This window comes from Flavobacterium sp. (genome assembly GCF_035299245.1).
GTDB lineage: Bacteria > Bacteroidota > Bacteroidia > Flavobacteriales > Flavobacteriaceae > Flavobacterium.
In genome coordinates this window covers 57,672-115,342 of the sequence record NZ_DATGWY010000014.1, presented here as the reverse complement: position 1 = coordinate 115,342, position 57,671 = coordinate 57,672, and the positions used below count along the sequence as shown (strand labels likewise).

Sequence of the window (57,671 nt, the reverse complement as noted above, 5' to 3'; positions counted from 1 at the left end):
TGTCGATTTGAGTGGTATTGAAGAGAGTGAAAAGACAATTACTAGTGACGGGTATACCATTAATCTAAATATTGTCCGACCTGAAAATGTGAAAGGAAAATTACCAGTGTTTATCTTTATCCACGGAGGTGGTTGGGTATTAGGAGATTATCCTACACATAAAAGATTAGTGCGCGATTTAGTAGTTGCCTCTGGAAGCGTAGCAGTATTTGTAAATTATTCACCTTCACCTGAAGCTAAATTTCCTGTAGCGATTAATGAAATTTATGCTGCCACTAAATGGGTTGCCAAAAACGGAGACGAAATCAATGTCGACGGTAAAAGATTGGGAATTGTAGGGAATAGTGCCGGAGGTAATATGGCAGCAGTGACTACCCTAATGGCAAAAGAAAAGAATGGTCCTAAAATTAAATTTCAAGTTTTATTATGGCCAGTGACTAATGCTGAATTCACCAATGAATCGTATCAAAAATTTGGAACGGACCGATTCTTAACTTCCTCTGTTATGCAATGGATGTTTGATCACTACACCACTGATGCTGCTGCACGTAAAAGTAGATTTGTTTCACCATTGCAAGCTACAATAGAACAACTACAAGGATTGCCACCTGCATTGATTCAAGTATCAGAGAATGATATTTTGCGTGATGAAGGAGAAGCCTACGGCAGAAAATTAGACGAAGCCGGCGTGAAAGTAACCACGGTTCGATACAACGGAACCATTCACGATTTTGGTTTGTTGAATGCTCTAGCAACCTTGCCCACTACACGATCGATGATAGATCATGCTGGAGCTGAATTAAGAAAGAATTTGTAATCATTTAATAACAAGAAAAATGAAAACAATCAATTCCAAAACCATAGTATTTGTGACCGGTGCATTTGTTAGTCATCATGGCTGGGATGCCTGGAGAGAATACTTTGAAAGTAAAGGGTATACGACTCATGCTCCGGCATGGCCTCATAAAGAAGGACAACCGGATGTACTTAGAAGTAAACACCCAATTCAAGATACTGACTTGGCAAACTTGCGATACATTGAAGTTGTAGACCACTATGCCAATTTTATCAAAAAATTGCCAGAACAACCGATAGTAGTTGGTCATTCATTAGGAGGATTAACGGTTCAGTTATTGTTGCAAAGAAATTTGGTAGCTGCTGCGGTTGCCATCCATTCAGTACCGCCACAAGGTGTGTTCTCATTTGAACTTTCCTTCTACAAATCTTTATGGAGTCCACTCGGACTATTTAGTTCAACTAAAAAAACCTATTTGATGTCCTTTAAAGATTGGCAATATAGTTTTACCAACGGAATGAGTTATGATGACCAGAAAAGGGCATATGATGCCAATACAATACCTGAATCGCGACTGGCTTTAAGAGATCCTCTGAGTTCAGTAGGTAAAGTAGATTTTAAGAAAAGTCACAATCCTTTGTTGTTTATCTCGGGTAGCACAGATCATATTATGCCAGCTCCGTTGAACTATAGAAACTTTAAACGCTATAAAGACAAAGGTTCAATAACACGGTATAAAGAATTTGAAGGGCACAATCACTTTGTATTGGGGTTGCCGAGTTGGAGAGAAGAAGCGGACTATATTTTAGATTTTATTGAAAGTAATTAAAAGAAAGAACCTAGATATAATAATGGTTCACTATTGATGATGATTGTGGAAGAGCTTCCTTTGTATAGGAGGCTTTTCCGTTATCTAATTTTTAGGACGAAATAGTGAATGTTATTTAGTGTTAAGCGCTTTATAGAGCTTGATGAATTTCGCTATATTTGTTTTATGAAGAAAATCAGACTCTGGAAAAATAGAAAAGCAATCAAACTTTACGCTGTGCTTGCTATTACTTTCATTACCGTATTTCAGGGGTATTGGCTTTTTACTGTATACCATAGTAAAAAGGAAATTATGCTCAAAGAGAGCGAAAACATACTCAAAAAAGTCATTTTGGAATATGATAACAAAACCGTTCAAGAACAAATTTTAAATTCTACCTCAGGTAACACCGAGCTGGATGAAGTAACTCGAAACTTATTAACAGCATTAAAAAATAATAAAAGTCTATCAGTAAAAATCTCTGTGGATGGGGAGCAATTTAATGACAGTACTTCGAGAGAGGTTATTGAAAAATTAACGAAAAAAAACAAAATCGCATCCAATGAAAAGAGTCAAAAAATATACCTTGGCATCAAAGATGAATTGATAGAGACCATTGGGAAGATTAAATTTTCGGTATATCATTACAACAAGAGTGCTGTTGATTGTTATCCGAAGCAAATTTTAGAATCGGATGGTGTAACGGATCAAATAAGATCAGATATGGATAGTAAACAATACTATGAGATTCACTTTGCCAATGTTAATCCAATAATAGTTCGAGACATGATTTCATCTATTATTTTGTCAATCATTTACATTGTAATTTGTAGTAGTGCAGTCGTTTTATTGATTTTTAATGTTGACAAAAGTAGAAAACTCATGCAGCAAAAAGACAATTTTACCAACAACATGACGCACGAGTTTAAAACTCCCATGTCCACTATTTATGCTGCTATTGAAGCATTAGACACCTACGATGTTTTAGAGGATAAAGAAATGACCCGAGAATATCTCGGCATGATGAAATTGGATCTTGACCGATTAATTAATATGACCGATTCCATTCTGTTTAATGCCAAAATGAGTGAAGGTGAAGTTGCATTAAACCTTGAAAAAACAAACTTGGTTTCCTTTGTTAGTACAATTTCGAATAATTTGAAACACGTCCTTGAAAAAAAAGGAGCACAGATAAATATCACTTCAAGTAATGACGAATTGTTTGTCATGGCTGATTTCGAACATTTTGGCAATGTCTTCCGCAATCTTATTGACAATTCCATCAAATATTCTAAAGAAGATGCGATGATAACCATCAAGCTTTCGAGAGAAGGACAATCGGCCAAGATTCTTTTTTCGGATGAAGGTATCGGGATTCCGAATAAATATAAATTGGAGATCTTTAAACCCTATTTCCGTGTTCAAGAAAATGATGTTTACACAGTAAAAGGGTATGGTTTGGGTTTGAGCTACATCAAGCAAATCATTCTATTACACTCAGGAAAAATTGAACTGGTAGATACTAGTACTAACAAAGGAACGACATTTGAAATTCTAATACCATTAGCCCATGAATAATGCAAAAATACTTTACATTGAAGACGAGCAATCACTCGGTAAAATCACCCGAGATATGCTTGTAAAAAACGGCTTTACAGTTGATTGGTTAGAAGACGGAAGAAGAGCTCTTGAAGCATTTAAAACTAATAGTTACAGCATTTGTGTAGTAGATATTATGGTGCCCGGAATTGATGGGTATACGTTTGTAAAAGAAATCAGAAAACTCAATGCGGCAATTCCGGTTATCTTCTTAACCGCACGTTCGCTAACGGATGATGTTGTAAAGGGATTTGAAATAGGAGGTAATGATTACCTTAAAAAACCCTTTAGAATTGAGGAATTGATAGTGCGTATCAATTCGTTATTGAACAGAATGCCAAAACCAGCTGAAACAACGCAACAGGAATTCATCTTGGGTAAATTTACGTTTAATTATGCTACTATGGAATTAATCAGTGCTGCCAAAACAGTTTTACTCACTAATCTCGAAAATGAGTTGGTTTACCGACTGATACAGCAGAAAAATTCAGTTGTTGAAAGGCAAAAAGTGCTAATAGAACTTTGGGGCGATGATACTTTTTATAATGCCCGAAGTATGGATGTGTTCATCACCAAATTACGAAAGTACTTTGCCGAAGATCCATCTATTTCTATTGTAAATATTAGAGGGAAAGGCTACAAGATGATTGTCAAATAAAAGAAAAAAACGAGACTAACAATCTCGTTTTTTTTTAGTCTTTCTTTTTGATTATTCTCCCATCCAAGAGAGTCATGCTTTATCTTTTATGTTGATTAAGAACAAAAACAACCCATAATCGTAGTCTTTAGGTTAAGAATATTTTGATTTTGCTATTAACACTAATTAACACTCCATAGTAGTGCATAACGTTTTGGTCTTCGTATTGCAAATACCTTTGTCGTGTAACATTTAAATAATAGTATTATGAAAACAACTTTTTACACCAGACTTTTTGCATTAGTATTTGCAATAGTAATTTCGACTAATGTAGCAGCCCAAAAAAAGGACTATACTAAAGAATTAGACCTTATTTTTACCTCTTTTCAAAAGATGGATTACAAAACACTTGAACCGCTTTTGGATTCCGATGTCAAAATTTCCGACAAAATTCCTACCGGTATGAATGATATTGTAATTCCACAAGTTTTGGTTCAGCTTCCCATACCGAGTAGTTATACTACATTAAGTAAAGAAACCATTGGTACAAGTACTAAGATTACAACGGAGTACAGTTATCCTAGTGGAAAAAAACGATTGCAATTTTTTACATTTAATCAAGAAGGTAAAGTGATTGAACTTGATATATTGCGAGATGCAACCAAAGTTGAAGCCGAATATCGTTCAAAATAAACAAATAAAATCAACTACATTGCGCTTTTGTGCATTGTAGTTGCTATTTTATACTCTAATTTCTTAAATTTATATCATGAAAAATTTAAAACTTATAGAGGTAAAGACAATGCTAGTTAAAGTAATGGTTTCGTTCCTTTTTTTAGTATTGAACTCTTGTGCCAATGATAAGACAACGAATTTTAACAAAAGAATCAATGCAGTAAAAATTGCAATCGAACAAAAAAGCATCGATTCACTTCAACCATATTTGGCGAACGGCTACACTATTAAAGGATTGCCAGAAGGTATGGAGTCGATTATTCTACCCATGATTCTTAATAAACTTCCAGCACAAAAACGATTTACCATCGATAGTCAAAAAGAAGAGAAAAGAGGCACTCGACTACACGTTACCTTTTTTGACGCAAACAATAAAGCGATTAAATCTAATTTTCTAATAGCTAAAGATGGTAAATTTCTTGAACTGAATATTTTGGAAGACGCCAAAATTAGTACTAGTATCTCAGAGTAAACGTAAGCACTAAAACTGAAAGGATAATCATCCCTTTTACTTAATATCGTTTTGCTTATAACCACACACTCGATATATCGCTAAACTATCTTTTTTAAGTTTTAAAATCAATTGATTTTCAAGCGATTATTGGTTTAGGTATGGTGTTTGGATTTTGTTTCACAATGTTAACGGTCACCAAAGACCATGTAAACAGTACGGAATAAATTCAATCATTAAAAATTAATATTATGAAAGTAACTTACTACGGACATTCGTGTTTCTCTGTTTTAGCTAATGACAAACATATTTTATTTGATCCTTACATTACTCCCAACGAATTGGCTGCTGCTATTGATGTAGATGAGATCAAAGCAGATTACATTTTTGTGTCTCATGCACATTACGACCATATCACTGATGTTGTTAGAATCGCCAATACAACAGGAGCTAAAGTCATCGGAAATTTTGAAATATACAGTTGGCTTATTGAGAATGGAATTCAAAATTCTTTTCCTATGAATCCGGGTGGAAAATTTGATTTTGATTTTGGAACTGTAAAATGTGTAACCGCCCAACATTCGAGCAGTTTTGCTGATGGACGATACGGCGGAATAGCTTGTGGTTTTGTATTTACTACACTGGATGGAAACTTTTATTATAGTGGAGATACCGCTCTAACCAATGATATGCAATTGATTCCAAATTGGGCAACCCTAGATTTTGCTGTTTTACCAATAGGTGATTTATTGACTATGGGTGTTGAAGAAGCAATAGAAGCTGCAAAATATGTTGGTGTGAATAAAGTATTTGGGGTGCATTATGACACCTTCGGATTTATAAAAATGGACCATCAAAAAGCGGAACAAGATTTTAATACAGCAGGATTGTCTCTTTTTTTACCACCAATTGGTTGTTCTTTTGAAATCAAAGACAATGTAAAACCCGATTGCACATAAGGTGCAGTAAAACTGCAAGATTTAGGATATCAAACACTCTCATGTACAAGAACAAATCGCTCCCTATCATTAACTTTTGGTTTTTTAGTCTTTTATTTTTCGCGCTTTCAGGATTTTCCCAAAGCAAAAACGATTGTGATTCACTCATCAAAACGGGTATTGACTTGATGTGGAAAAAAAAGCATGAAAAATCACTTGAATTACTTATTCAGGCAAAGAATATTGCTGAAAAAAACAGATGGTATAAACAGTATTTTGATGCTTCTAATACTATTGGAGGCAACTATTATCTGATGCTGGATTATGGTGAAGCATTACATCAATATATGGAAAGTTACAAAATTGCGATTGCTCATTTGGATGAAAGTCATGAGATGATTGTGCTTAATAATATCGCCATTTTATTCAGCAAAGAAGAAAAATTAGATAAAGCCATGGAATATTTTCTCAAGGCGTATACCATTGCCAAAAAGAGAAATGACTTTGTAAAAACGGGATACTATGCTGTAAATCTTGGAAGCGTTTTGAATGAGATGAATCAGCCTTTAGCAGCTCAAAAGTATATCGATGAATCGCTCCAGTATTTGACAAAACAACCTGATGTTCTTTATTTGGCCTCAATTGTTCAGGCAGAAAATGAACTTTTATTAGGAAAAACAGTATCAGCCCGATCGAAAGCCATGGCATTACTTCAGAAGCCTAACAACAAGTTCAGTCGTGATAACCAAGTTGTTTTGTTCATTATTATTGCCAAGTCTTATTTAAAAGAAAGGAACATTAAATCGTCATTAGAATGGTCTTCTAAAGCACTCAGCAGTAATACAGATTTAGAAAAAAAAACAGACTTGTTCAACCTACTTTCTACAATTCATCAAAAACAAAAAAAGTATGAATTGGCTTTACTGTATAAAGATTCTGTTTTTGAGGCTGAACGAAAATTGAATGCTTTAAAAAATGGTAGATCATTTGAAAACAGTCAGATACGATTTCAATTGCAGAACTATAAAAGAGAAATTGATAAGAAGGAAGTTTCCATCAAAAATGAACGATTACTCTACTTCGGTCTTATTAGTGTAATTTTTTTGGTACTGTTAATTGTTCTGCTAATTTTCAGAAATCAAACCATAAAGAACAAACAATGTCAAACAATTGCCCTGCGCAATCATGAAATCACGTTGTTAAAACTTCAAAAGGAAAAGGATGACAATTTACTTTTCAAAAGAAAAGAAGCAATTGCCCTATTAGAACAAGACCGACTTAAAAAGGAGATTGAACTGCGCAATCAAAAAATAGCAGCTAAAGCATTGTATCTCTCTGGAAAAGACCAGTTGCTTCAGGAAATTCTGAAATCACTTGGTAAAGCGCAAGAAATATCAAAGAATAGTCCATTGAAAAATCATATACAGGAACTTAAAAGACACCTCAATACTGAAAATGATTGGAATAGTTTTATTCTACATTTTGAAGAAGTAAATCAAGGTTTACTTCAAAAACTCATGGCAAAACATTCGAATTTGAATCAAAATGACCTCAGATTTATTTCGTATGAATACATGAACTTAAGTACTAAGGAAATCGCAACCTTACTCAACATAACTTTAGATGCTTGTAGAAAAAGAAAAGAAAGAATTGTGGCCAAATTAGGACTTGAGTCCGATACTACTTTAAGAGATTATCTTTCAATTATTTAAGTAAAAAGGGTCACACTTTTTCCGTTTTTAACTCACACTTTTTCCTAATTAATATTTTCTGGTGATTCGTTTTTTAATGAAAATTTGAAAAAATAAATTTTAAAAATCATGAAAAAGAAATTACTAATTGCCTTAGCATTACTGCTATCGCTAAATTCCAAAGCACAAATCAGCTTTGAGGCTACACCAGATTATGGACGGTTGCAAGACATTACCTATGACGCTGTAATTAAAGATAAATTGTATGCCGTTTCCAATGCTGGAAATCATATTTTAGTTTCTGTTGATAATAAGACAACATGGAACCTTTTGTATTCTTTTCCTAATCCAAAAGCGCAAATCAGTCAACTTAAATTATTGGGCAACAATGCCATTAGTTTCATAGTCAACCTTAGCGATATTCCAAATCAAAACGGAATTTACATTTACAATCTTACTTCTAATAGTGTAAGCAATTATTATGCAATTCCAAATGCTGAAGATAATCCACGAATTATGTCTTATGATGTATCTGATATTTTGGGCACAAAAGTGCTTTTACACGATACTTATAGTGATGGTGGAGTCACTAGTGAACCCAGGACTAAAGTATTTTATACAATAAATTCGGGTAGCACTTGGAACACTGTTTATTATAATTTGGATCATGATGCAGTGCATGTAAACAATGTGGCTATTAGTCCAAATAATCCAGATAAATTATTCATTACCAGAAGTTTTGGTCCTGAGAATGTAGATGGAGGCTTATTCATTTCTGAAGATGGCGGAACTACCTGGGCGGAACATTTAACAGGAATCTTATTAGACCCTATTGCTTTTAATCCAACAGATAGTAATGATATCATTATTGGCACAGGTATTTCAGGGGATTTGCATCCTGAAAATCTTTATCGATCAACAGATGGTGGTGCTACTTGGCAAATTCTGTCTAATGATTGGCATAACATACCCGGATTTAATAATATCAATAAAATTATTTTCAATCCTATCAACCCGTCTATTATTTTAGTATTAGAAGAAGATGTTGTAGCTGTATCTAATGATAATGGGCAATCCTGGACAAACACAGTTTATGTTCAAGACGATACAAATTCTTATTATGCGGGCTTAAACGCCTCATTCAATCCTTTCGTGGCTGGAGAAGTTGTAATTTCAACACCATATTATCCTCAATTTTCTGTTGATGGAGGAATATCACTTTCTCAAATAAACATACCTTTTTACAATACAGTATCCGTTAGTGCTGCATTGTATGGTTCTGAAAATCATATTTATTATGGCGCTCAAGGTGGCACTATTCATAAAAATATCAGCACAGGTTTGTTTGATAGTTACGAAGTGAGTAATGCATTTGCATTCAATCCACCTCAACATTTTCCTTTCGCCGACCCTTTGGTGCCGGGTAGATTGTTCTCTTTTTCAGGAGGTGGCTTTTTTGGTGGTAACTTTAATATCAGTAACGACTATGGCAATACCAATTTGACCTTGATGAATTCTTACGCTAATGATGTAAGAGCAATAGTAGTTGATCCGAATAATGCAAACGTTATCTTAGTTTCATTCAGGAATGGTGAAGGCAGCAACTTATACAGAATCAACTTTGCAGATTTAAATGCAATTGAAAATACAGAAATTAGTACTCCAGGAATTGATATTGAGGGATTAGGAAATGGTGTGGTTACTGGTATTGCTATTTCACCCAGCAACTCTCAATTAATCTATTTAGTACAAAGAGATAAATTTTATAAATCAACCGATAGTGGTATAACTTGGCAAGAAAAAAGCAATGGTATCGTTCTGGAGCCCAATACCATTATTTGGGATATGGCAATCAATCCGTTTAATGAAAATGAATTCATTATTGCAACTGATAGTGGAATTTTTACCTCAACCGATGCAGGTGATAATTGGATGAGTACTTATAGTGAAGGCTCTGTTCATAAAGTGAAGTATTCTCCATTCAACGCTGGATTGATTGCTGCAGGTATCAGAGGAGTTGGCGCTTTGCTATATAGTTTAAACAATGGTTCTGATTGGACAGTCATCTCATCACAACAGTTACACTACATTGCAGCTCAAGCTATTGATTTTACATTTGATGGTACTACGATAGATGCGTTTATAGCCACTACTGATTTAGGGTTGATCAGATATCAAATTATAAACCTTCCTCTAGGAATCGATATCCCAGAGGTCAATGAAAACGATTTGATCATTTATCCAAATCCTGCCTCTGATACTATGAATCTATTTTTAGCTAACAATCTGAATCAAATTGAAACAGTTGAGGTTTTCGCAGTGACCGGACAACGAATCCATTTTGCCAAAGCAACTTCGATTGATATTTCTACGTGGAGTAATGGTGTATATCTGGTTAAAGTGTTGACAACAAACGGAAAGACGTGTACTCGAAAAGTGGTTAAAAGTTAATTAATTAAATCATAATGAATTGGTTTGTGAAACCTTCTTCAACTAAATGGAGAAGGTTTTTTTATTGTGATTATTCACTTTTTGCTAAATACCAATAAAAAAACTAATTGATTAACGAAATACAATAAAAACAACAACAGTAAATAAAATTAAACACCTATAAATCAAGGCTTTATGATTAAGGTACGTTTGTTGAATTTCAAAATTGAACAACAATGTATTTCTTGTTCTAGTTCAATGCAGGGGTTTTATCATGACTGTAATTTTGTCGTGTCATTGATCGTGTTTTAAAGCATACCTAATGACAAATGAAGTACAAACTTTTCTTGTCCTAGTTCAATGTGTGGAATTAAAAAGCACCGCAACTTTGCAGAGTAAATTAAAAGATGCACTAAGCAACTTTAACAAAAAAGTATAACATTAATAAAATAAAAATTATGTCAACAAAAAAATGGTTAATTGACCCTACGCATTCAGAAATAGGGTTTAAAGTAAAACACATGATGTTTACAAATGTTTCGGGTAGTTTTCAAAATTACACTGCAACTATTGAGACAGAAGGTGATGAATTCGAAAATGCAACAATCGAATTCAATGGTGAGATTGATTCTATCACAACTGGTAATTCAGATCGCGATGCACATCTTTTAAGTGCGGACTTCTTCGATGCTGAACAATTTCCGAAAATCACATTCAAAAGTACAAGCTTCAAAAGAACGAACGGTGCTGATTTTGAATTAAAAGGGAATTTGACTTTACACGGAGTTACAAAACCTGTAACATTAGAAACTGAGTTTAGTGGCTTGATGAAAGATCCTTGGGGTAACACCAAAGCGGGCTTTATTTTATCAGGTAAAATCAACCGTAAAGAATGGAATCTAAATTGGAACTCTGCTCTTGAAACCGGTGGTGTATTGGTAGGAGAAGAAGTTAAATTGAATATCGAATTACAGTTTATCAAACAATAATTAAATTAATAACAATAATAAATTTTAAAAATTAAATATCATGAAAAAAATAATTTTAACCGCAGTTTTAGCTTTAGGATCATTTGTAGCTTTTGCACAAAAACCAAGTCCTAGTTTATTGACCCCTACCAATCATGCTTTAGTATTGATTGATTATGAAAGCCAAATGGCATTCCCGGTAACCAGTATCAGTGTTGATCAATTGAGAAATAATACAGCACTTGTAGCAGGAGCTTCTAAAATCTTTAATGTTCCAACAGTAGTAACAACAGTAGCCGAAAAATCATTTAGCGGTCCTGTTTTTCCAGAAGTAGAACAATTTTACCCCAAAGCAACTTCAAACTACATTGACCGTACTACGATGAATACTTGGGAAGACGTTAATGCGTACAAAGCAATCACGGGAAAAGGTAAAAAAACCTTGGTAATTGGTGGTCTATGGACAAGTGTTTGTATTGTTGGACCAGTATTATCTGCAATTAACGATGGATATACTGTATATGTAATTACTGATGCCAGTGGTGACGTTTCTAAAGAAGCACACGAAATGGCAGTTACCAGAATGGTTCAAGCTGGTGCACGTCCTATTACTTCATTGCAATACTTGTTAGAGTTGCAACGTGACTGGGCTAGAGGTGAAACATACAAACCAGTAACCGACTTGGTGAAAAAATATGGTGGTTCTTACGGAATCGGAGTGCAATATGCACACGACATGTTGAAACACTAATAACAAAAAATGAGCGGGTATTGAAAAATACCCGCTTTTTTAACCAAAATAGGAATCATGAAAACTAATACCATAAAAATAGTATTACTCTTTTTTCTCGTAGCGAATACTACCATTGCTCAAAAAAAAGCAACATTAATTATTACTAATGCTAAAGTAATTACCTTAAATGATGCCAATCCACAGGCAGAGGCAATAGCCATTCAAGCGGATAAAATTATAGCCGTTGGAACAACTGCACAAATAGAAAAATACAAAAACAGCAAGACCAAAGTTATTGATGCTAAAGGAAAAACGGTAATTCCAGGTTTATACGATTCACACCTGCATGTTATTCGAGGCGGACGATTTTATAATACTGAATTGCGTTGGGATGGAGTAAAAACGCTGAGTCGTGCTTTACAAATGCTTAAAGAACAAGCGCAAAGAACACCACAAGGTCAATGGGTGAGAGTAGTTGGCGGCTGGACTGAGCATCAATTCGAAGAAAAAAGAAAACCAACATTGGCTGAAATCAATGAGGCAACAGGGAATACACCAACTTTTGTGCTGAACTTATATGGAGAGGCTTATTTGAACAAAGCAGGTCTACAAAATCTAGGCATTACAGAAGATACGCCCAACCCCAATGGAGGTTTAATACAAAAAGACAGTTACGGTCAACCTACTGGATTGTTGGTAGCAGAACCGAACGCTTTTATTCTCTATTCTACTTTGGCCAAGCTTCCCGAATTAACTGCCGCAGAGAAAGTGAATTCGACCAAATTGTTCATGACTGAATTGAATTCATTAGGCGTAACCAGTGTGATGGATGCCGGAGGTGGATTTCAAAATTTTCCCGATGACTACGCTATTACCGATTCACTTTCTAAAGTGAACCAACTTACAGTGCGTTTGCCTTATTATCTTTTTGCTCAAAAACCGGGTAAGGAATTAGCCGATTATCAAAAATGGATTGAAATGGTGGATATTGACGCCCATGATCACGATGATAAACCAACAGAGTACTATGTACAAGGTGGAGGTGAAAATTTAGTAGCTTCGGGCGGTGACTTTGAGAATTTCACCAAGCCTCGACCTGAATTAGCTTCGGTTATGGAGTCACAGTTAAAAGCAGTTATAGGAACTTTAGTGAAAAACCGTTGGCCTTTTCGATTGCACGCGACTTATAACGAAAGTATTACCCGATTTTTAAATGTCATTGAGGAAGTCAATAGAGAAACACCCTTAAATGGTTTGGTGTGGTTCTTCGATCACGCTGAAACGGTATCCGAAGAGAATCTGTTGCGTATCAAGGCTTTGGGAGGTGGTATTGCCATTCAACACCGTATGGCTTATCAAGCAGAAACTTTTATTTCTCGTTATGGAAAAAAAGCGGCTTTAAACACCCCACCAATCCGTAAAATGATTGATTTAGGTTTGCCAATCGGAGGCGGAACAGATGGTACTCGAGTTGCCAGTTATAATCCATGGGTTGGTTTGTACTGGCTGGTGACCGGAAAATCTATCGGAGGTGTGGAATTTGCTGCAAAAGAAAATCAATTAGACCGAATCAAAGCTTTAAAAATCTATACACAAGGAAGCGCTTCACTCATCCATCAGCATAAGGACAGAGGAACTATTAAAGAAGGCTATTTAGCGGATATTGCCATTCTTTCAGACGATTATTTAACTGTACAAGAGGATGCCATTAAAGATATTACTGCAGAATTGACCATTCTTGATGGAAAAGTAGTTTATGGCAAAGGTGTTTTTTCAAAATTTGCCCCAGTCATTCCAGCTGCATTACCGGCTTGGAGTCCAGTTAATTTTTACGGAGGATATCAAAAAAATTAAGCGATGAAAAAAATACTCTTATTATCGATGCAAACAAATCCAGGCAATACGCTAAGTCATTTGGCATTGCTCTTTTTCAGAATAGCCATTGCGTCTGAATTAGTTGTTGCACATGGTTTTAAAAAAATTGGTATAGGGGTTGCCGTTGCTGAGACAGTACCAAATCCACTTGGTCTTCCTGAAGCTTTGAATCAGGCTTTTGCTATTGGAACCAATGTTGGAATGCCATTATTTATTGTTTTGGGGTTATTGACAAGAATAGCGGTATTGCCTGTTTTAGCGATTACTCTTACCGGATATTTCATCGTGCATTTTAATGATCCGATTTTGGTCAAAGACATTCCCTTTATGTACAGTGTAAGCTTTCTGTTGATTGCTTTTACCGGCGCTGGAAAATACTCTTTGGATTATTATTTTACCCAAAAATAAATTCAACATGAAACCTTTTGTAGTCTTATTTTTTATTAATATTAGCTTACTTTTCGGGCAACAGAAACCTATTTTCAAAACGTTGCGTTATGAAGACGATTTTAGCTATTTAAAGACTGATACTTCAAAGAGTGATTATGAAAGACTGAAGTTTGTTACTTTAAATTCCAATGGAAGCACTTATATCTCTTTTGGAGGTGATGTACGTTTCCAATACTTCAACATCAAAAATGAAGATTGGGGTGACACATCTTATGATAAAGACGGCTATACACTATCGCGTTATTTGGCTCATGCCGATTTTCATGCTTCGCATTTTAGAATATTTTTTCAGTTGCAAGGCAGCAATTCCGGTAGCAGAGTTAATCCTAATCCTCTAGAAAACAACCCTCTGGATTTTCATCAGGCTTTTTTTGATGTATATTTTGGGTCAAAACAGAATTCAAATGTTACTTTTCGTGCGGGTCGCCAAGAGTTGATGTATGGTAGCCAACGTCTGATTGCAGTAAGAGAGTTGCCCAATAACCGTAGTGCTTTTGATGGTATAAAATTGTTTTGGAATCACAAGCTTATAAAATCTGACCTTTTTTACACTCATCCAGTTGTAAACAGAAATGCAATATTTGATGATAGGTTTAATAATGACAGCAAATTTTGGGGTAGCTATACCACTTTTAACAAGACCTCATTTTTAAAAAATATTGACGTTTATTATTTAGGACTATGGAAACGGGAAGCACTATTTGATAATGGTTTTGGAAGAGAAATACGACATTCCGTCGGAACAAGAATTTGGAAAAACGAAGGGAATTGGCGTTATGATTTTGAAGGCGTCTATCAGTTTGGTAGCTCTGAATATAAAGATATTCGTGCTTGGACAATTTCTTCCAATACGTCCTATCAATTTAAATGGCTTTTGTTTAAACCTACATTCGGAATTAAAACGGAACTTATCTCAGGTAATCAATCTTACGATGATGAAACTTTAGAAACATTTAATCCGCTTTTTCCAAGAGGTGCTTATTTTGGATTAGCTGCCTTGATTGGCCCATCTAATTTAATCGACGCTCATCCTTACTTAAATTTCGAGATGACACCTAAACTCAATATTGCGTTCGATTTTGATATCTTTTGGAGGTACAGTAATAATGACGGACTTTATGCTCCCAATATGCAACTTATTTATCCAGGTCATACAACTTCTGAAAAATTCATCGGGTCACAACTAGGTTTAGAAATTACGTATCAATATTCAAATATGTTGTTTTTAAAACTTGAATCAACCTGGTTTGATTCCGGTGAATTTATTAAAAAATCGGGTGCGGGAAAAGATATCATTTTAGGCGGTGTAACAACACAATTCAAATTTTAAAGATTAAAAGTAATACAACACTGATGGCCCATTTTAAGAAGCAACAATTATGGTAAATAATGAAATAAATTGTGCCTGTAAAAGCGAATCCATTTCTTAATCTAGTTCAATGCCTAGAGCATTCAAGGATCGTAAATTTGTTCTATAATTAATACAATAAATATCATGGAAAATACAATTTTAGGCATACATCATATCACCGCAATAGCCGGAGATGCCCAACGCAATTTTAACTTTTATTCTAAAATTTTAGGATTGAGATTTATCAAAAAAACCGTCAATTTTGACGATCCAGGAACTTACCATTTTTATTTTGGTGATGAAATTGGAAGTGCCGGAACCATACTTACTTTTTTCCCTTGGGGTGAAGGCATTCAACAAGGAAGAAAAGGATCAGGAATGGCTACTGAAATAGGTTACTCAGTTCCGGTTGGTAGCTTAGACTTTTGGATCAAACGTTTTGAACAATACAATGTCATTTACAACAAACCTGCTGAAAAATTTGGCGAAAAATATGTGACTTTTTTAGATCCAGATGGTTTGAAATTAGAGCTTATAGAATCTAAAACAGCAGATACCCGTAAAGCTTGGGAAACCGATGAAATCAAAGCTGATGTGGCGCTCAAAGGATTTCACAACATCACATTGACATTGAACAATATCAAACCCACAGCAGCAATATTAACCGACATCTTTGGTTACACCTTAGTGGAGCAGGAGGTAAATCGTTTCCGTTATGCAACCTTTGCTGTTGAAACTGCAGCAATTGTCGATTTGGTTGAACTCGAATCTGAAAAACGAGGTCATGTGGCTAATGGTTCTGTTCATCACGTTGCTTTTAGGGTTAACAATGACAAGAGCTTGATGCATTTTCGTAAAAGCATAAACGAAAAAGGCTATAACATCACTCCTCAGATTGACCGTCAGTATTTTCATTCTTTGTATTTCAGAGAACCCGGAGGTGTACTTTTTGAAATCGCGACCGATAATCCCGGTTTTACTGTAGATGAAACATTAGAAAATTTAGGTAAAGATTTAAAATTACCGCCTCAACATGAGTCAAAACGAAAAGAGATCGAAGCTATTTTAGTAAAAATAAATTAAGAAATCATGGAGTATCAGTCAATGCATTACATCTATCAATCCTCTGGAAATCCTGATGCTGTAACTTTGTTACTACTACACGGCACCGGTGGAAATGAGCATGATTTACTGCCTTTAGCAGCAAGTTTTGGCAAGGACATCAACATTTTAAGTCTTAGAGGAAATACCACTGAAAACGGAATGCCTCGTTTTTTTAAACGACTTGGAATGGGTGTTTTCGATGAAAAAGATTTGGAATTTAGGACCAATGAGATGGTAGACTTTATAAAAAAATTGTCGGTGTTAGAAAAGTTTAACATCAATAAAGTAGTTGCATTAGGATACTCCAATGGCGCCAACATTGCAGGAGCTACATTGGTTTTGCATCCCAACTTTTTACTAGGAGCCATTTTATACCGTCCGATGATGCCATTTAGAGACAAAAGAAGCGGTACCAATAGAACTAACGCAAAAGTATTTTTAAGTTCGGGTAAAAATGACCCAACAGTTGATCTCTCTGAAATAGAAGCATATACAACTCAGCTGAAAGATAGTGGCTTTAAGGTAAGCAATTATGTAATTAATAGCAGCCATGGTCTTACTAAGGAGGATGTTGATTTAGCCGTTGAGTGGTTTCAAAAAATAGAGTTATGATTAGTAATTGTTTTTAGGTTGGATTGATGCTTGTGGAATTTACAAACCATGAGCATCTTTCTTTTTAATTTTTAAAATAGGAGTATGGAAAATTTCAAAATAACCAGAATTTTTGCGGATGAATATGGGGAAAGTCATTTTATGGACGTTCAAGTCAATCTTCAAGACAAAGGCGAAATAGGTTATCTATCCGATTTACAAGAAGCAGTAGGTATTGTATTTCGAAAAGTAAAACCGGATTACGATTATGATTTTCATACCGCTCCCAATAGACAATACATTATCCTGCAAGATGGAAGTATAGAGATTGAAACCTCTTTGGGGCTTAAAAGAACTTTTGAATCGGGTGATATCTTACTTGTTGAAGATACAACTGGTAAAGGGCATCGAACTCGAAATTTAAAAAAAGCCATTAGGTCTTCGATATTTGTACTCTTAAAATAACAAGTAATTTAAAATATCATTAAAGTATGGAAAAGCATGCTATCATCGACTCTTTATTATGTCCATTTAAGCCTATAATTGGTGAGGATTACAATCGTTATAGAAATCATGTTTGTCGCGTGTTTTCTAATTGTTTGTACTTGGATAATCAAAAGGAGCATGTTGAAAAGTATGCTATAGCAGCCGTTTATCATGATATTGGGATTTGGACGGACGACACCATCGATTATCTACAGCCGTCGATAGCACAAGCGAAATTGTATTTGACTAAAATTGGAAAGTCGCATTGGAATGAAGAAGTCTCGAAAATGATTGATTGGCATCACAAAATAAATGTATACCAAGAAAATGATTTTGAAACTGTTGAAATTTTTAGAAAAGCCGATTGGACTGATGTCAGCCTAGGCGTTCTAAGCCATGGAATACCAAAGCAACTACTCAATACAGATAAAAAACAATTTCCGAATTTGGGTTTTCATTGGTTTTTAATTAAGAAAATACTTGCCAACTTGACCAAGCATCCACTTAATCCTCTACCGATGTTTAAAAAGTAAAGGTTCTTTACTATGAATAGCGTTGATTTTTAATCCCTAGTTTTTTCATTTTCGAATTCAATGTCGAAGCTGGAATATTCAATATTTCAGCGGCACCGCCAACTCCAGAAACTTTGCCTTTACATTTTTTAAGAATATAAGTGATATAATCTCTTTCATTATCATGAATAGTTTGTATGACAAATTCTTGGCTTTTCTCTTCGTCTTTGTTTAGTGAAGTAGTATAAATCATGAACTCACGTATTACATCTCCTTCTGTTAGCAATAAGCTTCTCTGAATTACATGTTCCAATTCACGAATATTCCCTGGCCAATTATAAGTCAACATTTGATCAATAACATGAGGTGCAATTGCTGGAGGATTCATTTCAGATATTTTACAGAAGGAATCAATAAAATGGGTAGCTAAGGCTGGAATATCCTCTTTTCGTTCTCTCAATGAAGGCACTACTATTGGAAAAACATGTAACCTGTAATACAAATCGAGTCGGAACCTGCCGGCTGCCACTTCTTCTTCTAAATTTCGATTGGTAGCGGCAATGATGCGCACATCTACTTTGATTGGACTGCTGCTGCCAATACGTTCAATTTCTTTTTCTTGCAATACTCTTAATAATTTCACTTGAAGATCAACCGGCATTTCCCCAATTTCGTCCAAAAATAGTGTGCCGCCGTTTGCGATCTCAAACTTTCCAATCCGTTTTTCTGTAGCTCCAGTAAAAGCTCCTTTTTCATGTCCGAAAAGGAGAGATTCAGCCAAATTATCGGGGATAGCTCCACAATTAATAATGACTAATGGTTTATTTTTTCTATTCGAAAGGTTATGAATACTTTGTGCTACTTTTTCTTTGCCAGTTCCACTTTCTCCTAAAATTAGCACTGAGGTTTCTGATGGCGCTACTTTCTTGATGTAGTCAAAAACAGTAATCATTTTTTTACTTGTACCAATCATTGAGCAAAATCCTCCAAAATTGTTCTCTTCTAAAACTGGTTGTTTGGTTGCAGGAATCTCTCTGATAGGTATTGTACTTTTGGCTGAACGATTCATTTTAGTTACAAAATTGGCCAAAATAATCTCCAATTTGGTCAATAGGTTTAAATGTTCATTGCTGTAGGCTTCTTCGTTACGGCTGTAAAAGAAGAAATTGAAAACTCCTCCATTTTCAATTCGGACCGGAATTACAACAAATGATTTAATGCCAAAAGTTTTAATGACCAATCTTTTTATAGCAGAGTTATTAAATATTGACTTGAATGAATCTCCTTGGTAAATTTTAGGATATTCGTGCTTAGGAGATGTTGATTTTAAATCATGCAACTCCTGTTGTTTGACACCAGTTATTTTTGAAAATTTTTCAATATTGATAATTTCATAAGTGTCAAAACTTCTTCTTAGTAAACCAGTAGGGTTGTATTCATTGTCTACGAAACCGGTTTGCATATAATCAAAAGGCATGTAGGTTTGCAGTACTTTTCCCAATTGAACTAACGCCTCTTCCCAGTTGAGATTTGAAGCACCTATGGCATCGATACTTTCCTGTAAAATTTTTTCCTGAAATAATTGGGACTCAATCCCAAAGTTTTGACGATAACAGGCAATCTCCAAGGTGATGAGCACATCTTGCTCTCTAAATGGTTTGACAATAAAACCATAGGGACTGGTCTTTTTTGCTTCTTCTAAAACAGAGCGACTGGAGTTAGCCGATAAGTAGATGAATGCTATGTGATTTTCATTCAATTTTTTAGCCAAATCAATTCCGGTTGCATTACCTTTAAGGCAGATGTCTACAAAAACCAAATCGGGTTTTTCAGTCTCAATAAGCGCTACAGCCTGATCGACCGAACGAGCGATGCCTGTAACTTGGTAACCTGCTTTTTCTAGAATTAGTTGTAAATCGTGGGCTTCAATAAACTGATCCTCTACGATTAGAATTTTCTTATTACTACTAGTGCTTTTTTTCGATTCCATAACATTCTTCATTAGGGTTGAGTTATTCCATTCTCAGTAAATTTTTCATTATTCAAAAACGTCACAGTTATCGTGAGACCATTGTTGTTTTCAATTGATAAATTGGCATCTAAATCATCGCTAAAACCTTTTATTAGTTTCATACCAAGTGATTGAAAATGTTCATTTTTCAGCTCATCTACAATTCCTTCACCATTATCCTTGATGGATAGTGTCAAATGATCGTCATTTGAGTTCTTAAATTGTATAGTAATTGTGCCGTTTTCTTTTTTTGTAAAAGCATGTTTAATAGAATTAGTTATTGCCTCATTTAAAATTAGTCCAAGTGGTACTGCTTGTGAGGTAGATAACTCTATTGGGGTTATGTCTAAAACAAATTGAATCCGTTGACCAGTATCGAAGGTTTCCTTGAAATACTGAACCAGTTCCTTAATGTAAACTTCCATGTTAATCGAAACTACGTTTTCGGACTGGTATAATTTTTTGTGTATCAAAGACATCGAATGAATGCGATGTTGGCTCTCACGAATGGCTGTCATGGCAGCATTATCTTTCAAATAAAACGATTGTGCATTTAGTAGGCTCATCACCATTTGAAGATTGTTTTTGACCCGATGGTGCACTTCTTTCAATAGCCATTCTTTTTCGGTGACTAACTTTTCAAGCGAGTTATTCTTTTGATTGATTTCATTTTTCTGTGATTCGAGTATTCTATTGGTTTTTTGTTTTATTCGGTAACTGCTGTAGAGCAATAAGAAGGTTATTAAAAGTAAAATGATGCCTCCAAGACTTATATTTTTAATTAAATTGGCCTTTTCTAATTTGCTTTTTTGCAAACTACTTTCCAAGCTTAAAAGCCTGTTTTTTTCCTTGTTTTGTTGAAGTTCTTTCTCTTTTTTATTGGTTTCGTACTTAATTTCGAGCGCTGCTATTTCTTTGTTTTTCGCTTCATTAAGTAAGGAATCTTTATATTTACTTTCTAGCTTGTAATGTTTAATTGCAGAGGTAAAGTTTCCTTCAGCTGAGTCAATCCGGAACAACATGTGGTATACTTCTGCAAGTTTTTTTGGGCTTTTCACGTTTTCACTCAGTATTTTGTATCGGCCAACATATTTACGAGCTATACCGTATTTTTTGTTAGCAAAATGATAATCAATGATTCCTACGTATAGAGCCACTTGCCTGATATCATCCGTTTTCATTGTGTCCGATGCTTTAAGAGCTTTTTCAACATAACCAACGGCTTGTTCGTGTTTTTTTAGCTGCACATAATATTTTATCAAACAAGACATCGGTTCAAATTGGTCGGCTGGAGAAAGTTTGTGGTAATCTTTTTTTAAAAGGTTTACATAAGAACCAGCCTCATTTATTTTTTTTGATTTCATCAAAATTTCAATCATGTTGGTAAGTAGCAAGCATGAAAATCCGATATCGTTATACTTTTTAGAAATTTTGTACGCTTTTTTAAAGCACTCAAATGCTTTGTTATAATTTTTCAACGATAAATAAGCTATGCCAGAATAGTTGTACACTTGTACTACATTTAAACTGGTGTCATTGTATTTCTCTGCAGCATTAATGGCCTTTTGAGAATATTCTATGGCTTTTTCATAACGACCAAGTTGATTGCTTATAATGCACATGGATGAATAAGCATACTGCACTTTTCCAAATTTCATTTCCTTATACAGTTGGACCGTTTCTTCGAGTACTTTTAAACTTTCTTCTAAACGTCCCGAACCCATCAAAAAGTAGGCAATATCTTCACCCATAGTTGCTTGCATCTTTTTATCTCCTGCTTCTTTATAAGCCTTTTGAGCTTTGAGTCCAATGGCAACGGTTTCATTAAAATCGCGCACTGATTCTTTGGAGTACATGAGTATGCGATAAGCGCTTGCAATTCCGGGTTTGTCTTTTAATTTAACGTAGATGTTAATTGCGCTTTGGGCGTATTTTTCAGCCAAATCCAAATCTCCTATAATCTGATAAACTTGCGAATAGGCAATATACGCTCTTGCAACACCATCTTTGTTTTGAGTGGCTTTGCTTAATTTAAGGGCGCGATTTGAAAAATACTTAGCGCTGTCGATGGATTTAGGATGGTTTATATCTCTAGACAACTCTATGTGGTTGGTAGCCAATTCAATGAGTAATGCTATTTTTTCTGAAGAATTCTTTGATGCCGCCAGTTTTCTGTGAAGTTCGGCTTCTGGCACTTTATCAAAATGCTGACTGTAGATTGAACAGCATCCTACTAACCACACCATAAGAGAATAAATAATTTTATACATGGTTAAAAATATAAGGTTAGTTATCTTCTTCCTTTACCTTGAACTCCTAAGGTTACCAATAATGAATCAAATTTATTAAAAATCAATTAATTAAACGATATTTTAGAGTAGTTTTCATCCCTATTTATAGCTTTTTACGTTTTTTTTTAGTTTTAATTATTTTTTGAAAAAGAATATCAAAATTGAAGCTTATTTATGATAATTCTCCAATGTAAAAATAAGCCAAATGACATTTTTTTTGGACTTTGAGTTGTTTCTTGTTCTAGATTAAGTTTAACTCTTCGTATTTGATTTAATTTTGTATTTTAATTTAAAGGTTATGAGTAAACTTAAATTTTTAATTTTTGGTAAAAATAAAGAAATATTGGAAGTTTTGAATAGGTTGGTTAATTCCAATGAGGATTGGCATGGCGTGGCGTTTAGTGATGATGAACAAGCTAAAGATTATGTGCTCCAGAATACATTAGATATGGTACTTCTTAGCTCCGGAATTGATACAAGTTGTGAAGATAAAATGTGCTCCTTTTTTCTCAATCAACAACCCAATATCGAAATCATTCAGCATTATGGCGGTGGCAGTGGTTTGCTGAAATGTGAGATTATGGAAGCTTTAGAAAAAAGAAGATTAAGAAATGAAGCCCAAGTGTAAAGTGAGTAAACAATAATTTTTCAGAATATGTTTGAATCGATCAACAAAAATGTTTGTAAAAACAATGATTTCACCGAAAAGGAAATGGAGTTTTTTAACGAAATTTTGCAGCATAAAAAAGTTCCAAAAAAAACTTTTCTTTTGCAGGAAGGAGAAATTTGTCATTTTGAAGCCTACATTCTAAAGGGTTGCATTCGTAAATATTACATTAACGAGCACGGTTTGGAAGTAGTTTTGGCATTTGCCACAGAGGATTGGTGGGTGAGTGATATCGCCAGTTTTCATGAAAACAAACCCAGTCAATTGTATATTGAAACATTGGAAGATTGCGAATTGTTGGTACTGACTACAGAAACAAAAGAGCAGCTTTTGCGTGAGGTTCCAAAATTTGAAAGAATCTTTAGGCTTTTGGTACAAAGAAATTTATCGGCCATGCAAAATCGTCTCATTGACACCATAGCCAAAACCGCTCAAGAAAAATATTTGGAGTTTTTGAAGTTATACCCAACTCTATCACAACGAGTTGCACAACATCACATTGCTTCCTATCTCGGAATTACAGCTGAGTTTTTGAGTAAAGTGCGAACAAAGTTAGCCAAACAATAAATTGCATTTCTTGTACTAGTTCAATGTAAATCTAATTCATTGATTCGAAATTTGCAGAAACAATTATTAACACAAAAAGTTATGGATAGAAAAGATTTCTTAAAGAAAGGACTGTTTGGAACGGGAATGTTTGCCGCTACTGCAGTATTCGGAAACATTATCAAAAACAAAATTGATGAAATTGAACCCTTGGAAATTTTAGGTTTCAATCATTTGCCAAATACTCAAGATTTGCTAAAGGAAAATACTATTTTTCACAAAGCCAATACTCGTGGTTTTGCCAATCATGGTTGGCTGGAAAGCCATCAAACGTTTAGTTTTGCCAATTACTATAATCCGGAAAGAATGCACTTTGGTGTATTGCGTGTATTGAATGATGATAAGGTTGAAGGCGGTATGGGATTCGGAACTCATCCTCATGACAATATGGAGATCATTTCAATCCCATTAGAAGGTGATTTGGAGCATAAAGACAGTATGGGTAATACCACTATCATCAAGAATGGTGACATACAAGTGATGAGTGCAGGAACGGGAATATTTCACAGCGAATTCAATAAGAATAAAGATCAATTGGTCAAGTTTTTACAGATATGGGTTTACCCAAATAAAAAGAATGTTACACCAAGATACGACCAGATTACCTTAAAAAAGGAGAACAGAATTAATCAGTTTCAACAAATTGTTTCTCCTTCACCAGAGGATGATGGAGTGTGGATTCACCAAGATGCTTGGTTCAATTTAGGAACATTCAGCAAAGACATCAGCACTGAATATGCTGTAAAAAAATCGGGTAATGGGATGTATGTTTTCATTATAAAAGGCTCAGCAACTATTGGTGACCAAAAATTAGAATCGCGTGATGGATTTGGGGTTTGGGATACCGCAAAAATTAACATTACTTCAAATGTCGATGATACTGAAATTCTGGTAATGGATGTACCAATGTCATTATAAAGTTCGCACTACAACACTAATTGCACAACTATTTAATTAAATAATAAAGCGGGACAATTGAATTGCCCCGCTTTATTGCATTAACCAAAAATTAAAACTCACCTTCAATCAGATAAGGTTGTCCCCAAAGAATTGTTTGCAGAAGTACGCTCTTCAGCCATGCAGTATACATTTTTTCAACATCCTCATTGTTGGCTCCTTTTTTGGATAAAAAGGGTTTCAAGGTTGCCGTTACCGGAATAGTTAAAGCTGGAATGTATCTATAGTTTACAATAGGAACTGCGGTCGCATTATCAGTTTTGTTCTTTTTTAGGGTATAATGTCTTAACCCAATTTCATACTGATAATTTAACCAATCTTGATCGTAATTGGCTTCGGCAGTTTGCAGTATCCACATTTCAAAACGGGTACGAACTCTAGCTAAATAATCGCCTTCGGGTTCACCTGTAGTTTTATTTCCAAAGAAATAAACCAATTGAGGAGTTGAACCGACAAATCCGTACCAAACATTGAGTATGTCACTCGTTTGGTCTTTCAGTATATCATAGCTCATTTTGAGGTATTTTAGATCTTCCTCACCGAACAGCATTGATTCTTGTAAAAGTTTTAACTCTTCTAGACTAAATGGCGATTTGGCCACTTGGCTTGTACCATAAGTATACCCTGGGATGTTTGTATTTTTTTCCATTTTGTAATTTTTAATATTCGACGTAATTTTTTGTGATTTATACTTCTTCGATAGTTCATGATAAGGAAAGTGGTCTTTACAATTCCCCTGATTCCTTATCAATTAAAAGCAGCGATTAAAATTTTACTATTTTGTAACAATTGAATGCCTTCGACAATTTTTTATAAGTAATTATTCCGAAAGAAAATCGTTAAGAGGATTTACTAAAATTAAAGCTGTTTTAGAATATTGTTTTGTTTCCATATAGTAATAATTTTTGATGATTTATAATTATATAATGGAAACCAAGCATTGTGCCAACACAATAAAATGATAGTTTACAGGGCGTGAAGAGCCTTTTTAGTAATTTTTTTTGTGGTATATCGCTAATTGAAACGATTAATGATGAAATAAAGATTTTTTTATTAGTGTGCTAATGATATTAATGTTTTATCATCCTTGTCCTAACTTTCGAGAGAAATTCTGGTGAAATTCCTAAAAAAGAAGCGATATGGTGTTGAGCAACTCTTTGAGGGATTTTTGGGTACAATTCTAAAAACTCTACATATTTTTCAGTAGCTGTTTTGGCAATAGTATGTAATAATCGATTTTGAGTTACATCCAAATTACGTTGCATTAATATTCTGAATGCACGTTCAAATTTTGGTGCTTTTAAAAACAGTGTTTCTTTGGCTTCGGGACTAAACAGTAACAATTCGCAATCTTCCAGTGTTTCAATAAAAACCTGACTTGGTTTGGTTTCATAGGCATTGAATGAAATATCACTTATCCAAGAATTTTCTATTGCAAACTGTAAAACCACTTCAATTCCGTTGGAGTCAATATAGTACTTACGCAAGCATCCTTTGAGTACAAAAGCTTCAAAGTTGCATTTTTCGCCTTCACGTAAAAGTATTGTTTTCTTACTTACTTTTTTAAAACTCAACAATGAGTCAAATATTTCCAACTCTGAATCGGAAAAAGCAACAAATTTTGAAATATTGTCATTTATTTGTTCGTACATAGTTAGTGTTATTTAGGTTTATTATTAACTCATGTTCTATGAAACAAAATTAGTTTAGGTTATTTTTCAATACTGTTAGCGTCTATTATAGAGTATTAATTAGTGTTAATTTGATTTATAGTAGCATTTTGAGTATTTGTAAGTGTAAAAAATATAATGACAAATCTTTCCAGATTTGAAACGATAATTAGTATGATTTGATCTTCTTCATTTATTTTTGGAAAATGAGCAAGAAGTATAGCTTGACTAAATGATAGATTGCATATTGGTTTACTTATTTTAAACTTTGATGTTAGTAAAGTTGCCCTTGGTATGATTATTCATTTTATTGCAGACTTTGTTTTGTAGCAAATTCGGCGTCACTAAATTTCAATTTTTTACATACACTGATAAGTATACTTTAGGGATAGAAATTATTGCAAAACAAAAACCCGCTAAATCGCATGGCTTAGCGGGTTTAACTTAACTTTCAAAAAAGTTTTTGCGGAGAAAGAAGGATTAACTTCGTTGTTCCAAATGGAAGAACCTGTAAGTAAAACCCAAAAAGTTCCTATGTCACTTTTTAAGCTTTTTAATTCCAAAAAGCAACTTCAGATCACAACTTTGATTACTTTTTGGAATTAAAAAACCCCAAAATCTACGATTTTGGGGTTTTATTCGCGGAGAAAGAGGGATTCGAACCCCCGGACCTGTTACAGTCAACAGTTTTCAAGACTGCCGCAATCGACCACTCTGCCATTTCTCCAATAAGTCTTACATTCCTTGCGAATGCGGATGCAAATATAGTAACCTTTTTTTGTTTTCCAAATACAATTCCAACAAATAATCAGATATTTTTTATTTTAAAAACTAACCCATTCATTTTCTATATTTTAAAATGGAAATTTGTTTTTTTGTTATTCTAAAATTAGCTCTTAAATGAAAGAAATTTATATTTGTGGTATGAGTAGACAGCTGTTTAGGACTTTTTTTTTCTTCATTATTGTTACGATGTCTTTTTTTTGTTATTCTCAAAATACAAATGACTTTTTGACAATTAACTATTCTACTTTTCCAAAATCTGAATTCAAGAGTGGAGAAGGCAAGGCGCAATTGAGTCATTTTGATTTTAATTTTGTAACTCCAACGATTCAACTCAATAGTAAAACTAAGATCAATAACATAGTTTATTATCGATTATCGAATTATCAATACAGCTCCTTTTCTAATTCTGCTCAAGCATTGCCTCAAGAGTTACATGAAATTAAGTATTCTTTACTAACAAGGCATAAGTTCAATTCTAAATGGGAGTTACTTTTAGTTCCCAGAATCTCAATTAGAAGCGATTTTAAAGACAATTTAAGTAGTAACGACTTGTTTCCAGCAGTTTCTTCAATAGTGATGAAAACCTCACAAAAGAATGAACGTCTAAAATGGGGATTTGGATTGAATTACAACAATGATTTAGGTAAAAATTCACTTATTCCCATTTTAGCATTCAGTTATGTTTCTGATAAAATGAAGTTTACCACTTATTTTCCTAACAATGCCAGCCTAATTTTCCTTCCAACAAAAAAAATGGAGTACGGTTTCGGGTTTACCACTGATCCAATATTGTTTCATATTAATACGATTGATTCTATTGACTATTTGCGAACATTAAACGTGGCTGTTCATCCATATTTTTCGTATAATTTAACCTCAAATCTATGGTTGAATGCAAAAGCAGGTTGGGTTTTGCGACGCAATTTTGACTTTTATAACTCCGATTTTAAGACACCAACTGATGATTATGAAAATCAATTGAAACCATCTGCTTTTGTTCAATTTGGTTTAAGTTTACGCACCAAGCAGTAGTTAAATAATGTGTAAAAAAAAGACAGATTATTTTACTAACCTGCCTTCATTTATCGTACTCCGTACTTGACACTTCTAATATTGTACATATTCTGTAATTTCCAAACCATAACCAATCATTCCCACACGTTTGGTTTGCTCGGTGTTAGAAATCAATTTGATTTTGGAAATGTCAATATCATGAAGAATTTGAGCTCCAATTCCGAAATCTTTCACATCCATTTTGATGATGGGCGCTTTGTTAATTCCTTTTTCTTGGAGTGACTTTAATTCTTTAAGACGGTTCAATAAATCCAACGATTGAATTTCTTGATTGATGAACAAAATGGCTCCTTTTCCTTCTTGATTAATCAATTGGAACATATCGTCTAATTTCTTATCGGCATTGTTGGTCAAAGTGCCCAAAATATCGTTGTTGATTTGAGTCGAATTGATTCGGGTTAGAATCGCTTCACCGTTGCTCCAACTTCCTTTGGTTAGAGCCAAATGGACTTGTTTATTGGTCGTTTGTAAATAAGCACGCAATCGGAATTGACCAAAACGGGTTTCAATTTCAAAATCTTCTTTCTTGACAATCAAACTGTCGTGTTGCATTCTGTAGGCAACTAAATCTTCGATGGAAACAATCTTTAAGTCGAATTTTTTGGCTACTTCAAATAATTGAGGCAATCGCGCCATTGTTCCGTCTTCGTTCATGATTTCAACAATGATTCCAGCCGATTTGAATCCGGCTAAGCGAGCAAAATCAATCGCAGCTTCCGTATGGCCAGTTCTTCTTAAAACTCCGCCTTGTTTGGCAATAAGCGGAAAAATATGTCCAGGTCTGCTTAAATCATGTGGTTTAGTATCAGGATTGACTAAAGCTTCAACTGTTTTAGCTCTATCTGAAGCAGAAATTCCGGTGGTAACTCCGTTTCCTCTTAAATCTACCGAAACGGTAAAAGCGGTTTGCATTACATCGGTATTGTTGGAAACCATAGCATGCAAATCGAGTTCTTTACAACGGTTTTCGGTCAGTGGAGCACAAATTAAACCTCTTCCGTGAGTGGCCATAAAGTTAATCATTTCGGGAGTAACCTTTTCGGCAGCAGCCAAGAAATCACCTTCGTTTTCTCGATCTTCGTCGTCAACAACAATGATGACTTTTCCTTGTCGAATGTCTTCAATGGCTTCTTCAATTGTGTTTAATTTTAATGCAGAATCTGACATTTTTTCTAGGTTTTGTAGTTGTAATATCATTATTTTTTTTCAGAAAGCAAACCTTTCAATAGCGTGTTGTTGTATAAGTAAATGATGAAATAAAATGGAAATCCGGTTACCATTGAAACAGCAATTCCGGGTTCTACATTGGTGTTGGTTAGGATTCCAATTTCATCTAATTTTTTCTGTGAACGGTAAATACAGTATAAAAATCCGATTAGTAAAAGTACAAATCCAATAATTAAAAGTACAATGCTCGTATTATTTTTGACAATAAAGAAAGCTACTGTAGCAATTAAATTCAAGATTAATGAAATGTTTGAGAATTTTCTGTATTCCGCTAATTCAGAGGTGAAATTTGAAGAGCTTACAGGTTCACTTGGGAGCATTTCATTGACTTCATTTGGTAACTCAATTGCCTTTACAGTTTCTTTTTTAGAAAATAATGATCCGAAGAATTTCTGAATGGGTACAGTTACAGCATCAAAATTAAACATACCACCAATATCATTAGTTGCTCTGTAAGTTAGAATTATGGCTAACGGACTCAAGACCATAGACGACATCCATGTTCCTAAAAAAGGGGTAATTCCGTTTTCTTGAGCTACTTTTTTTCCAAATGTATTGATGAAGTGAAAGATGATGAAAATTCCAACCGCAAATACAATTGGTAATCCCAAACCACCTTTTCTGATGATGGCTCCGAGTGGTGCGCCTATGAAGAACATCAAAATACATGCAAATGCAATTACAAATTTATCGTACAAAGCAATCCAATGTGAATTGATGTTTTTTTGTTTTTCCTCCATTTCAAATTTGGAGCTATCAATAGAAAAAACAGTACCTTCAACGTTGCTTTTGGCCACATTGTAGACTTGTAGTTTTCGATCTTTATCTAAGGTAGAAAAATGGCTCTGAAAATCAGAAATTTTGGATAGTGGTGTTGCTGATTTAGGAACAATCATAGTGGTATTTACTCTTTGGTAAATGTTCTCAGCATACGATGTAATGTCTCTTTTATAGTTGGTGTTTAAAGAATCCAAAGTGTAATTCAATTCACTAATATTCAACATAGTATTAGTGTTGGTAATTTCTCCCGTATCGTCTTGCGAATTCAATTTTGATAGATCAATATTGATGACATCTCTTTTGAAAGTAGCTTTCGCGAAGGGTAATCGCTTGCGTTCTTCGTATTTTTTTGGAAAAATATCCTCATAATAGTATCCATCAAAAAGCAGTAGCTTCAAGGTATTTGAATTTTCACTACTAACTAATTCTCCGCGATTAGCTCTAATTACGGTTTTATTACCTTCTCCGGTGCTTGATTTGATGTGAATGATAACATCAGACAATAAATTTCCGTTTTCACCAGATTTCTTTTGGACTTTAATGGTGTAATTACCAATTTCACTGAATTGACCTTCTGCAATAGCCATGGCGGGTTTTACTTGTGCAATATTTCGTCTGAAGTTGATGAATTTGTATTCGGCATACGGAATCACATTATTAGCAAAAACAAATGCAACAATGCTCAAAAACAAAATGAAAAAGGTAAGACTTCGCATGGCGCGTTGCAATGAAATTCCAGACGATTTCATAGCTGCAAATTCATAGTTTTCAGACAAACTTCCGAAGGTCATAATGGATGCCAAAAGCACAGACAAAGGCAATACTAAAGGAACAATTCGTGGCATTGAAAACACCAAGAATTTTACTACCATAAAAAAGTCGAGATCTTTCCCCGCTAATTCAGAGATGAATAACCAAACCGTTTGTAAAATGAATATAAAAAACAAGATTACAAATACCGTAGTAAATGTAATCAAGAAGGATTTAAGTAAATACTTATCTAATATTTTCACAAATGCTAATCTAATTTATTGATGTAGTAGTTGGGATACTTACTGGCTACAAAGATAAATTGATTTTTGGATAATGGCTGATTGGTTTTAAAAGAATTAACAGTTAAAGTTGTTTTTGTACCATTTTTGCCTACTTCGATAAGGTTGTAGATGTGTTTGGTTTGGATATCAATTCCCAATAGCACTTCTTTTCGCTGATCTTTTCCGTTGGTTGGAACCAATTTAATGTACTGTATTTTTCTTCCTTTTACGTTTTGTAAAATATCCATTGAATACTTATAACCGCTATTGAAAAACGTCAGCATTTTGGATGGAGTAATTGATTTTTCATCGTTATCATTAGCAGATGAAATAGTAATCTCTTCATCTTCAGGAACAACTGTGTAGGTCTTTTTTCCGTCGTATAATTTTGTCGCTCCCATGAAATTCAATATGTATTTATTGCCTTCCAAGGTTACATTTCCTTTACTTTCCTGATTGATGTTTTCTTTAGTATTGGTCAAAGTGTATTTAAAATCAATCACAATATTTTTATAGCTTTTGATTTTAGCAGTTACATCATCAAGAAGTTCTTTCGCCTTTTTATCTTGAGCATTTGCATTGAGTGTAACAAATAGTAAAAAAGCAATAGAAAATAATTTCTTCATTTTAATCATTATTTTGTTCATTATTAAAAAAATGTTCCAATGCTACCAAATCGGGAATATTAACGCTTCTCGCTTTACTTCCTTCAAACGGACCCACAATTCCTGCGGCTTCCAATTGATCGATTAATCTTCCAGCTCTGTTGTAGCCTAGTTTTAACTTCCTTTGCAATAATGATGCCGAACCTTGTTGAGCAGTGACAATTATTTCGGCAGCATCTCTAAACAAGGAATCTCTTTCTGAAATATCAAACTCAAGATTTACATTCGAACCTTCTTCACCAACATATTCCGGAAGCATGTAAGCCGTAGCATACGCTTTTTGTGAACCAATAAAATCAACTATTTTTTCAACTTCTGGAGTATCAACAAAAGCACATTGAACACGTACTAAATCATTTCCGTTGGAAAATAATAAATCTCCACGACCAATCAATTGATCCGCTCCACCCGTATCTAAAATGGTTCTCGAATCGATTTTTGAGGTTACTCTAAACGCAATTCGAGCTGGGAAGTTCGCTTTAATCATACCGGTAATTACATTCACCGATGGACGTTGCGTTGCAATGATTAAGTGAATCCCGATGGCACGCGCCAACTGAGCCAAACGCGCAATGGGAGTTTCTACTTCTTTTCCAGCCGTCATGATCAAATCGGCAAACTCGTCCACAACCAAAACAATATAAGGTAAAAATCGGTGGCCGTTTTCCGGATTCAATTTGCGTTGTTTGAACTTTTCGTTGTATTCTTTAATATTACGAACCATCGCGTCTTTTAATAACGAATAACGGTTGTCCATTTCAATGCAAAGCGAGTTCAATGTATTGATTACTTTACTGTTATCAGTGATGATAGCATCTTCAGAATCAGGTAATTTGGCTAAATAATGACGCTCAATTTTGTTGAATAAAGTCAATTCCACTTTTTTCGGGTCAACCAAAACAAATTTAACTTCCGCTGGATGTTTTTTGTACAAAAGCGAAGTTAAAACCGCGTTCAATCCAACCGATTTTCCTTGTCCGGTTGCTCCAGCCATCAGCAAGTGAGGCATTTTGGCTAAATCAACAACAAAGGTTTCGTTTGAAATGGTTTTCCCTAAAGCAATAGGCAATTCCATTTCAGCTTCTTGGAATTTAGCTGCCGCAATTACGGTTTTCATCGGAACCATAGTTGGATTCTTATTCGGAACTTCAATACCAATAGTTCCTTTTCCTGGAATAGGAGCGATGATACGAATTCCCAATGCGGCTAATGAAAGTGCAATATCGTCTTCTAAACTTTTGATTTTTGAAATTCGGATTCCCGCTTCAGGAACGATTTCATATAAAGTAACCGATGGACCAACCGTAGCTTTGATTTGTGAGATTGTTATTCCGTAGTTTTTTAACGTTTCAACAATACGGTTTTTGTTTTCTTCTAATTCTTCTTGATTGATGGTAATTCCGACCGAGGCATATTCTTTTAATAAATCGATGGTTGGAAATTTATAGTTGGACAACTCCAATGTTGGATCAAATTCACCAAAATCAGCCACAATTTTTGCCGCTAAATTTTCTTCAATGGTATCTTCATCCTGCGCTTTTTCGATGACAAATGCCTCATCATTCGTTTTGATGATCGGCGTTTCAACTGGAGTTACAGTTAGTGGAGTAGAAGTTACAACTGGTTTTGGTTCTGTCTTTAAAGTCGGCTCCAATTCAATTTCAGAATAACTTGAAATGGTAGGTTTTAAAGCTTCTTTGTTGATTTCGAATTGAGATGTTGGCTTTAAAACTTCATCAATATCGTAATCAATATGAGATTCTTCTTCTTTATCATTAACAGCATATTCTTCTAAATTATATGCTCCATCAGAAGGAGTAGGTCGCATGCTATCAATATCGTCTTTGATCTCTTTTTTCTTGCTTTCAAAAAAGGTTTTGATTGATTCGGGCGACATTTTGATTTTGAATAACAAGTAGATTACTAATCCAGCAATTAAAACCAAAAGCGTACCGATTTTTCCAATAAAATCTTGGAAAAACAAGTTCATCTCGTAACCAATTGTTCCCCCTAATTGAGGCAGTGAAGTGGCGAAATAACCAAATAAAATGGACAATACAATCATTACAAACAAATCCCAAAACCAAGTGTTTTTGAGTTTTTTGAGCGGTAAGTCCAATACCAAATAAGCGCCAGTAACAAAGAATAATTTTACAAATAGAAAGGAAGCAGCTCCAAATCCGCGGTGAATGAAAAGATCGGCCAAATAGGCACCAATTTTTCCTAGCCAATTGTAGGCTTTTTCACTTCGATTGCCCAATTCATCCACTACACTTTGGTCTTGGTGACCGTAAATAAAAAACGAAACAAATGCCAAAAGCAATCCGATAGAGAAGAGCAATAAGAAGCTTCCAATCAAAACACGGTATTGTAATTTCATCTTCCATGGAAGTTTTTCTTCAGGAAGTGCATCGTTTGTAGTTTCTTTTTTTCTTGCTTTGGCCATTGATTATCGAAATTTCGGACAATAATAAATTAAAATTTTGGAATATAGATAAGACAACCGATAACAATTGCAGTCATTGCGGCAAAGAAAACAGCTCCAGCAGCAATGTCTTTAATAAATCCTATTTTTTTATGAAATTCAGGATGAATGAAATCGGCTACTTTTTCGACTGCAGTGTTTAATCCTTCAACACTCAATACCAATCCAATTGCTAAAGTCTGAAACATCCATTCTTCACGGGAAATTTCAAAATAAAAACCAGCAATTACCATGAGTACTGCAATTGACGATTGCACCATCACACTGTGTTCAGTTGTGGCTAATTTAAAAGCACCTTTCAGTGCAAATCCCATACTTTTGAATCTTCCAGAAAGGAACGATTTGTCTCTTTGGAATTCCATTTTTGTTATAATGCGGCTAATGCAGCTTCGTAATTCGGTTCGTCTGCAATTTCAGGTACTTGCTCAGCGTAGGTTACGGTTCCGTTTTCATCTAATACGATAACTACTCTAGAGTGTAAACCTCCAAGCGGACCTTCGATCATTTCTAATCCATAGTCTTTACCGAAGCTACCTGTTTTGAAATCGGATAAGTTAATCACGTTTTCCAAGCCTTCAGCGCCACAAAAACGTTTTTGAGCAAAAGGTAAATCTCTTGAAATGCAAAGTACTTTTGTGTTTTCTAGCGCGCTTGCTTTGGCGTTAAAAGTGCGAACAGAAGTGGCGCACGTTCCAGTATCGATACTCGGAAAAATATTTAAAACCAATTTGCTTCCTGTAAAATTTTCCAAAGAAGCTATTGATAAATCGTTTTGTACTAATTGAAATTGAGGTGCTTTCGAACCAACTGCTGGAAGTTCACCACTTGTTTTTATTGGGTTTCCACCTAATGTTACTGTTGCCATAATGTGATTTTTATATGAATCCAAAAGTATGAAAATATTTCGGAATAGGGAAAATGATTTTGACCTTAAAAATTTAACAGTTTATGTTTGGTTTGTATTATTGTTTTATCGTAATATTGCAATATAATAATTGAGTAGTTTTACTCATCAAAAATAATTTGAAAAATAGTTGTAAGTTCTAGGTTGTAAGTATGTGTAGTCTCAACATTAGCTGTTGCATACCCAATACAGTATAAAACATAGAACATAGAACACAAAAACATCATTATGGGTGCATCAAAATCCGATTCGTTTTCAGTAGAACACAATGAAATAGCAAGCTTGTTTAAAGCCTTGTCACATCCAGCACGAATTGCAATTGTGGAGTATTTATTGTCCGTTAATAGTTGTATCTGTGGAGATATTGTCAACGAATTGCCTTTGGCACAACCCACCATTTCGCAGCATTTAAAAGAATTAAAAAACGCCAACATCATTAAGGGAAACATCGAAGGAACAGCCATTTGCTATTGCTTAAATCCAGATACAATGGCAAAAATTGAAAGTTACTTTGCCTTGATTTCCAAAAAGTTAAAATTGAAATGCTGTTGATTTAATGACTTCTTAGACTGGCTTAGAAAATTAGAATTGTTTCAATTGAAGCCAAAAATCTAATAAATCATTATTCAATCATCTAACTAGTCTAATAATCTTATAATCTAAAAATCTAAAACATGAAAATCTCAGAATTCAAAAACAGATTAGAGCAAGTTGAAAATTTCACCATTCAATTGCCCAACAGAACTACTATTCCGGCTCATTTTCACATCACAGAAATGGGTTTATTGACTAAAAATTTTATCGATTGCGGCAACACCATTCGCGAAGAAAAACTAATCACTTTTCAAGTGTGGTTGGCAGCCGATTTTTACCATCGTTTAGCGCCGAGCAAAGTTTTAAAAATCATTGATGCTTCCAAAAACTTAATTGGTGATACCGATTTAGAACTGGAAGTGGAATACCAAACCGAAAGTACCATCGGCAAATTTGGCCTAGACTATTCAGAGGGAAAATTTATTTTAACTCCAAAAGAAACTACTTGTTTGGCAAGCGATCATTGTGGAATTCCAGCCGATAAAATGAAAGCAAAAATTGGAGAGTGGAAAGAAAAAGTATCTTGTTGCACACCTGAATCGGGTTGTTGTTAATATGAAGCTAATCCAGCTATACACTCCAAGTTTTTTGGTTTCAAGCTGCTTTTGTAATCCTAAAAAAAGCTTCCGTTGGTCGCTCTTTTTAGGAAACAAAATCTAGCTTTTTCCTCAAAAAAGCTTTCCGTTGCTATCTGGGCTAAAAAGTAGTATTTAAAAACCCTTGCAGACTTTGCGTAGTTCATTGCGCTCTTTGCGGTTAAAAAAAAACAATATGTTCGACATTTTATCTAAAACAATCCAATCAATTGCTGAAATTTCAGTTCCCAATGAGCGAAAGGATATACTACAGCCTTTGATTGACTACATTCAAAATAAATTCAATACTAACGAAGAAATTCGCTTGAACTTTATTTGCACGCACAATTCGCGACGCAGTCATTTGTCTCAAATTTGGGCACAAACCATGGCGTTTCATTTTTCAATAAAAAATGTGTTTTGCTATTCAGGAGGAACGGAAGCTACGGCGATGTTCCCGAAAGTAGGCGAGACATTAGTCAATCAAGGTTTTGAAATTCAGAAGTTGAGTCAAGAACAAAACCCAGTTTACGCTGTGAAATTTGATGCAAATCAACATCCCATCATCTGTTTTTCAAAAGCGTATTTTGATGAATTCAATCCGAAAAACAACTTTGGAGCGATCATGACGTGCAACAATGCCGATGAAGGTTGCCCAATGGTATTCGGAGCTGAAGCGCGTTTCCCCGTCAAATACGACGATCCAAAAGCCTTTGACGGAACCGAATTCATGAATGAGAAATATATAGAACGCAGTTTACAAATTGCTTCTGAAATGTATTATGTGTTTTCAAAAATTAAATAACTCTTAAAACTTTGCGAACTTGGCGCTGTCATCCTGATCTTGTCGAAGGATTTGCGTCTTTGCGGTAAAAAAAACATGAAAAAAAGGCTTAATTTTTTAGACCGATATTTAACTCTTTGGATCTTTCTCGCCATGCTTCTTGGTGTAGCCATCGGTTATTTTATTCCCAATTCGGATGATTTTATTAACTCTTTTTCGTCGGGAACTACGAATGTTCCGTTGGCTATTGGGTTGATATTGATGATGTATCCGCCGTTGACAAAAATTGATTTTTCAAAGGTGCCACAGATGTTTCAACAACCCAAATTGTTGGCTGTTTCGTTTTTCATCACCTGGATTGTCGGTCCGTTTTTAATGTTTTTGTTAGCGACATTTTTCCTCAAAGACTATCCCGAATACATGACTGGATTAATTATTATCGGAATTGCGCCTTGTATTGCGATGGTGATCGTATGGAACGAATTGGCCGAGGGTAATCGCGAACTCACAGCAGGTTTAATCGGAATCAACAGTTTGCTGCAAGTGTTTTTCTTCAGTCTGTACGCGTATTTTTATTTGGCGGTCATGTTGCCCTTATTCGGAATCAAAGGATTGGAATTGGATATTACCATTGCTGAAATAGCCAAAACGGTCGGCATCTATTTGGGAATTCCGTTTGCATTGGCTGTTGTGAGTCGGTTTTTGATTAAAAAACACCTAGGCGACAAGTTCTTCAACCAAAAGTTTTTACCGTTTGTGTCGCCGATTACGCTGATTGCGTTGCTTTTTACGATTGTCATCATGTTCAGTTTGAAAGGCGAAATGATAGTAGATTTACCTTTGGACGTATTGCGCATCGCGATTCCGCTCGTGATTTTCTTTGCAATAATGTTTTTCCTAATGTTCTTTGTTTCGAAGAAAATTGGCGCCAATTACCGCGATGCAACAGCTTTATCGTTTACGGCTTCGGGGAATAATTTTGAACTCGCCATTGCCGTTTCAATTGGTGTTTTTGGCATCAATAGTGGACAAGCATTTGCAGGAGTTATTGGTCCGCTTGTAGAAGTTCCGGCATTGATTATTTTGGTGAATGTGGCGTTTTGGTTGCGGAAAAAATACTTCAATTAATAAAAAAATGTTCTGCGTAACTCGTTTGCGTGAGGGCGAAGGCGGAAATGACGACAGCGTTTTGCCGTTTTTGTAGGCCTACAAGGGCGACAGCAGAAGCCATTGTATGACGTAGAAAAACGTGCAAAAAAGCCAAGGAATTGCAGCTGTAGACCGACGGCTGGCGATGGGAGAAGAGTGGGAAGCCGACACGCTATTCTACTATTTTAGAATTCAGATTTTAGATTTTAGATTTCTTCTGTAAATATCAAATCCAGCCTAAACCGAGTGCGATTCCGATGATTATGAGGAAAATGGCCACAGTGATTTTGAGGAAATTGACAGTGACTTTTTTGAGGAGTTGATTTCCGATGAAAGCTCCAGTCATGGCCGAAAGTGTGGTGCAAATGAGTAATGGTAAGTTTTCATTTAAATTTAGGTTCATCATTCGGGTTGCGTAGACGCTGAGGCGAGTGAAATCGACCAGCGACGAAATGACAACAGTGGTTCCGATAAAAGCTTCTTTGGCCAAGCCAGCGCGAATGAGAAACGCACTTCGCAACGCACCTTGTGTTCCGGCTAAACCTCCGAAAAACCCACTTAAAGCGCCGCCAATGGGTAATTTGTTTTTATCGAATTGGAGTGTGTTGAAGTACGGCACAATGTCCATGCACGCAAAAAAGAGAATTAATAAGGCTATCGTTAGTTTTAAAGGATAAATAGCGAATGTTTTTCCAAAGAGTTCGTAGGTAAACAACGGTTGCATATTGGGGATTTTGAGCAACACAAAGGCACCGATGAAAGCGAAAATAATGGCGGGAATTCCGAATCGGATGAACACTTCTTTGTTGACATTTTTGCCGACTAAAATCAATTTGAACATATTATTGAAAAAATGCACAATTCCAGTAAGTGCGATGGCCACATCAACAGGAAAGAAAAGCATTAAAACCGGAGCGAGTAATGTTCCCAATCCGAAACCCGAGAAAAAGGTGAGGAGTGCGGTGAGAAAGGCAACGATGGATACGATTACTATTTCCATGAGTTTTTTTCAAAAATAAAAAAACTCCCAATTAATTGAGAGTTTTTAATGACAAATTTTAGTTTGTTACTTATTCTTGAAATTTGAATTAATTGGAAGCTAAATAAGCTGCAGTACTGTTACGATCAGCATTCATAGCTTGTTTTCCTTGTTGCCAGTTGGCTGGACAAACTTCGCCATACGTTTGAACGTGGCTGTAGGCATCAATTAAACGTAAAAACTCGTCCACATTTCTACCTAGTGGCATGTCGTTTACACTTTCGTGGAAGATTTTTCCGTCTTCATCAATTAAATACGTTGCTCTGAAAGTCACATTTGAGCCTTCAAGGATTTCGTCGTTTAATTCTTCGTCGTACACCCATTCTGAATCCAATATATCTAAAGCTGCCGATAAGTTACGAGTGGTATCTGCAATAAGTGGATAGGTTACACCTTCGATTCCACCGTTGTTTTTTGGAGTATTCAACCAAGCAAAGTGCACTTCATTAGTATCACAAGAAGCGCCAATTACCATAGTATTTCTTTTTTCGAATTCTTGTAAAGCTGCTTGAAAAGCGTGTAATTCAGTTGGACAAACGAAAGTAAAATCTTTAGGATACCAGAATAAAATTACTTTTTTCTTGTTTTTGGTAGCTTCTTCGAGCACGTTGATTCTTAAATTATCTCCCATAAAAGAGATTGCATCTACTGTAATGTTTGGAAATTTTTTTCCTACTAATGCCATGTTATTGTATTTTAAATGTTAGAACTGTTTTTCTGGTGCGAAATTACAAATAGTAGGAAACATAAAACATGATATTTATTATATTTTGGAATAAAATAATAAAGCAAAATTAAGTGTAGTATTACTGCAAAATTTTAACTGTATTTTTAAATTTATCTGTCTTTATGGATTGCTTTTTGTATAAAAAGTAAAAACCACCCGATACAGGTGGTTTTTCAGAAAAACAATACTAACTTGGTTGTTCTTATTTCAAATCGAAACGATCTGCGTTCATCACTTTGTTCCAAGTTTTGATGAAATCATTTACAAATTTTTCTTTGTTATCGTCTTGTGCATAAATTTCAGCATACGATCGTAAGACAGAATTAGAACCAAAAATTAAGTCTACTCTAGTAGCGGTCCATTTTGTGGCACCCGATTTTTTATCGGCTATGTTGTATAAATTATCTCCAGCTGGTTTCCAACTGTAGTTCATGTCGGTCAGATTTACAAAGAAATCGTTACTCAAAACACCTTCGTTGTTAGTGAAAACTCCGTGTTTGGTTCCGCCATAATTAGTGCCAAGTACACGCATTCCGCCAATTAACACAGTCATTTCGGCTGCTGTTAATCCGAGTAATTGAGCTTTGTCTAACATCAATTCTTCGGGTTGAACCACGTATTTTGATTTCGTGAAATTTCTAAAAGCGTCGTTAGTCGGTTCTAACACCTCAAACGATTCTACATCAGTCATTTCTTGTGAAGCATCGCCTCTTCCGGGATGGAAAGGAACTTTAACATTAAATCCACCTTCTTGAGCCGCTTTTTCAATGGCCGCATTTCCACCCAAAACAATCAGGTCAGCAATGCTTACTTTTTTGCTTAAACCGGCCTGAATTTCAGCTAATTTTGATAAAACTCTGTGCAGACGTTCTGGTTCGTTGGCTACCCAGTTTCTTTGTGGTTCTAATCGAATTCTAGCACCGTTTGCGCCACCTCTGAAATCAGAACCTCTAAATGTTCTAGCACTGTCCCAAGCGGTAGCAATCAATTCGGATCTGGTTAATCCGCTGTTCAATAATTTATCTTTTAATTCTTCAATTTCCGAATCTGATAAAGTGTAATCTACTTTTGGAACAGGATCTTGCCAAATCAAATCTTCCGCAGGAACATCAGTACCTAAGTAGCGGTCTTTCGGACCTAAATCTCTGTGAGTTAGTTTGAACCAAGCACGAGCAAACGCATCGTCAAAATAAGCAGGTTCTCTCAGAAAACGCTCTGAAATTTCACGGTATGCTGGATCCATTTTTAAGGCCATGTCCGCATCCGTCATGATTGGATTGTTTCTTTTGGATGGATCGTGAGCATCGATAGGTTTGTCCTCTTCTTTGATATTGATGGGTTCCCATTGCCAAGCACCAGCAGGACTTTTCCTTAATTCCCATTCGTAATTGAATAGTAAGTGGAAGTATTCGTGATCCCAACGAGTAGGATGTGTTGTCCATGAACCTTCCAATCCGCTGGTTACTGTGTCTCCGGCATTTCCGTTTCCTTTAGGATTCAACCAACCAAAACCTTGATTTTCTATTTCGCCAGCTTCTGGTTCTTTACCGAGTACAGAAGCATCACCATTTCCGTGTGCTTTCCCTACGGTATGACCACCAGCAGTAAGCGCAACTGTTTCTTCGTCGTTCATGGCCATCCGTTGGAAAGTGATGCGCATATCACGAGCTGTTTTTAAAGGATCGGGGTTGCCGTCTACACCTTCAGGATTCACATAAATCAATCCCATCATCACGGCTGCTAATGGGTTTTCTAGATCTCTTTCGCCAGAGTATCGACTGCCTTCGCCACCCGATTTTGCTAGCCATTCTTTTTCTGCTCCCCAATACACATCTTTTTCTGGATGCCAAATGTCTTCTCGTCCTCCAGCAAATCCAAACGTTTTGAATCCCATCGATTCATAAGCCATGTTTCCTGCTAAAATCATCAAATCGGCCCACGAAATTTTGTTGCCGTATTTTTTCTTGATGGGCCATAATAATCTTCTGGCTTTATCTAAATTTCCGTTATCTGGCCAACTATTTAACGGTGCAAATCGTAAATTTCCTGTTCCTGCGCCACCACGACCATCAGCTATTCGGTACGTTCCCGCCGAGTGCCAAGCCATTCGAATCATTAATCCACCATAATGTCCCCAATCGGCTGGCCACCAATCCTGACTGTCAGTCATTAGGGCTTTCAAATCATTTTTGAGAGCTTCAAGATCTAATTTTTTAAATTCTTCTGCATAGTTAAAATTCTCACCCAAAGGATTTGTTTTTGAGTCGTGTTGGTGTAAAATATCTAGATTCAGAGCTTTTGGCCACCAATCCTGATTTTTAACACCATCGCTCAATCCTTTTTGATGTTGATGAAAAGGGCATTTGCTAATGTCGTTTGAATGTTCCATAAATTGTACTAAATAATTAAAGAAGTTGTTATTTTATTGTTGATTTCTATATTTCTATTCCTGATTTGAACAAAGTTATTAATTTAAAACATTCAAACTATAGATAACGAATGATTAATTCTTATTTTTTGATAGATTTTAGTTATTAAGTTAAGTGGAAAGCATTTTTTAAAAACGTAAGCAAATTATTCTATATTTGTTATTCTAACCTTAAGTAAACATTATTGTATGTCACTATCTAATTTATTCCGAAGAAAACCCACTTCAACTATTTTGCAACAAGGAGGCGATGGCGAACATTCGGGATTGAATAAAGTTTTAAATGTCAAAGACTTAACCTTTTTTGGTATAGCTGCAATTATTGGCGGTGGAACATTTAGTGCTATTGGGAATGCTTGTTTTTCGGGTGGGCCAGGAGTGATTTTGTTGTATGTGATTTGTGCAATCGCGTGTGGATTTACAGCCATGTGTTATGCCGAATTTGCCTCTCGTGTGCCTGTTTCGGGCAGTGCATATACGTATGCTTATGTTTCTTTTGGAGAAGTATTTGCCTGGATTATTGGTTGGGCATTGTTGATGGAATATTCCATTGGTAATATATATATTGCATTTTCATGGAGTGGCTATTTTACTAATTTACTGGAAGGTTTTCATATCCATTTGCCCGAGTGGTTGACTATTAACTATAAGTCGTCACATGCAGCATTTCTAGAAAGTAAAGCTGGAGAAGGATTATCAGCGTGGCAAAATGCACCCACAATTGGAAGTTTAAAAATTATATTTGACTTACCAGCAGTTGTAATTAATATATTGATTACGTATTTGGTTTACAAAGGAACTAAAGAATCGAAAAATTTTAGCAATGCAATGGTGTACATCAAGTTGGCTATTATTCTATTAGTGATTATTGTTGGAGCATTTTACATCGATATTGAAAATTGGACGCCTTTTATGCCTAACGGATTTGGTGGAGTTATGGCCGGAGTTTCGGCTGTTTTCTTTGCTTATATTGGCTTTGATGCCGTATCGACTTTGGCTGAAGAAAGTGAAAATCCGCAACGTGATTTACCTCGTGGGATGATTTATTCATTGATTATTTGTACAATTATTTATATAGTTTTAGCCTTGGTAATTACCGGAATGGTAAAATACGATTTATTAGGAGTAAGCGATCCATTGGCTGAAATATTTGCTTTGAAAGGCGTGAAGTGGATGTTGTTCATCGTTTCTATTGCGGCTGTAGTTGCCATGACCAGTGTAATGTTGGTGTTTCAAATGGGACAACCACGCATCTGGATGACGATGTCGCGAGATGGTTTAATGCCAAAGAAATTTGCTGAAATTCACCCAAAACACAAAACACCAGGATTTGCGACTATAGTTACTGGTTTAGTGGTTGGACTACCCATTTTCTTTACTGATGAAAATTTTGTACTCGATTTTACTAGTATAGGAACTTTGTTTGCTTTTGTGCTGGTGTGTGGGGGAGTTTTAATGCTTTCTCCTCAAAGTGAAGATGAATTGAAGGTAAGAGCAACCAAAGGGAAATTCAGAATTCCTTACATTAATTCAAAGTTTGTTTTTCCTGCGATTGTTGTTGGAAGTTCAATTTTAGTTCACTACTTATTCCCAACGTATTTTGGTAGTTCTTTTGATTTTTCGGAAGGGAAAATAGCAACGAATTTACCCTTAGTAGTTTTCTTCTTATTGTGTATTGTAATGTCCTTCATTACTTTCTTTAAGAATTTATCATTGATTCCGTTATTAGGATTAATCTCTTGTTGTTATTTACTAACAGGAATGGCGGTTTCTAATTGGAAATGGTTTGGAGTTTGGTTGCTAATCGGTTTAGTGTTTTACTTTGCTTATGGATATAAAAACAGTAAGTTGAACAAATAAGATATAAAAGAAAGTCCCGAGTAATCGGGACTTTTCTTTTTAATTTCTTTTGAATGTACTTCGGATGATGTCTTTTGGAAATACTACAATACTTTCATGACCTTTTTTGCTGACTGCTGCAACTCCAAAATAATAATTATCAATGACGATTCCTTTGAGTTCGTAAAAATCAACATCGCCTACAAATCGACTGTTTTCCCATTGAGGCGAAGTGGTTAGTCGCCAATAAATTTTGTATCCTATAATCGAATCGTCATTTGGTTTTTCCCACTTCAATTTGGTGTTAGCTTCTACAATTCCACCAATCATTACATTTTTAGGTTCTGCTGGCGACCAAGCCAAACTGGCCAATGTAATCGCATTTACCGCAGTTAGTTTATTAGCATAATCAAAATTTACACCTTCAATTACATCTCCATACTTTATTCCGTTTTCGGTTCTGATGTCTTGATGCTGACGATTGTAGTTTTCATGCGCTTCCATGATTCGAACACCCGCATAACCCAAATCGTTGAATGGACGATGATGTCCGCCACGACCAAATCGATCCAATCGGTACACCAACATCGGATTCATTTCAGGCATGTACATTGTTGTCAGTTTGTGAATGTAACGTGCTAATTGACGTGAAATTCCATCCACTTCACCACCGTAAAAGCGACGATTTTTTTGTTCTTTTTCAGTATCAGTTATTGATGTAGGTTCAGAAAAAATTCGAAATGTTCTGTTATCAATTATACCATCCACACCTTCGATGTTGCCAATCATGTCATTATTTAAAACACCAATGATTTCCCAATTGTTTTTCTTGGCAAATTCGGCAAAACCTTTTCCGCCAAACAGGCCTTGTTCTTCACCCGATAGACCTAAATAAATGATGCTGTTTTCAAATTGGTATTTGCTTAAAACTCTTGCTGCCTCGATAGTTCCAGCCATACCCGAAGCATTGTCGTTGGCACCTGGAGCAGCATCAGTATAATCCATAGTGTCTGAATTTCTACTGTCAATATCACCAGTCATAATAATGTATCGGTTTGGGAATTTTGTTCCTTTTTGAATGGCCGCTACGTTTACTATCCAAGTATCTTTTGGAACGCGTTCACCATCATTGGTTGTCACGAAATCTTTTTGATAAAAAACATTGAGACAATTATTACATTCTTTTGAAACTTTTTCAAATTCAGCTTTTATCCATCTACGAGCGGCACCAATTCCTCTTTTGTTTGAAACAGTATCACTAAAGGTGTTTCGGGTTTCAAAGCTGGCTAATGTTCGCACATCTGCTTCAATTCGTTGAGAAGAAACGGATTGAATGATTTCGTACAATCGAGCATCGGTTTGAGCAAAAGTAATTTGAGAAAACAGAAATAGGAGTAGGTATTTCTTCATTTTGTTTTCTTTCAAAGATAAAAAAAACCGCTCAAGATTACTCTCAAGCGGACTTAAAAAAAACTACTAACTAAAAACTAGATAACATTTAATTCTTTCATGCACGATTTCATCATTTCGTATGTGCGTTCTATGTCGTTGTCCAATCCGATTGAGAACCTAATCAAACCATCGGATAATCCCATTTCTTTTTGCTCTTCCAGTGGAATTTCACTGGACGTAGAAGTTCCTGGTGCGCTGAATAACGTTTTGTAAAACCCTAAACTCACAGCCAAATAGCCCAGGTTTCGATTTTGCATCAATTCCATCAATTCATTGGCTTTTTCCAAAGTGCCCACATCAATTGTCATCATTCCACCAAAACCATATTCTTTATTAATCATAGTCAAATACAACGAGTGACTTGGGTGACTTTTTAGACCTGGATAAACTACTTTTAAACCATCGTTTTCAAATTGGTTAGCTAAATACATAGCATTAAAACTATGCTGTTTCATTCGAATGTGTAGTGTACGCAAGTTCTTCAAAATACTGGCTGAGCGTAAACTGTCCATCGTTGGACCTAATAGCATCATCGCTCCTGTATTTACGTTTTTCAAATCATTGATGAATTCCTGAGAAGCACAGACCACACCGCCAACGGTGTCACTACTTCCGTTGATGAATTTGGTCAAACTGTGAATCACCACATCAGCACCTAATTTAGCTGGTGCAACAGATAAGGGCGAAAACGTATTATCAACTACTAACTTGATATTGTATTTCTTAGCCAATTGTGCCCAACGTTCAATATCGGTCACTTCCAACAACGGATTACTAACCGTTTCACAATACAAAACTTTGGTATTTGGAGTTATTGCAGCTTCAATAACATCTAATTTGGTCCCATCAACAAATGTGGTTTTGATTCCCCATTTGGGTAGTACATTTTTCATAAAAGCATACGTTCCGCCGTAAATGGTTCTACTCGAAACAATTTCGTCACCAGAACAACATAATTGTAATAAAACAGAAGTAATTACACCCATACCTGAAGCGGCAACGTTAGCGCTTTCGGTTCCTTCCATAGCGGCCAATGCTTTGCTCAAATACAAATTCATAGGCGAGGAGTGACGCGAGTACAAATAGCAACCTTCGGCGTTTCCTTCAAAAGTATCAAACATGGTTTTTGCTGAAAGGAAAGTATAGGTAGAACTATCTGAAATAGAAGGGTTTACACCTCCAAATTCACCAAAATATTGTAAATCTTGAATTTTATCTGCGGGATTGAAATCAATCATATATGTATAAATTATTATTCTTCAAATTTCACTATTTATAGTTTAATAATCAATATATATGATTTTATTTAGAAAAATAATCTATAAATTGTTTTTTAATTAGAATTAAAATCTATATTTGTAGACTAAATTCTACTTTTTTAGATAATTGTTAGGTTATGGTGCTAGACCAACTCGATAAAAAACTGTTGTTTTTACTGCAGACCGATACCAAAAAGACGACTAAAGAACTTTCTTTGAAGTTGAATCTTTCGGTTACTGCTGTATACGAGCGCATCAAAAAAATGGAACGAGAAGGCGTTATTTCTAACTATGTTGCGCTTCTCAATCGGAATAAAATTGACAAGAGTTTTGTGGTTTTTTGCCATATTAAACTCGTTCAGCATTCCAAGGAGTTTTTAACCAAATTTGAAAGTGAAGTAGTTCAGTTAGATGAAGTACTGGAATGCTTTCATGTGAGTGGTGATTACGATTACATACTGAAGATTTTGGTAAAAAATATGGAAGAGTACCGCGAATTTATGGTTACTAAACTCACTACTCTTCAGCATATAGGAAGTACTCACAGCACATTTATGATAGGAGAAGTTAAAAATACAACTGCATTTAAACTGTAATATATGAATCGAATTTTTACTTTATTTTTAGTGTTTATCTACATTATGGCTTGTAATACGGTCAAGAACGATAGCAACAATCCTCAAAATTTGAAACGAGTTTGGATGCTCGTTCAGTTCAGTTCATTCGACAAAGATTACTTAATCAAAAAAGAAGCGTATTTAGATTTGACTCAAGATCAAAATGCATCTTCCAAAATGGGTTGCAATCAGATGTCGTTTCCGTATCAAGTTATGAAAGAAACGAAAATTCATTTTTCTGATGGAATGGCGACCAAAATGTATTGCGACGACATGAAACTGGAAACCGAGTTTTCTAAAGCCATTACGACTGTAAAAAGTTATTCAATCGATGGTCATAAACTGATATTAAAGTCCGAAAACGGTTCAACAATATCGTTTATAGCCCAAGATTGGGATTAGCTATACAAAAAATAAGATCATCAATTGAGCTGCAATAATTCGCAATATCATTGTTAAAGGATATACGGTTGCATAAGTGGCAGATGGAATATCATTTCCTGAAATCTTCAATGCAAATGCCAATGCTGGTGGATCAGTCGATGCTCCGGCTAATAATCCGCAGATTTCAAAAAAGTTTTTCTTAAAGAAGTGTTTGGCAACAATGCCGACAATTAGCAATGGGACAATTGTTATTATAATTCCCAAACCAATCCAATAAAATCCGTTTCCGCCTTCAAAAGCAGCAGCTAATTTAGAACCGCTACTCAATCCGACACTAGCTAAGAATAAAGTGATTCCTAGCTCTCTTATCATCAAATTGGCACTATTTGTAGTATAATTATTCAAGTAGAACTGATTTCCAAATCGGCTTAACAACAATGCAATAATCAGTGGTCCGCCAGCCAAACCAATTTTAACTGGAACCGGAATATTTGGAATTTGAAACGGAATGCTTCCGACTATTATGCCAAGTACAATTCCGATGAAAATCGGAGCAATATCGGGCACTTCCAATCGTTTTAGAGAATTTCCCAACACCGAACTAATACGTTCCAAACTTTCTTTGGTTCCGACTACTTTTACTGTATCGCCCAGTTGTAACATAATATTTCCATTTGGAACCATTTGCGTTCCAGCGCGATACAATCGAGTAAATGTAAAATCGTGTTGGTTGAATTCGGGAATATCGCCCAAACGTTTATGAGTGATATTTTTGTTCGTCACTACTACATGATTGGAAACTAAATTGCTATCCAAAGCCGTTTTTAAATTCATATCGCTTTCCGGGCCAATTAATAAATGCAATTGCTCAAAAGTAGTTTTAGACGCCACAATCAATAAAACGTCATTTTCAGAAAGAATTTCTTTTGGAGTAGGAGTGATGATTATTCCTTTGTGAAACATTCTCGATACTACTATTGGCGTTTTAATAATTTCAAAAATGGCATTGATGGGTTTACCAACCAATTGATGATTCTCTAGTTTTAGGTGCTTAGAAATCACTCGATCTTCTCTCAAATTGGCTAATTTATTTTGAAGCTCAGTTTCGTGTTCAATATTGACTTTGAAGATTTTTTTCAAAAGTAACATGGCAATAATGATCCCAAAAACCCCAAACGGATAAGCAACAGCGTAGGCTAAAGTTACCAAAGAAGTTTCTTCTGAGGATTGATGCAAATTAGTCATCGTTGTTTGCGCTGCACCCAAACCCGGCGTATTGGTTACCGCGCCACTCATAATTCCTGTCATGATTGAAATGGAATTGGTAGAGAAGTAATACAATAGCAAAGTAGTAATTACTCCAAATAGAACAATAAATCCAGCCAGCATATTGGTTACTAATGCATTTCGATTCAAGGATGCAAAAAATCCAGGGCCAACTTGTAATCCGAGTGTGTAAACAAACAATACGAGTCCAAATTCTTTCAAAAAATCTTGCAATTCAGGATGAACCACAACTCCCATAAAAGAAAAAAACAATCCCACAAAAAGTACCCAAGTAACTCCGAGTGAAACACCGAAGATTTTTATTTTTCCGAACCAAATCCCGAAAGCAATCACTAAGCCAAAAACAATGATGGTTTGTGCGAAAGACTGCTTGGTGAGCAACTCAATTATCCAGTTCATTTTTTTTAAGTTTTTTTAATACCAATGGAAAGATAGTGAATTTTCCCATTGGTATTTTTTAGAAGAAATTATAAACTCGGACCTGCAGCAACCAATCGTTTTCCCTCTTCGGTATTGGTATATTGCTCGAAGTTTTTGTTGTAAAGAGCGACTAACTTTTTAGTTTTAGTTTCCCACTCAGTAACGTCTTTATAAGTAGTTCTTGGGTCCAAAATATCATCTACATGAGGTAGTGTTTTTGGAGCAGTTAAATTCAAGAAAGGTACTTTCACTGTTTCTGCTTTTTCAATTGAACCATCGATGATGGCATCGATTATGGCGCGTGTATTTTTTAATGAAATACGTTTTCCAGTTCCATTCCAACCTGTATTTACCAAATACGCTTTAGCATTGTGTTCTTTCATTTTGGCAACCAAAGTTTTAGAATACATTGTTGGATGCAACGTTAAAAAAGCTTCACCAAAAGCTGGAGAAAAAGAAGGCTGAGGTTCGGTTATTCCGCGTTCTGTTCCCGCCAATTTAGAGGTGAATCCGCATAAAAAGTGGTATTGCGCTTGGTCATCATCTAAAATAGAAACCGGAGGCAACACGCCAAAAGCATCAGCAGACAAATAAATGATTTTACTCGCATGTCCTGCTTTTGAAGGAAGAACAATTTTATTAATGTGATAAATCGGATACGAAACTCTAGAATTTTCGGTGATAGAATGATCGTAATAATCTACTTCACCGTATTCATTTACTACTACATTCTCTAACAAGGCATCACGTTTGATGGCGCGCCAAATATCGGGTTCATTTTCTTCTGATAAATCAATCACTTTAGCATAACATCCGCCTTCATAATTGAATACGCCATTATCGTCCCAACCGTGTTCGTCGTCACCAATCAAATAGCGTTTTGGGTCGGCAGAAAGCGTCGTTTTTCCTGTTCCTGAAAGTCCAAAGAAAATAGCTACATCGCCTTGTTCACCTACATTGGCAGAACAGTGCATAGAGGCCATTCCTTTGAGCGGAAGATAATAATTCATCATAGAGAACATTCCTTTTTTCATTTCGCCACCGTACCAAGTTCCGCCTATGATTTGGATTTTTTCAGACAAATTGAATAAGACGAAATTCTCTGAATTCAATCCATGTTCTTTCCAATTGGGGTTAGTAGTTTTTGAGCCGTTCATTACAATAAAATCAGGTTCGCCAAAATTTTCCAATTCATAGATAGAAGGGCGAATGAACATATTAGTCACAAAATGCGCTTGCCAAGCAACTTCCATGACAAAACGAACTTTCAGTCGAGTATCAATGTTGGTTCCGCAAAAAGCATCAACAACGTATAGTTTTTTTGAAGTAGAAAGTTGTTTAAGAACCAAATTTTTCAATTCGCTCCACACTTCTTGAGAAGTTGGGAAATTTACTTTATCGTCCCAATATATAGTATCTTTAGTAACATCGTCTTTCACAATGTAACGATCTTTAGGAGAACGACCCGTGAAAACTCCTGTTTTTACTGCTACAGCTCCAGAATCAGTAACTGCGCCTTTTTCAAAGCCTTTTCTAAAGTGTGACGTTTCGGCTTGGAATAATTCTTCGTAGGTCGGATTGTAAACCACTTCATGATAGCCAGTGATTCCTAAATTGTGTAATTCTTGTATGACTTTAATGTTTTTCATGGTAATCGGATTTTATGATTTGATGTATAATTTTGATACTTCAAAGTTCCAATTTTAAGCCGCCATAAAAACTGATAATTGTCAGTAAAAAAATAAATCTACGAAATCGTTTTCTTTGATTGGCAAGGGTTTGAAGAAGTTTTTTCGGATTCAAAACCACCAAAAAATAAAATGGTTTCCAAATGAAATAGAAACCAATTTATTCTTTTTTTATCACGAAAGTTGCAATCAAATAATACAGCAACACAAAAAAACTATACTGATTGTTACAAGCAGTTTGAACTTATTTACAGTTTTAGGAATTTTTGTTTCTCTATTCCTTTGTTGCTAATCACACTTATGAAGTAGACTCCCGAATTCAGCTCACTCACTTCAATTAAAGTCTCTTTCAAATTTACACTTTTTACACGTTGTCCTAATGAGTTGAAAATTTCAATCTTGGCTATTTCTAGGCCATCAATTGAATTAATCGTAAAAGTGTTTGCCACAGGATTCGGTGCAATTGTAAAACCAGTTTTTAATTCGTTTGTTGGATTATTTAAAACTGCAGTTGCACATTCAGGAAAACAATCAGTAGTTGGAGTTACATTAAATCCAAACAAATTGTCTTCTGTTGCAGCCAATTCCGATGCATCGCAGCAAAAGTATTGTAAGGCTGGAACATTATTTAAAATGAAAGGAGGAAATGGTGGTTCTATAAAAATCCATTCCGATTCAACATTATTTTTAAGATTTATAGAAACCAAATTTAAAAGGTTAGTGCAGTTGAAGAATTTGACTGAAGTTTGACAAAGATTTAACTCCGTTATCTGAAGATTAGTGCACCAAATACTCGCTAGGTTATGAAAGTATTCCAATCCTTCTAAAGAGGTAATCGACGGATTATCCAAAACCATATTAATTACCTGAAGTGCTTCTGTTTGATCAATTTCTCCGTCAACATTCAAATCAAAATTTTGAGAAATCAAATTCGCTTTAAAATTTGGGTCAGGAAAATTGATTACTTGTGCATTACTTGTGAATGTAAAAAACAAAAGTGCTATGATGTAGTAATTTTTCATAGTAAAATGGATTTATTATCGAATGTACAAAAAAAATGTAATAAAGTAGTGATTTGAATTTGATTTAATCCTTAAATTAAAATTGAATTTGTAATTTTGCAACACTTAAAAAACATTCACTATGAGTTCATTTGACGTAGTCATTATAGGTTCGGGTCCAGGCGGATATGTTTCTGCTATTCGTTGTGCCCAATTAGGGTTCAAAACCGCTATCATTGAAAAATATTCAACATTAGGTGGAACTTGCTTAAACGTGGGTTGTATTCCTTCTAAAGCATTGTTAGCCTCTTCGCATCATTACGAAGAATTACAGCATTTTGCTGATCACGGAATTGAGGTTTCGGGAAAAGTAAAGGTAAATTTAACCAAAATGATTGAGCGCAAGCAAGCTGTTGTAGATCAAACTTCGGGTGGTGTTAAGTTTTTGATGGACAAAAATAAAATAACTGTTTTCGAAGGTTTGGGTTCGTTTGTAGATGCTACTCATGTGGCTATTGCTAAAGCAGATGGAACTTCTGAAACCATCGAAGCTAAAAATATAATTATCGCTACTGGTTCAAAACCTTCTAACTTACCATTTATTACGTTGGATAAGGAACGAATCATCACTTCAACCGAAGCTTTAAAATTACCTGAAGTTCCGAAACATCTTATCATTATTGGTGGTGGTGTAATCGGAATTGAACTTGGGCAAGTCTATTTGCGTTTGGGTGCAGAAGTTTCTGTAGTTGAATTTATGGACCGAATTATTCCAGGTATGGATGGTGCTTTGTCAAAAGAATTAACTAAAGTGTTGAAAAAACAAGGAATGAAATTCTATACTTCGCACAAAGTACAATCAGTTGATAGAAAAGGAAAGACAGTGACAGTAAAAGCTGAAAATGCTAAAGGAGAAATCATTTCGTTAGAAGGTGATTATTCGTTAGTTGCTGTTGGTCGTCGTCCGTATACAGAAGGATTGAATGCCGATAAAGCAGGAGTGAAACTCACCGAAAGAGGTCAAATTGAAGTAAACAATCATTTGCAAACCAATGTTCCAAACATTTACGCAATCGGTGACGTTATTCGTGGAGCTATGTTAGCGCACAAAGCGGAAGAAGAAGGTGTTTTGGTTGCTGAAATTTTAGCAGGACAAAAACCTCATATCGATTATAATTTAATTCCAGGTGTAGTCTATACGTGGCCTGAAGTAGCTGCAGTTGGTAAAACCGAAGAGCAATTGAAAGAAGCTGATGTAGCATACAAAGCAGGAAGTTTCCCTTTCAAAGCACTAGGAAGAGCTCGTGCTGGTGGCGATACGGATGGTTTTGTAAAAATCTTAGCCGATGCAAAGACTGATGAAGTTTTAGGTGTTCACATGATTGGTGCTCGTTGTGCCGATTTAATAGCTGAAGCCGTTACGGCAATGGAATTCAGAGCTTCGGCCGAAGATATTTCTAGAATGAGTCATGCGCATCCAACATTCGCGGAAGCGGTAAAAGAAGCGGCATTAGCAGCAACAGATAACAGAGCCTTACACGTTTAATCAAATTTATATTCAAAAAAAACGTCCTATTCATTTGAACAGGACGTTTTTTTATTTCATAATAAATCCTTTCGGCGCTTTTAGTTTTCCCTTATCGTACATGTTGATGTACAATAAAACAGTATCTTTTTTTCCTTGATAAGAAACCCGGTACATGTCCAACATTCCCATACCATAAGGACTATTTGCGGTTTTAAATTGACAGCAACTTCCTTTTCTAGTAAATGAAACGGGTTCACCATTTGGACCGGTAAGGGAATTCAAATAATCGCGTTCGTTTTTCGGACCTTGTTCAAAACCGCCTACTTTTATGGCGTTTTTTTCACTATAACCGTAGGTTTCGTCTACTGAATTAGCAGAAGAATCACCAGTTGAACTTCCTTTGGATGACGAACACCCAACAATTAAAAGTGCTATTATAAATGCATAAAGATTTTTTTTCATCATTTAAATTAAGGAGTGAATAAATGTTTGTAACTGCTCCAATTGGCGTAAATCAGAAATAGATTAGCAATTAAAATTCCTGCGGCCATCGGGATATCTGTTTTTGATACTACAGCGTGAATCAAAAAGATGTTCACCGAAATAGGTAATAAAACGATTAAAGCTAGACGAAGAAATTTCCCACTCACTATAGCCAATCCACAAATCAGTTCAATTGCCTTAGCTAAAGGAAACATATATTTCATAGCCACAAATCCAGCCATGACTGTTGCCATATCACCAGTTGGTGGTTTTTGTTCACCTCCTAATTCGAAGAAATAAGCAATCGATGCAAAAAGCATCATTCCGCCCAGCAGAATCCTCACAATAATAGTTGCAATTTTCATAGTAAATAATTTTATTGGTTAGTATCTCAAAATTAAAATTTTATTTGTTAAAAAACGAACCCAAAAGATTGGCTTATTAACAGAGTTTTCAAATCTATTTTTGTTGTATTTTTGAGACCAAATCGATTGCTCCTTGAGAACCATTATTTCAAAGAATATTACGCATCCCAACCAACTGAAACAACAACTTTTGTTGTGGTCGAATCAGTTCCGTGAAGCAATTGTATTGGATTCAAATGAGTACCATCAGCAGTATTCCAATTACGATTGTATTGTTGCCGTAGATGCTTTTACTTCAATTACAACCGACTTCATCAATGCTTTTGAAGACCTTCATCAGTACCAATCGCAAACCAAAGATTGGTTGTTTGGTTATTTGTCGTACGATTTAAAAAATGATATTGAAGCGCTGCAATCCAAGAATTTTGATGGCTTACAATTCCCAGATTTGTTCTTTTTTCAACCCAAAAAGTTATTTCTCTTAAAAGGTAATCAACTTGAAATTCAGTATTTAAATTTTTGCAATGACGAGATTGAATCCGATTTTGAAGCGATTTTAAAAATAGAAATTTGCGACTTTGCATCTTTGCGTGAGATTAGCATTCAACAACGAATTTCAAAAGAAAACTACATTTCTAAGGTTAGCAGAATGCTTGATCACATTCATTTAGGCGATATTTATGAAGCTAATTTTTGTATGGAATTTTATGCTGAAAATGCGCTTATTCACCCATTGGGAATCTATCAGAAATTAAATACTATTTCCGAACCGCCATTTGCCGCTTATTTCAAAAATAATAAGCAGTTTTTGCTTTGTGCTTCTCCCGAACGCTATTTAAAGAAAGAAAACAATAAAGTAATTTCTCAACCCATTAAAGGAACAGCCAAACGCGTTTTTGATATTGAATTGGATAATTGGTCTAAAAGGGAATTAGAATCCAACCCAAAAGAACGTTCAGAAAACATTATGATCGTCGATTTGGTGCGTAATGATTTATCAAAAACAGCTACCAAAGGTTCGGTTGAAGTGGAAGAATTATGCGGTATTTATACTTTCAAACAAGTACACCAAATGATTTCTACTGTGGTTTCAAAGGTTGAGCACACCACTTCTCCTACAGAAATCATCAAAACTACTTTTCCGATGGGAAGCATGACAGGCGCGCCCAAAATTTCGGCCATGAACATCATCGAAAATTTAGAAGAAACCAAACGCGGTTTGTACAGCGGTGCTGTGGGTTATTTTACTCCTGAAGGCGATTTCGATTTCAATGTGGTCATCCGAAGCATACTTTACAATGACCAAAATAACTATCTGTCTTTTTCTGTGGGAAGTGCCATTACATCACTTTCGATTCCAGAAAATGAATATGAAGAATGCTTGCTGAAAGCAAAAGCGATGTTTGAAGTGCTCGAAGTAAAATAAATCACTATTTTTGAAAATGCTACAAAAATTTGCCAAACACATTCATACAAGTTTTCCGTTTTTAGCCAAAAGCAAGTTTTATATTGCGGTTAGTGGCGGAATTGATAGCATGGTTTTGGTTTACTTATTCCAACAACTGGATTACTCATTTGGCTTATTGCATTGCAATTTCAAACTTCGAGGTGACGAAAGTGAAGGCGATATGCATTTTATTCATGATTATGCCAGATCCCATAATTTAGAACTACGGATTGGTTTTTTTGAAACGGCCGAAATTGCCCAACAAAACAAAATGTCCATTCAAGAAACTGCGCGACTACTTCGTTACAATTGGTTTTACGAACAAATGGAAGAAATGAATGCTGATTTTGTTGCAACGGCACATCATCAAGATGATAATTTGGAAACGTTTCTGATTAATCTTTCGCGCGGAACAGGTTTGGATGGATTAACCGGAATTCCCGCAATAAATGATAAAATCATTCGACCATTACTACCTTTTTCAAGGGAAGAAATTGAGAAATACGCTTTGGAAAATAATTTAAAATGGCGTGAAGACAGCAGCAATGAAAGTGATAAATACGTACGGAATAAAATTCGACATCATTTGGTTCCTATTTTAAAAGAATTGAATCCGAGTTTCTTAGAATCATTTCAAAAAACGCAAGAACATTTAAAAGAAGTTCAGTCGTTGGCCAACGATGCCAAATACATTATGTATCAGGAAGTAGTAACTGAAAAGCAAGACGGAACCGTTCATATTAATTTGGATAAATTACTTCAATTGCCCAATTATAAAGGATATTTGTACCAATGGTTGAAGCAATTCGGATTTACAGCGTGGAATGATATTTACGATTTAGTCAACGCACAAACTGGGAAACAAGTTTTTTCTGAAGAGTTTGTCGTGCTCAAAAACCGTAATTTTTTGATTTTATATCGAAAAACATCTTCAAATGAAGCATCATTTTTGATTCATAAAGAAGAGCACCAAGTTAATATTCCCTTAAAATTGTCGTTTTGTAATGTAAGTGACATTTCAGTTTCTGACAGTAATTGTATCTTTGTCGACGAAGATTTGATAGAGTTTCCACTAACTCTCAGAAAATGGAACGAAGGCGATGCGTTTTATCCGTTTGGAATGAAGGGAAAGAAGAAACTCAGCAAGTTTTTTAAAGACGAAAGAATGTCGTTGATAGATAAGTCCAACTGTTGGATTTTGTGCTCAAATGAAGAAATCATTTGGGTCATTGGTCATCGAGCTGACGATCGTTTTAAAGTAAACACAAACACAACTAAAATTTTAAAAATAAC

At 35.3% G+C, this 57,671-nt stretch carries 51 protein-coding genes, 1 tRNA gene and 1 pseudogene (2 of these 53 cut by a window edge); 32 read left to right on the top strand and 21 right to left on the bottom strand.

What is annotated here, in order from left to right; genetic code table 11:
• The 18 genes from VK161_RS09410 to VK161_RS09325 form a co-directional block, all read left to right on the top strand.
• Positions 1-817, top strand: the 3' portion of a protein-coding gene (locus tag VK161_RS09410; RefSeq protein WP_324214521.1) for an alpha/beta hydrolase. 272 nt of this gene lie to the left of the window's left edge; 817 of the gene's 1,089 nt are visible here — the last part of the coding sequence; its start codon lies off the left edge, out of view; the stop codon is at positions 815-817.
• Positions 818-869: 52 nt separating this feature from the next.
• On the top strand, positions 870-1,625 hold the full coding sequence (locus tag VK161_RS09405) for an alpha/beta hydrolase (RefSeq protein WP_324214520.1): 756 nt from the start codon (positions 870-872) through the stop codon (positions 1,623-1,625).
• A 291-nt stretch (positions 1,626-1,916) separates the two neighbouring features.
• Positions 1,917-3,182: a HAMP domain-containing sensor histidine kinase gene (locus VK161_RS09400; protein ID WP_324214519.1), complete on the top strand. Its 1,266-nt coding sequence runs from the start codon at positions 1,917-1,919 to the stop codon at positions 3,180-3,182.
• The gene (locus VK161_RS09395; RefSeq protein WP_324214518.1) at positions 3,175-3,861 is read left to right on the top strand and encodes a response regulator transcription factor; all 687 of its coding nucleotides are present in this window, start codon (positions 3,175-3,177) and stop codon (positions 3,859-3,861) included. Before VK161_RS09400 ends, VK161_RS09395 begins: the two co-directional genes overlap by 8 nt.
• 246 nt (positions 3,862-4,107) lie before the next feature.
• Entirely contained in the window at positions 4,108-4,533 is a 426-nt protein-coding gene (locus tag VK161_RS09390; protein ID WP_324214517.1) for a hypothetical protein, read from the top strand.
• A gap of 109 nt (positions 4,534-4,642) precedes the next feature.
• Positions 4,643-5,047 carry a hypothetical protein gene (locus tag VK161_RS09385; RefSeq protein WP_324214516.1) on the top strand — a complete coding sequence of 135 codons (405 nt, stop codon included), beginning with the start codon at positions 4,643-4,645 and terminating at the stop codon, positions 5,045-5,047.
• 230 nt (positions 5,048-5,277) lie between these two features.
• Positions 5,278-5,985, top strand: a complete 708-nt coding sequence (locus VK161_RS09380; RefSeq protein ID WP_324214515.1) for a metal-dependent hydrolase — start codon at positions 5,278-5,280, stop codon at positions 5,983-5,985.
• A gap of 41 nt (positions 5,986-6,026) precedes the next feature.
• Complete coding sequence (locus tag VK161_RS09375) at positions 6,027-7,676, top strand: tetratricopeptide repeat protein (protein ID WP_324214514.1); 1,650 nt, start codon at positions 6,027-6,029, stop codon at positions 7,674-7,676.
• Between the two features lie 108 nt (positions 7,677-7,784).
• Positions 7,785-10,106, top strand: a complete 2,322-nt coding sequence (locus VK161_RS09370; protein ID WP_324214513.1) for a VPS10 domain-containing protein — start codon at positions 7,785-7,787, stop codon at positions 10,104-10,106.
• Positions 10,107-10,543: 437 nt separating this feature from the next.
• On the top strand, positions 10,544-11,074 hold the full coding sequence (locus VK161_RS09365) for a YceI family protein (RefSeq protein ID WP_324214512.1): 531 nt from the start codon (positions 10,544-10,546) through the stop codon (positions 11,072-11,074).
• A 40-nt stretch (positions 11,075-11,114) separates the two neighbouring features.
• Positions 11,115-11,804 carry a hydrolase gene (locus VK161_RS09360; protein WP_324214511.1) on the top strand — a complete coding sequence of 230 codons (690 nt, stop codon included), beginning with the start codon at positions 11,115-11,117 and terminating at the stop codon, positions 11,802-11,804.
• Between the two features lie 57 nt (positions 11,805-11,861).
• On the top strand, positions 11,862-13,640 hold the full coding sequence (locus VK161_RS09355; RefSeq protein WP_324214510.1) for an amidohydrolase: 1,779 nt from the start codon (positions 11,862-11,864) through the stop codon (positions 13,638-13,640).
• 3 nt (positions 13,641-13,643) lie between these two features.
• Positions 13,644-14,069 carry a DoxX family protein gene (locus VK161_RS09350; RefSeq protein WP_324214509.1) on the top strand — a complete coding sequence of 142 codons (426 nt, stop codon included), beginning with the start codon at positions 13,644-13,646 and terminating at the stop codon, positions 14,067-14,069.
• 7 nt (positions 14,070-14,076) lie between these two features.
• Positions 14,077-15,441, top strand: coding sequence for an alginate export family protein (locus tag VK161_RS09345; protein WP_324214508.1), 1,365 nt, complete (start codon positions 14,077-14,079; stop codon positions 15,439-15,441).
• Between the two features lie 165 nt (positions 15,442-15,606).
• Entirely contained in the window at positions 15,607-16,545 is a 939-nt protein-coding gene (locus tag VK161_RS09340) for a ring-cleaving dioxygenase (RefSeq protein ID WP_324214507.1), read from the top strand.
• Positions 16,546-16,551: 6 nt separating this feature from the next.
• On the top strand, positions 16,552-17,178 hold the full coding sequence (locus tag VK161_RS09335; protein WP_324214506.1) for an alpha/beta hydrolase: 627 nt from the start codon (positions 16,552-16,554) through the stop codon (positions 17,176-17,178).
• 141 nt (positions 17,179-17,319) lie between these two features.
• Complete coding sequence (locus tag VK161_RS09330; protein ID WP_324214505.1) at positions 17,320-17,622, top strand: hypothetical protein; 303 nt, start codon at positions 17,320-17,322, stop codon at positions 17,620-17,622.
• A 26-nt stretch (positions 17,623-17,648) separates the two neighbouring features.
• Entirely contained in the window at positions 17,649-18,176 is a 528-nt protein-coding gene (locus VK161_RS09325) for an HD domain-containing protein (protein ID WP_324214504.1), read from the top strand.
• A 10-nt stretch (positions 18,177-18,186) separates the two neighbouring features.
• Here VK161_RS09325 and VK161_RS09320 read toward each other — a convergent pair whose 3' ends face one another.
• Both VK161_RS09320 and VK161_RS09315 read right to left on the bottom strand, forming a co-directional pair.
• Entirely contained in the window at positions 18,187-20,145 is a 1,959-nt protein-coding gene (locus VK161_RS09320) for a sigma 54-interacting response regulator (RefSeq protein WP_324214503.1), read from the bottom strand.
• A gap of 11 nt (positions 20,146-20,156) precedes the next feature.
• Positions 20,157-22,436, bottom strand: coding sequence for a tetratricopeptide repeat-containing sensor histidine kinase (locus VK161_RS09315; protein ID WP_324214502.1), 2,280 nt, complete (start codon positions 22,434-22,436; stop codon positions 20,157-20,159).
• 319 nt (positions 22,437-22,755) lie between these two features.
• On the opposite strand from VK161_RS09315, the gene VK161_RS09310 reads away from it, so the two are divergent.
• The 3 genes from VK161_RS09310 (at position 22,756) to VK161_RS09300 (ending at position 24,648) form a co-directional block, all read left to right on the top strand.
• Complete coding sequence (locus tag VK161_RS09310; protein WP_324214501.1) at positions 22,756-23,085, top strand: hypothetical protein; 330 nt, start codon at positions 22,756-22,758, stop codon at positions 23,083-23,085.
• Between the two features lie 27 nt (positions 23,086-23,112).
• Complete coding sequence (locus VK161_RS09305; RefSeq protein ID WP_324214500.1) at positions 23,113-23,691, top strand: Crp/Fnr family transcriptional regulator; 579 nt, start codon at positions 23,113-23,115, stop codon at positions 23,689-23,691.
• An 81-nt stretch (positions 23,692-23,772) separates the two neighbouring features.
• Positions 23,773-24,648, top strand: a complete 876-nt coding sequence (locus tag VK161_RS09300) for a pirin family protein (RefSeq protein ID WP_324214499.1) — start codon at positions 23,773-23,775, stop codon at positions 24,646-24,648.
• A gap of 91 nt (positions 24,649-24,739) precedes the next feature.
• On the opposite strand, the gene VK161_RS09295 is transcribed toward VK161_RS09300, so the two are convergent.
• From VK161_RS09295 to VK161_RS09285, 3 genes are all read right to left on the bottom strand, one after another.
• A complete protein-coding gene (locus VK161_RS09295) occupies positions 24,740-25,336 on the bottom strand; it encodes a protoglobin domain-containing protein (protein WP_324214498.1) in 597 nt (198 codons plus the stop codon).
• 421 nt (positions 25,337-25,757) lie between these two features.
• The gene (locus VK161_RS09290; protein ID WP_324214497.1) at positions 25,758-26,339 is read right to left on the bottom strand and encodes a Crp/Fnr family transcriptional regulator; all 582 of its coding nucleotides are present in this window, start codon (positions 26,337-26,339) and stop codon (positions 25,758-25,760) included.
• A 660-nt stretch (positions 26,340-26,999) separates the two neighbouring features.
• Positions 27,000-27,084, bottom strand: a tRNA-Ser gene (locus VK161_RS09285).
• 284 nt (positions 27,085-27,368) lie between these two features.
• Here VK161_RS09285 and VK161_RS09280 point away from each other — a divergent pair.
• Complete coding sequence (locus VK161_RS09280) at positions 27,369-28,175, top strand: DUF6268 family outer membrane beta-barrel protein (RefSeq protein WP_324214496.1); 807 nt, start codon at positions 27,369-27,371, stop codon at positions 28,173-28,175.
• Between the two features lie 75 nt (positions 28,176-28,250).
• Here the strand turns inward: VK161_RS09280 and ribB are convergent, their stop codons facing one another.
• The 6 genes and pseudogenes from ribB to tpx form a co-directional block, all read right to left on the bottom strand.
• Complete coding sequence (gene ribB, locus VK161_RS09275) at positions 28,251-29,384, bottom strand: 3,4-dihydroxy-2-butanone-4-phosphate synthase (RefSeq protein ID WP_324214495.1); 1,134 nt, start codon at positions 29,382-29,384, stop codon at positions 28,251-28,253.
• Between the two features lie 419 nt (positions 29,385-29,803).
• Positions 29,804-31,237: pseudogene (locus VK161_RS09270) on the bottom strand (LptF/LptG family permease); the annotation flags it as partial.
• A 5-nt stretch (positions 31,238-31,242) separates the two neighbouring features.
• Positions 31,243-31,884, bottom strand: a complete 642-nt coding sequence (locus VK161_RS09265; protein ID WP_324214493.1) for an outer membrane lipoprotein carrier protein LolA — start codon at positions 31,882-31,884, stop codon at positions 31,243-31,245.
• Position 31,885: 1 nt separating this feature from the next.
• Positions 31,886-34,369 carry a DNA translocase FtsK gene (locus VK161_RS09260; protein ID WP_324214492.1) on the bottom strand — a complete coding sequence of 828 codons (2,484 nt, stop codon included), beginning with the start codon at positions 34,367-34,369 and terminating at the stop codon, positions 31,886-31,888.
• Between the two features lie 29 nt (positions 34,370-34,398).
• A complete protein-coding gene (locus VK161_RS09255) occupies positions 34,399-34,770 on the bottom strand; it encodes a diacylglycerol kinase family protein (RefSeq protein WP_324214491.1) in 372 nt (123 codons plus the stop codon).
• 5 nt (positions 34,771-34,775) lie between these two features.
• Positions 34,776-35,273 (bottom strand): thiol peroxidase, encoded by a 498-nt coding sequence (tpx, locus tag VK161_RS09250; RefSeq protein ID WP_324214490.1) that lies wholly within the window; start codon positions 35,271-35,273, stop codon positions 34,776-34,778.
• A gap of 267 nt (positions 35,274-35,540) precedes the next feature.
• Here tpx and VK161_RS09245 point away from each other — a divergent pair, with 267 nt between their 5' ends.
• From VK161_RS09245 to arsB, 4 genes are all read left to right on the top strand, one after another.
• A complete protein-coding gene (locus VK161_RS09245; protein WP_324214489.1) occupies positions 35,541-35,864 on the top strand; it encodes a metalloregulator ArsR/SmtB family transcription factor in 324 nt (107 codons plus the stop codon).
• Between the two features lie 122 nt (positions 35,865-35,986).
• The gene (locus tag VK161_RS09240; protein ID WP_324214488.1) at positions 35,987-36,460 is read left to right on the top strand and encodes a DUF6428 family protein; all 474 of its coding nucleotides are present in this window, start codon (positions 35,987-35,989) and stop codon (positions 36,458-36,460) included.
• Between the two features lie 217 nt (positions 36,461-36,677).
• A complete protein-coding gene (locus VK161_RS09235; RefSeq protein ID WP_324214487.1) occupies positions 36,678-37,286 on the top strand; it encodes a protein-tyrosine-phosphatase in 609 nt (202 codons plus the stop codon).
• A 75-nt stretch (positions 37,287-37,361) separates the two neighbouring features.
• Positions 37,362-38,393, top strand: a complete 1,032-nt coding sequence (gene arsB / locus VK161_RS09230; protein WP_324214486.1) for an ACR3 family arsenite efflux transporter — start codon at positions 37,362-37,364, stop codon at positions 38,391-38,393.
• Positions 38,394-38,640: 247 nt separating this feature from the next.
• On the opposite strand, the gene VK161_RS09225 is transcribed toward arsB, so the two are convergent.
• The 3 genes from VK161_RS09225 to katG form a co-directional block, all read right to left on the bottom strand.
• Complete coding sequence (locus VK161_RS09225; RefSeq protein WP_324214485.1) at positions 38,641-39,414, bottom strand: sulfite exporter TauE/SafE family protein; 774 nt, start codon at positions 39,412-39,414, stop codon at positions 38,641-38,643.
• An 88-nt stretch (positions 39,415-39,502) separates the two neighbouring features.
• The gene (locus VK161_RS09220) at positions 39,503-40,138 is read right to left on the bottom strand and encodes a peroxiredoxin (protein WP_324214484.1); all 636 of its coding nucleotides are present in this window, start codon (positions 40,136-40,138) and stop codon (positions 39,503-39,505) included.
• A 244-nt stretch (positions 40,139-40,382) separates the two neighbouring features.
• Entirely contained in the window at positions 40,383-42,569 is a 2,187-nt protein-coding gene (gene katG, locus VK161_RS09215) for a catalase/peroxidase HPI (protein WP_324214483.1), read from the bottom strand.
• Positions 42,570-42,797: 228 nt separating this feature from the next.
• Here katG and VK161_RS09210 point away from each other — a divergent pair, with 228 nt between their 5' ends.
• Positions 42,798-44,468 (top strand): amino acid permease, encoded by a 1,671-nt coding sequence (locus tag VK161_RS09210; protein WP_324214482.1) that lies wholly within the window; start codon positions 42,798-42,800, stop codon positions 44,466-44,468.
• A gap of 39 nt (positions 44,469-44,507) precedes the next feature.
• Here the strand turns inward: VK161_RS09210 and VK161_RS09205 are convergent, their stop codons facing one another.
• Both VK161_RS09205 and VK161_RS09200 read right to left on the bottom strand, forming a co-directional pair.
• A complete protein-coding gene (locus VK161_RS09205; protein WP_324214481.1) occupies positions 44,508-45,857 on the bottom strand; it encodes a M28 family peptidase in 1,350 nt (449 codons plus the stop codon).
• Between the two features lie 77 nt (positions 45,858-45,934).
• On the bottom strand, positions 45,935-47,137 hold the full coding sequence (locus VK161_RS09200; protein ID WP_324214480.1) for an aminotransferase class I/II-fold pyridoxal phosphate-dependent enzyme: 1,203 nt from the start codon (positions 47,135-47,137) through the stop codon (positions 45,935-45,937).
• A 158-nt stretch (positions 47,138-47,295) separates the two neighbouring features.
• Here VK161_RS09200 and VK161_RS09195 point away from each other — a divergent pair, with 158 nt between their 5' ends.
• Both VK161_RS09195 and VK161_RS09190 read left to right on the top strand, forming a co-directional pair.
• Entirely contained in the window at positions 47,296-47,754 is a 459-nt protein-coding gene (locus tag VK161_RS09195; RefSeq protein WP_324214479.1) for an Lrp/AsnC family transcriptional regulator, read from the top strand.
• 3 nt (positions 47,755-47,757) lie between these two features.
• On the top strand, positions 47,758-48,177 hold the full coding sequence (locus tag VK161_RS09190; protein WP_324214478.1) for an META domain-containing protein: 420 nt from the start codon (positions 47,758-47,760) through the stop codon (positions 48,175-48,177).
• Here the strand turns inward: VK161_RS09190 and VK161_RS09185 are convergent, their stop codons facing one another.
• The 3 genes from VK161_RS09185 to VK161_RS09175 all read right to left on the bottom strand — a co-directional run bounded on the left by VK161_RS09185 (position 48,178) and on the right by VK161_RS09175 (position 52,576).
• Positions 48,178-49,845 (bottom strand): putative transporter, encoded by a 1,668-nt coding sequence (locus VK161_RS09185; RefSeq protein ID WP_324214477.1) that lies wholly within the window; start codon positions 49,843-49,845, stop codon positions 48,178-48,180.
• A 68-nt stretch (positions 49,846-49,913) separates the two neighbouring features.
• A complete protein-coding gene (pckA, locus tag VK161_RS09180; protein ID WP_324214476.1) occupies positions 49,914-51,515 on the bottom strand; it encodes a phosphoenolpyruvate carboxykinase (ATP) in 1,602 nt (533 codons plus the stop codon).
• A 287-nt stretch (positions 51,516-51,802) separates the two neighbouring features.
• Positions 51,803-52,576: a T9SS type A sorting domain-containing protein gene (locus VK161_RS09175; protein ID WP_324214475.1), complete on the bottom strand. Its 774-nt coding sequence runs from the start codon at positions 52,574-52,576 to the stop codon at positions 51,803-51,805.
• 121 nt (positions 52,577-52,697) lie between these two features.
• Between VK161_RS09175 and lpdA the strand changes: the two genes are divergently transcribed.
• Entirely contained in the window at positions 52,698-54,101 is a 1,404-nt protein-coding gene (gene lpdA / locus VK161_RS09170; protein WP_324214474.1) for a dihydrolipoyl dehydrogenase, read from the top strand.
• Positions 54,102-54,152: 51 nt separating this feature from the next.
• Here the strand turns inward: lpdA and VK161_RS09165 are convergent, their stop codons facing one another.
• Positions 54,153-54,548 carry a 2-dehydro-3-deoxyphosphooctonate aldolase gene (locus tag VK161_RS09165; protein WP_324214473.1) on the bottom strand — a complete coding sequence of 132 codons (396 nt, stop codon included), beginning with the start codon at positions 54,546-54,548 and terminating at the stop codon, positions 54,153-54,155.
• Positions 54,549-54,553: 5 nt separating this feature from the next.
• A complete protein-coding gene (locus VK161_RS09160; protein ID WP_324214472.1) occupies positions 54,554-54,931 on the bottom strand; it encodes a DoxX family membrane protein in 378 nt (125 codons plus the stop codon).
• Positions 54,932-55,064: 133 nt separating this feature from the next.
• Here VK161_RS09160 and VK161_RS09155 point away from each other — a divergent pair, with 133 nt between their 5' ends.
• A complete protein-coding gene (locus VK161_RS09155) occupies positions 55,065-56,357 on the top strand; it encodes an anthranilate synthase component I family protein (protein ID WP_324214471.1) in 1,293 nt (430 codons plus the stop codon).
• 16 nt (positions 56,358-56,373) lie between these two features.
• Positions 56,374-57,671, top strand: the 5' portion of a protein-coding gene (tilS, locus tag VK161_RS09150) for a tRNA lysidine(34) synthetase TilS (protein ID WP_324214470.1). The gene runs 10 nt beyond the window's last position; the window shows 1,298 of its 1,308 coding nt (coding positions 1-1,298); its start codon is at positions 56,374-56,376; its stop codon lies off the right edge, out of view.

Bases quoted from the DNA above. Each gene is read 5' to 3' on its own strand.
- VK161_RS09310 (WP_324214501.1), top strand. From the start codon at position 22,756: ATGAGTAAACTTAAATTTTTAATTTTTGGTAAAAATAAAGAAATATTG.
- VK161_RS09350 (WP_324214509.1), top strand. From the start codon at position 13,644: ATGAAAAAAATACTCTTATTATCGATGCAAACAAATCCAGGCAATACG.
- VK161_RS09175 (WP_324214475.1), bottom strand. From the start codon at position 52,576: ATGAAAAATTACTACATCATAGCACTTTTGTTTTTTACATTCACAAGT.
- VK161_RS09185 (WP_324214477.1), bottom strand. From the start codon at position 49,845: ATGAACTGGATAATTGAGTTGCTCACCAAGCAGTCTTTCGCACAAACC.
- VK161_RS09220 (WP_324214484.1), bottom strand. From the start codon at position 40,138: ATGGCATTAGTAGGAAAAAAATTTCCAAACATTACAGTAGATGCAATC.
- VK161_RS09385 (WP_324214516.1), top strand. From the start codon at position 4,643: ATGCTAGTTAAAGTAATGGTTTCGTTCCTTTTTTTAGTATTGAACTCT.
- VK161_RS09400 (WP_324214519.1), top strand. From the start codon at position 1,917: ATGCTCAAAGAGAGCGAAAACATACTCAAAAAAGTCATTTTGGAATAT.
- VK161_RS09345 (WP_324214508.1), top strand. From the start codon at position 14,077: ATGAAACCTTTTGTAGTCTTATTTTTTATTAATATTAGCTTACTTTTC.
- VK161_RS09240 (WP_324214488.1), top strand. From the start codon at position 35,987: ATGAAAATCTCAGAATTCAAAAACAGATTAGAGCAAGTTGAAAATTTC.
- VK161_RS09260 (WP_324214492.1), bottom strand. From the start codon at position 34,369: ATGGCCAAAGCAAGAAAAAAAGAAACTACAAACGATGCACTTCCTGAA.
- VK161_RS09315 (WP_324214502.1), bottom strand. From the start codon at position 22,436: ATGTATAAAATTATTTATTCTCTTATGGTGTGGTTAGTAGGATGCTGT.
- VK161_RS09325 (WP_324214504.1), top strand. From the start codon at position 17,649: ATGGAAAAGCATGCTATCATCGACTCTTTATTATGTCCATTTAAGCCT.
- VK161_RS09335 (WP_324214506.1), top strand. From the start codon at position 16,552: ATGGAGTATCAGTCAATGCATTACATCTATCAATCCTCTGGAAATCCT.
- VK161_RS09320 (WP_324214503.1), bottom strand. From the start codon at position 20,145: ATGGAATCGAAAAAAAGCACTAGTAGTAATAAGAAAATTCTAATCGTA.
- VK161_RS09355 (WP_324214510.1), top strand. From the start codon at position 11,862: ATGAAAACTAATACCATAAAAATAGTATTACTCTTTTTTCTCGTAGCG.
- VK161_RS09330 (WP_324214505.1), top strand. From the start codon at position 17,320: ATGGACGTTCAAGTCAATCTTCAAGACAAAGGCGAAATAGGTTATCTA.
- VK161_RS09195 (WP_324214479.1), top strand. From the start codon at position 47,296: ATGGTGCTAGACCAACTCGATAAAAAACTGTTGTTTTTACTGCAGACC.
- VK161_RS09360 (WP_324214511.1), top strand. From the start codon at position 11,115: ATGAAAAAAATAATTTTAACCGCAGTTTTAGCTTTAGGATCATTTGTA.
- katG (WP_324214483.1), bottom strand. From the start codon at position 42,569: ATGGAACATTCAAACGACATTAGCAAATGCCCTTTTCATCAACATCAA.
- VK161_RS09300 (WP_324214499.1), top strand. From the start codon at position 23,773: ATGGATAGAAAAGATTTCTTAAAGAAAGGACTGTTTGGAACGGGAATG.
- VK161_RS09375 (WP_324214514.1), top strand. From the start codon at position 6,027: ATGTACAAGAACAAATCGCTCCCTATCATTAACTTTTGGTTTTTTAGT.
- VK161_RS09265 (WP_324214493.1), bottom strand. From the start codon at position 31,884: ATGAAGAAATTATTTTCTATTGCTTTTTTACTATTTGTTACACTCAAT.
- lpdA (WP_324214474.1), top strand. From the start codon at position 52,698: ATGAGTTCATTTGACGTAGTCATTATAGGTTCGGGTCCAGGCGGATAT.
- VK161_RS09160 (WP_324214472.1), bottom strand. From the start codon at position 54,931: ATGAAAATTGCAACTATTATTGTGAGGATTCTGCTGGGCGGAATGATG.
- ribB (WP_324214495.1), bottom strand. From the start codon at position 29,384: ATGTCAGATTCTGCATTAAAATTAAACACAATTGAAGAAGCCATTGAA.
- VK161_RS09190 (WP_324214478.1), top strand. From the start codon at position 47,758: ATGAATCGAATTTTTACTTTATTTTTAGTGTTTATCTACATTATGGCT.
- VK161_RS09390 (WP_324214517.1), top strand. From the start codon at position 4,108: ATGAAAACAACTTTTTACACCAGACTTTTTGCATTAGTATTTGCAATA.
- tpx (WP_324214490.1), bottom strand. From the start codon at position 35,273: ATGGCAACAGTAACATTAGGTGGAAACCCAATAAAAACAAGTGGTGAA.
- pckA (WP_324214476.1), bottom strand. From the start codon at position 51,515: ATGAAAAACATTAAAGTCATACAAGAATTACACAATTTAGGAATCACT.
- VK161_RS09165 (WP_324214473.1), bottom strand. From the start codon at position 54,548: ATGATGAAAAAAAATCTTTATGCATTTATAATAGCACTTTTAATTGTT.
- VK161_RS09290 (WP_324214497.1), bottom strand. From the start codon at position 26,339: ATGTACGAACAAATAAATGACAATATTTCAAAATTTGTTGCTTTTTCC.
- VK161_RS09295 (WP_324214498.1), bottom strand. From the start codon at position 25,336: ATGGAAAAAAATACAAACATCCCAGGGTATACTTATGGTACAAGCCAA.
- VK161_RS09370 (WP_324214513.1), top strand. From the start codon at position 7,785: ATGAAAAAGAAATTACTAATTGCCTTAGCATTACTGCTATCGCTAAAT.
- VK161_RS09340 (WP_324214507.1), top strand. From the start codon at position 15,607: ATGGAAAATACAATTTTAGGCATACATCATATCACCGCAATAGCCGGA.
- VK161_RS09245 (WP_324214489.1), top strand. From the start codon at position 35,541: ATGGGTGCATCAAAATCCGATTCGTTTTCAGTAGAACACAATGAAATA.
- VK161_RS09395 (WP_324214518.1), top strand. From the start codon at position 3,175: ATGAATAATGCAAAAATACTTTACATTGAAGACGAGCAATCACTCGGT.
- arsB (WP_324214486.1), top strand. From the start codon at position 37,362: ATGAAAAAAAGGCTTAATTTTTTAGACCGATATTTAACTCTTTGGATC.
- VK161_RS09305 (WP_324214500.1), top strand. From the start codon at position 23,113: ATGTTTGAATCGATCAACAAAAATGTTTGTAAAAACAATGATTTCACC.
- VK161_RS09365 (WP_324214512.1), top strand. From the start codon at position 10,544: ATGTCAACAAAAAAATGGTTAATTGACCCTACGCATTCAGAAATAGGG.
- VK161_RS09205 (WP_324214481.1), bottom strand. From the start codon at position 45,857: ATGAAGAAATACCTACTCCTATTTCTGTTTTCTCAAATTACTTTTGCT.
- VK161_RS09210 (WP_324214482.1), top strand. From the start codon at position 42,798: ATGTCACTATCTAATTTATTCCGAAGAAAACCCACTTCAACTATTTTG.
- VK161_RS09235 (WP_324214487.1), top strand. From the start codon at position 36,678: ATGTTCGACATTTTATCTAAAACAATCCAATCAATTGCTGAAATTTCA.
- VK161_RS09380 (WP_324214515.1), top strand. From the start codon at position 5,278: ATGAAAGTAACTTACTACGGACATTCGTGTTTCTCTGTTTTAGCTAAT.
- VK161_RS09255 (WP_324214491.1), bottom strand. From the start codon at position 34,770: ATGGAATTCCAAAGAGACAAATCGTTCCTTTCTGGAAGATTCAAAAGT.
- VK161_RS09200 (WP_324214480.1), bottom strand. From the start codon at position 47,137: ATGATTGATTTCAATCCCGCAGATAAAATTCAAGATTTACAATATTTT.
- VK161_RS09225 (WP_324214485.1), bottom strand. From the start codon at position 39,414: ATGGAAATAGTAATCGTATCCATCGTTGCCTTTCTCACCGCACTCCTC.